This is a genomic window from Streptomyces chrestomyceticus JCM 4735 (assembly GCF_003865135.1).
GTDB lineage: Bacteria > Actinomycetota > Actinomycetes > Streptomycetales > Streptomycetaceae > Streptomyces > Streptomyces chrestomyceticus.
The window spans coordinates 9,264,764-9,322,109 of the sequence record NZ_BHZC01000001.1 but is presented as its reverse complement, the minus strand read 5'-3'; the positions used below and the strand labels follow the sequence as shown (position 1 = coordinate 9,322,109).

The following is a 57,346-nucleotide window of genomic DNA, read 5'->3' as shown; positions in this document are numbered from 1 at the left end:
CGGTGAACGCCAGCGCCGCCCGCTCGGCCTCGGTGAACACGGTGGACTCGCGCCAGGCGACGACCAAGTTGAGCCGGACCGCGGTCTCACCGGAAGCCGCGGCGTCCTTGGTGTGCATGTCGATGCACCAGCCGCAGCCGTTGATCTGGCTGGCGCGCAGTGCCATCAGCTCCTGCGTCGCCTTCGGCAGCGACGACTGCTGGACGAGCAGACCGGCGTTGGCGAACCGCTTGGCGAACTTGGCACCGAACTCGTTCTCGAACAGGTTGAACCGGGTTCCGTTCATGGCTTCGTCCTCACTCGTGGTGTGCGTTGAACGACCACAAGACGCCGCTGCCCCGCTCCCTGTGACGGCTCGGCCATGTGACGTACAACACCGCCCCTGGATGTCACAACGCGGCGGTGTCCGGCGTCTTGTGCGCATATCACGGTCGGAAGCGAAAAGGCAGGAGCAACCTGTGAACCCGGTGAACAATGAACGCAGTGAGCGCACGGAGGGCGCGGCTGACCGGCTCGCCGACGGCGGGGGCACGGACCTCGCCACCGAGGTGTTCGTCACCCATCGCAACCTGCTGTTCACCGTCGCCTACGAGTTGCTCGGCTCGGCCGCCGACGCGGAGGACGTCCTGCAGGAGACCTGGCTGCGGTGGGTGGGCGTCGATCTCACCACCGTACGGGAGCACCGCGCGTACCTGGTCCGGATCACCACACGCCAGGCGCTGGGCCGACTGCGTACGCTCGGCCGCCGCAAGGAGTCCTACGTCGGCTCCTGGCTGCCCGAACCGCTGCTCACCACGCCCGACGTGGCCGAGGACGTCGAACTGGCCGACAGCGTCTCGACGGCGATGCTGCTGGTGCTGGAGACGCTCACGCCGACCGAGCGGGCGGTGTTCGTGCTGCGTGAGGTGTTCGACCTCGGGTACGACGAGATCGCCGCGTCCGTCGACAAGAGCCCGGACGCGGTCCGCCAGATCGCGCACCGGGCGCGGGCCCACGTCGCGGCGCGCCGGCCGCGCGGGACCGTTTCCCCCGCCGAGACACGCGACGCGCTCGACGCCTTCCGGCGGGCGGTCGAAACGGGAGACCTGCAGACCCTGGTCGACATCCTCGCGCCGGACGTCGTCCTCCTGGGTGACGGCGGCGGGGTCAAACAGGCCGTCCTGCGGCCGATCGTCGGGGCCGACAAGGTGTCCCGCCTGCTGGTCGGCGGCCTGCGCAAGACGGGGGCGATCTCGCTGCGGCCGGCCCAGGTCAATGCCGGTCCGGCGCTGATCATCCACCTGGACGGCGAGCTGGACACCGTCGTGACGGCGCACGTCGAGAACGGGCTCATCACCGGGCTCTACGCCGTACGCAACCCCGAGAAGCTGTCGCACCTGGAGCGGGAGACCGCCCTGCGCCGCTGAGGCGGAACCTGTCCGCGAGCCCCGGCCCGTACGGTCGTTACCTCCGGAGTAATCGACGGTGTGATCGCACTGGACGAGAGTTGCCGCAGCACAGCGACCAGCGACAGCTCATCGTCCAGAGAGGGACACCTCGGCCACCACGCTCCTCGACTTCGTCGCCGACACTCCAGACACCGCCGGCACAACTATTCGCCCAGCTCAGGGGTCATAGGACCGTCAATGGGCGCGATGTCGCGCCCATACGGAAGTTGTACGGAAGAGGAACCCGATGAACCTTCGTCGTACCGTGGCTTCGGCCGCCATAGCGGCCTCGGTGCTCCCGGCCGCCGTGCTGACGGCCACCGCCGCGCACGCCACGGAGCCCGAGCGGCCCTGGCACGGCCTGTCGTCCTGTCATGACGTCGCCGACGCGGTCGGCGGTTACCAGCAGAAGACCCTCAAGCTCGTGCGGACCGACGTCGACAGCCCGGTCGTACGGGGCGGGGACTGGCGGTCGTTCCGGGCGACGGTGACCAACGTCAGCGACAAGGACGTGTCGCCGGTCCGGGTTTCGGTCGCTGTCTACCGGGAGTCGGAACGCGAGGCACCGTTCGTGAGCGAGTTCATCGACTTCGAGTACAAGTCCGGCCGGGACGGCAAGTGGACGCCGGTGGACAGAAACGCGTCCAGCTTCGTCACCGGCGGTGCCCTGAAGGCCGGGGCGTCGGTGACCTACGACCTACGACTGCGCGCCGCGGCGGAACTGCCCTGGTACCTGTCCTCAAGCACGGTCGACGTCAGCGCCACGTTCCTGGACCACTTCCGCATGCCCGACGGCAGGGTGGAGCCCTGCACGGCAGGCGCCGACGAACGCAAGACGCTCAATGTCGTGGAACCGGCCGCCGAGCCCACTCCCGGCACGCCGAAGCCCGGTACCTCTCCGGACGGGGGCGCGAAGCCCGAGCCCGCGAAGCCGCGGCCCACCCCGACCGCCTCCCGGCCCACCGGCTCCGCCACGCCGACGGCCGCACCGGCCACGCCCGGCGCCGAAACCTCGGCGACCGCCGCGGCCGTGCCGGCCCGTAACCCCTCCGGCACGAGCGGCAACCTCGCGGAGACCGGCTCGTCCGACGCCCTGCCCACCGTGGCGCTGATCGGCGGAGCGGCCGTCGTCGCGGGCGGCGCGGCCGTCCTGATCACGCGCCGGCGCCGCACCGACTGACGGGTGACGGGCGGGCGGCAGCCTCCCGTACGGTGGCGGGCGCGGGTTGTCGAACACACCGCGTCCGCCGCCATCCTGACTGCGGAGGGTCAGCCGACCCCAGGCTGGGCCCACGCCGCATCCGGACGGGACGCAGGCGTGACGCAGAATGGAACCCGCACGGAAGAGCGGAGTGGTTCGTGGAACGCATACTGGTCATCGGTGGCGGGATCGCCGGCACGGCAACCGCGCTGGCGCTGCACAAGGCGGGATTCGACGTCGTCGTGCACGAGGCGCATCCCGACACGGCCGAGGACATCGGGGCCTTCCTGACCCTGGCCAGCAACGGTATGCGCGCGTTGGCGCAGCTCGGTGCTTCGGACGCGGTCACCTCGATCGGCTTTCCGCTGCGTTCCCTGCGGCTTCTCGACGACCGGGGCAGCGAGGTGGCGCACGCGCCGATGGGAGAGGCCGACGACGCCCTCCTGCGCTACCGGTGCCTGCGTCGTGGCGAGTTGAACGCCGCCCTGCAGGCCGAGGCCGTCCGCCGGCGTATCCGGATCGTGCACGGAGCACGGCTGGTGTCCTTCGAGAACGGGCCGCACCAGGTGTCCGCGCGGTTCGCGGACGGCAGCGTCGCCACCGGTGACCTGCTCATCGGCGCGGACGGGGTGAATTCGACCCTTCGACGGTCGATCGCCCCTGGCGTGGAACCCGTCTCCGCGGGGCAGCGCGTCTTCTACGGGTACACCCGCAGCGCACCGGTGGCGGAAGAGACCGGCCACATCACCATGGTGCGGGGCAGCAACGTGTCCTTCGGCTACGCGGTCTCGCCGGACCGGGAGACGTACTGGTTCGCCCGGGTCGCCACCGAGGCCCTTCCCGCCGAGGAACTCTCAGACCCCGATCCGTCCCGCCGACGTGAACTACTGGTCGCCCTGCTGCGTGCGGACGCCACACCCGCCGCGGACATCGTCGCCGCCTCCACGGACGGCATCATGGCCACGAACGCCACCGAGATCCCGCCCGGCACTCCCTGGCACTCCGGCCGGACGCTGATCATCGGTGATGCCGCGCACGCGGCGTCGCCGGCGACGGGCCAAGGCGCGTCCATGGCCTTGGAGGACGCCGTCGTCCTGGCCAAGTCCCTGCGGGACGCACCCGACGCGGAGCGTGCGTTCGCCCTGTACGAGGCGTGCCGCCGCCCTCGTGTCGAGCACAACATCACCGTCAGCGGGCAGATTTCACGCGGCACCCGCACTCCTCCGCGTACCGGATCGGCACCGACACCGACACCGCAGCGTCCTGGCGACGATGCCTTGATCGCCCAACTGGACTGGGACACCGATCTGCGCACGGTCTCCGGCGAAGACGGCTCCGGGGCGACGGCGGACCGTTCGGCATCGTAGCCGTAGCGGACAGAATCTCGATCGGTCCGGGCGGTCCGAACAGTTCAGGCAGTTCAGGCAGTTCAGGCAGGCCAGGCAGTTCGCGGTCCGGCCGTCGGTCCTGCCCGGCCGTTCACCCGCGTTCGCGCAGGTACGCCTCCAACTCCGCAGCCCCGGTCAGCATCGCGCGGGCCCGGGCGGACAGGCGCCTCTGCCAGTCACTCAGGGCGCCTTCCAACGGCTCCAGCCCGCCTGCCGCCCGTACCTGGTCCATCAGCGGGGCGATCTGTTCCAGCAGGTATCCGCCGCGCCTGAGCTGGTGGACCAGGCGGGCGTCCCGTACGTCGGAGGCGTCGTAGACGCGGTAGCCGGTGAGCTGGTCGCGGCGCGGGCGTACCAGTCCGGCGTTCTCCCACTTGCGGAGCGTCGCGGGCCGGATCCCCAGCTTCTCTGCCAACGGCCCGATGAAGATACTGCCGGTCTCCGACGCCGCGTCGGGTGTGGACATCGGGCCCACCTCGGCTGCCGTGTCCGCCTCGGGTGTCGAGTTGCGCGTCAGGTCGCGGATGGCGCTCTCGACGGCCTGGAGGGTGCGCCGGTCTTCGAGGAGCTGGGCGTGGCTCTCGTCGATGAGGCGGAACGCCTCGTCGGCTTCGCCCTGGTTCACCGCCCGCAGGATCGACGCCGCCACTTGGTGGCCGTGGCCGGGCATCAGGGTGAGGAAGGCGCGGAGGGCCTGCGCGTGCAGGGGTGTGTAGGTGCGGTAGCCGTGCGGTGTGCGGTCCGCGGCCGGGAGGATGCCGTCCTCCTCGTAATTCCTGACGGCCTGCGTGGAGAGGCCGTGCCCGCGGGCCAGGTCGATCGGCCTGAGCCGCTCCTTGTTTTGAAGGTTCTTACCCATTTTCCCGCCGTGAGAGAGCAAAAGTTTCCACCGAAGGTTCAACGATACCGTTGAAGGCATGGCAACCGACATCAAGGACACCGTCCACGCCGTCGAAGCCGCCGCCGTCCTGCGGCTGCTCCCGGCCCGGCCGCGGCTGCTCGCCCTGGGCGAGCCCACCCACGGGAGGACACCCTGCTCGACCTGCGCAATGACCTCTTCCAGCAGCTCGTGGAAGAGGAGGGGTACCGCACCGTCGCGATCGAGAGCGACTGCCTGGCGGGCCTGATCGTGGACGATTACGTCACCACGGGCACCGGCACGCTCGACGACGTCATGGAACGCGGCTTCAGCCACGGGTTCGGCGCGTCCGCGGCCAACCGTGAACTCGTACGGTGGGCACGGGCGTACAACGACGGCCGGCCGGTGTCCGGGCAGGTGCGCTTCGCCGGTTTCGACGGTCCGCTGGAGATCACCCACGCCGCGAGCCCCCGGCAGGTCCTCACCGCCCTCCACGGCTACCTCGCCACCTGGGTGGACCCGGGCCTGCTCCCCTGCACCGCGGACACCCTCGACCGCCTGATCGGCACCGACGAACGGTGGACCGATCCCGCTGTGATGACGGACCCCTCGCAGTCCGTGGGCCGGTCGGCCGAGGCCAGGGAACTGCGGCTGCTCGCCGACGACCTGGAGACGCTGCTGCACGCCCACACACCACACCTGATCGCGGCCACCTCACGGGACGCCTGGGACCGGGCGTGCCTGTACGCGCGGACCGCCACCGGCCTGCTCCGCTACCACTTCTGGATGGCCGACACGTCACCGAGTCGTATGACACACCTGTTGGGCATACGGGACCAGATGATGGCCGACAACCTCCTCGCCCTCGCCGACCGGGGCCCGACCCTGGTCCACGCCCAGAACGCCCATCTCCAGCGGCGCAAGAGCTCGATGCGCATGTGGGACCACCCCCTGCTGGAGTGGTGGGGCGCCGGTGCGATCGTGAACGCCCGCCTGGGCGAGGAGTACGCCGTCCTGGCCACGGCTCTCGGCACGATCTGGCACCGTGGGGTGGACGCACCGCCAGTGGACACCGTCGAAGGGCTTCTGTACGCGCTCCCGGAGGACCGCTTCGTCGTAGACGCTCCCCGGCTGGCCACCGCCCTCGGTGACACACCGCCCGCGGCCCGCGTCTCTCCCTGGTTCGGCTACGCCCCGCTCGATCCGGCCCACCTGACAGACATCGACGGGCTCGTGTTCATCAAGGACGTTCCGCAGACATAAGGGATCCGCCGCCCATCCCACCAACGTCACAACGGCCCGGCCGGGGCGCCTGCCTTGCACAGGCACACCCCGGCCGGGCCGGTCCGCTGTTCTCAGTGCCTGGCGGGGGCCTGCGGATCGCGTCGGACGCCGACTGCGGCAAGCACCGCGCCGATCACGCACAGCACTCCGGTGACGAGGGCCGCGGCATGCACACCGTTGATGAATGCCTGGCCACTCCCCTCGACGACCGCGGACTTCAACTGCTGCGGCATACCGTCACCGACCGGCGACACACCCATCGCGACCGCGTCCTTGGCCTCGTGCATCCGCGCGGCGACGGAAGCGGGAACACCGGCCGAGGTCAGCTCGTCCGTCAGGGTGGCACCGACCCTGCCGCTGATCAGGGACATCAGCACGGACGTGCCCAGCGCGCCGCCGACCTGCAGCGCGGTGGCCTGCAGCCCCCCGGCCACCCCCGCGTCACTGACCGGCGCGTTGCCGACGATCGCGTCGGAGGAGGCGGCCATCACTATGCCCACACCGAGACCGAGCGCGATGAACGGCGGCCACATGGCGGTGTACGAGGAGTGCACCCCCCAGCCGAGGATGCCGAAGGAGGCGCCCGCTTGCAGCACCATGCCCAACGGCAAGGACAGCCGGGCGGTGAACCGCTCGGTGAGCTTCGCCCCCAGCGGCGAGGCGACCACGGAGGCCAGGCTCAGCGGGAGAGTACGGACACCGGCTTCGACGGGCGTGAAGCCGCGTACGTTCTGCAGGTAGAGCATGACGAAGAAGATCACGCCGAGCAGGACGAAGAAGTTGACGGCGGTGATGATCGTACCGATGGTCAGCGCCGGGCTGCGGAACAGCCGCATCGGCAGGATGGGGTGCCCGCGCTGCTCCGCGGCCGGGCCGTTCCCGGAGTCCGGGGCGGTCGAGGAGGCCGGGGCCGGGCGCCCGAGGCGCGTCTCGTACCAGCCGAACCCCAGCAGGACGACCACGCCCGCCGCGAGCACGCCGAGGGTGGAGCCGGCGCCCCACCCCCACGTCTCCCCCTTGACGACGCCGAAGACGACGAGGAGCAGACCGAGCGCGAGGAGGATAACTCCCGGGATGTCGAAGCGCTGCCGGCCGGTTGTGCTCTTGCTCTGCGGCAGGACGAACACGCTGAACACCAGGGCCACGACGCCGATGGGGGCGTTGATGTAGAAGACGGACTCCCAGTTGACGTGCTCGACGAGCAGACCGCCGACGATCGGACCGAGCGCCGTGGAAACGGACGACACCATCGCCCAAATACCCACCGCCATACCGAACTTCTTCGGCGGGAAGACCGCGCGCAGCAGGCCCAGCGTGTTGGGCATCAGCAGCGCGCCGAAGAAGCCCTGCACCGCGCGGAAGGCGATGACGCCCTCGATCGAGCCGGCCAGGCCGATGGCGACGGACGCCAGGGCGAAACCGGCCACACCGATCAGGTAGTAGGTCCGCCGGCCGAACCGGTCACCGAGCTTGCCGCCGAGGATCAGCGCCGCGGCCAGGGCCAACAGGTAGGAGTTGGTGACCCATTGCAGGTCGGCGGTGGAGGCGTGCAGGTCCCGGCCGATCTCCGGATTCGCGATCGAGACGACCGAACCGTCCAGACCGACCATGAACAGGCCGAAGGCGACCGCGACGAGCGTCAGCCAGGGGTGACCGCGGCGGCCCCGGGCCGGTTCCGGCGAAGCGTGGGTGGGCAGGGGTGAGTGGCCCATGACGGAAGAGGACATGGAGGTGCCTTGCTTCTTCGAAGGGGGAATTTCGGAAAGGTAGTTGTACGGGAGTGCAGGCGCGTACGGGTGACGGGTGCGGACTGTCGACGGCGCGTGGGACACGGCACGGCCGGAGCCACGGCAGGACCGGCAGCACGGCATCGCCGCCGGCCGCCGACGGGCCGTCAGCCCGGACAGCCGACCCGGACCAACCCGGGTTGCCGGCCCGGATCAGCCCGCGGCTTGCCAGTCCGGTCAGCCCGGGTTGTCAGTCCGGACAGTCAGTCCGCGGCAGGGTGAATCCCCTGCGCCAGCCCCTGGAGGGCGCCGAGAGCGGACCCGATGGCGTCGAGATCCCCGTCGGTGAGGGCGTGCAGCGCCTCGACGAGATAGCCGTCCACCAGTTGGTCGACCTCGGCGACCTGGCGCCGGGCCTTTGCCGTCAGATGCAGGTGCGCGACCCGCTTGTCGGCCGCGTCCTGCCTGCGCTCCAGGAGCCCCTGGGCAGCCAACTGGGTGACCAGGGCGCTCACGTTGTTGGGCTTGACGAGCAGCGCGTCGGCTGCCGCGCGCACGGTGACACCGTCGTGTTCGGCGACGTGCCGCAGCAGCGCGATCTGGCTCTCGGGAAGCCTGGGGAACGGGAGGTCCTGGACGATCCGCCGGTCGAGAGCCCGGTGCAGTGCGGGCAGGACGGCCGCGAGCCCGGAGGCGATGCGGTGGGTGTCCTGGCCGGACGCACGGGAGGCGGTCATACGGATCACTTTAGGTATGACTTCATACCTAAGTCAAACCGCACTCCCGCGACGGACCGAGGACCCCGGACGCAACGACGGACACCCCGAGGCCCGCGACCCACGGCTCACGGCTCACGGCCCGCAGGCTCAGACGTACGGACTCCACCGGCCGAAGCGGGCCAGCAGGCTCGCGGCCTGGCGGGTGCTCAGCCCGAGAGCCGTGCCCACCTCCTCCGGGGACATCGCGCCACGGGCCTTGCGGGCCGCCCAGTAGCCCAGGTTGGCCGCCGAGATCTCCATCCGGCGGGCGATCTTGACGGCCCCCACCGGGGACTCCTCGGTGTACCGCTCGACCTCCGCCTCCAGCGTCTCCAGCAGCTCGGCGATCCGTTCGGGCACCGGGACGGTCGACTCGCCCACCTCCATGATGTGCCGGTCCCAGTCCGTCATGCACCGGTCCGCGTCCGCCGCGGCGGCCGTGTGGAACGGCTGGTCGCCGACCTTGCCCCAGTCCAGGACATGACTGGCCCCCACCCAGCCACAGGCACACGCGGCACGGAACGCGGACGCGCGCGGCGTCCTCGCGCTCCGGCCGTCGTAGATGCTCCAGTGACTGGAGCTCGGTACGTAGCCTCCGGAACCCACGTCGAAGTACACGGGTTCGGCGGTACTGCCGTCGTCCAGGAGTACCTTGACCGTCCCCTCGTGCGATGCCCCGTACTCGTCGGCCGTCCAGCTCTCTTCCACCGCGCGCTCCTCACCCTCGTCCACCCCGGCCCGCCCTGCCGCAGGGCCGGGGCGGTGGTACGACCTTGCCGTACCGGGCACTCCGGGGGCAGCGAAACGGGCGGACTGCACTCTCCGGCGCGGACTCCAAGAGAGCACCAGCATCGCACCACCCCTTCGTCCGCCTCCCCCTCCCCGCCACGCCCCGGCCTACGCGCTACCCCATCACCTACGCCGTTTCCGCGTGGACGCCGAGCCGCCGGGCCGCCCGCTCCGCGACCTGCGCGTAGACGGCGCCCATGCCGTCACTCCTGGCGAGGACCTGTTCGGTGAGTTCGGGTCCGGCCAGCTCCGGGGTGCCCACGCCGAACAGCGGCCGGGGCGCGTACTCCATCATGAGTTCCGACTTCCGTGCGACGTCGTCGCCGAAGAATGCCTGGAGGAGCCGCAGCCCGATCTCGAAGCTTCCGGTCGCAGGGCCGGCCGTGATCCGGTTGCGGTCCTCCACGACGTTGCCGCGCGCCGGTACGGCGCCGTAGTGCGCGAGGTTGTCGTGCAACTGGAAGTTGGTCGTCGCTCGGTACCCGAGCAGCAGGCCCGCCGCGCCCAGCAGCAGCGACCCGGCACACACTCCGGCCACCCAGGTGGCTCGGCTGCCCCGGTCGGCGAGGAAGGCGAGCACGTCCTCGTCCTCGAAGATCTCCGGCGGCACGGCACCGGCGTACAGGACGTCGAGGTCCGCGGGGCAGTCCTCGAAGGTGGTTGTCGCGCGGGTGGGGAAGTACGGCATGCCGGCGATCTCGTCCAGGTTCTTCCAGACGAGGTGCAGGTTCACGTCCGGCAGCAGGCCGAAGGCGGTGTGGAACCCGATGATGTCGACCGGCATGTAACCGGGGCACACCAGGATGGCGATCTCAAGAGCACGACGTTCGGATGTCATGGCCGACCCTCCTCGAAGAACTTGCAGCCAGGCTAACAGCTTGGCTGCAAGTTGGGAACGGTCGGGCGTGACACCCCCTCAACGCGTCAGCGGCACCGTGATCTCCTTCAGCCAGGTCCGGCGGGCGAAGTCGCGGGCCTTGATGACGACCGCGTCGCGGCGCACCTCGACCTGGAGTCCCTGGTTGAAGGTCCCTCCGACGGAGACTTCGCCGCCCTTGCCGTCGTCCCGGTAACCGGTCTGAATGGCGCCGGTGTTGACCACCGTGAACCCGCTCAGGTTCGCCGTACCGGGGACGACCCGGCGCACCACCCAGTCGGACAGCTCCAGGTCCCAGTGGGTGTGGCCGCTGAAGAGGAAGACGTCCGGGTGGCGGCCGAGCAGGCCCAGGAGGCGGTCGGCCTGGAGGTAGTCGCTCGCGTAGAGCTTGTTGCGGGTGCCGGAGACCGTGTTGGGCAGGGGGTGGTGGGTGATCACCATGACCGGCTTGCGGCGGCGCGACCAGTGCCACAGGCGCTCCTCCAGCCAGGTGAACTGCGCGTCGCTGATCCAGACCTCGTCCCAGAGCTTCGGGTCGTGGTAGTGCGCGTACCGCTCGGTGCCGAGGGTCAGCACGGGAATGCCGCCGAAGGAGGTTTCCGCGTGGACCGTGCCGCGCCGGGCGAAGCGGTGAAAGCTGCGGAAGAGGGAGTCCTCGGTGGTGTTGTTGGGCCAGGTGTCCTGGGACAAGGTGCCGGGGTCGCGCCACTTCGGCACGTAGAATTCGTGGTTGCCGATCGCCCAGGCCACCTCGCGCGGGTGCGAGTGGCGCGCCAGTTCGGCGCTGACCTGCGCGTACTCGGCGTCGTAACCGCGCGGCGTGATGTCGCCCGCGACGGCGAGACCGGCGCTGTGCGGGTTGACGGCCGCCATGTCGTCCAGGGCCCGGCCGAAGTCGCGCAGGTCCCCCTGGATGTCACTGATGACGTTGAACCGTACGGCGGTGCCCCGGCCGGGACCTCCGAGCGGAGTGGCGTATGCCTGCGGAACACTGGCGGCGGCCGCCAGGGCGGCACCACCGCCCACGGCGAGAAGGGCTCTGCGGTCCATGTGCGGCTCCGAATGCGCGAGTTGTACGGGGTGTCCCCTGTCGTTGGTGAAGATCACGGCAAGGGGTGCACTCCGGCCTACGGGCATCGGACCTTCAGGTGTGCGGGGCATGAACTTGTGCCGCCTGCCCTGACTGGCGCCTGTCCCAACGTGCGCCGGCCCTTCACAAGCACTGCCGCATCTCCTGCCTCTGCCTCCGGTCAGATCGGCGTACGACCGGCGTCACGGGCCGCCCACCAGGCCAGGCAGGCCAGCCCCAGGACCACGAGCGCGGCCACCGCGGTCCCCGCAGACACCGCCACCCGAGCCCAGCGTCCACCCCGGCCACCCATCGCCGCCCGGACCAACGCCCAGCTCACAAGCGTGAGCGCCGGGACACCGAGCACCATCACCGGCAGCTCGACATACAACAGGCTCCAGTCCCGCTCCCCCTCGAACCCTCCACCGAGACCGGCGCGGGCCCCGGGCAGCCACACGCCGAATCCCACACAGGCCCCCAGAAAGGCCAACAGGCAGCCGGCCCCGGCCCCATCCCCGGTTCCGGCCGCAGTTGCACCCACACTTCTTCGCATGCTGACATCGACGTCACACACCTGACCGCAGTTCCCCTTGCACCGCAGCTCCTCACACCCACCACAGCTCAGCCGCCGGTCAAGGCAACCCCGCTCAGGTGGAGCGGACCAGCTCCCAGGTGTCGACGGCGAAGTCGAGAACCATGCCGTGCCGTTCGTAGAGGGCGAGCGCACCGCTGCTGTTGTCGGTGTCGACGCCGAGACCTATGAGGTGCCGGCCCAGCTCCGCGTAGTGACCGAAGGCGTGGCGGAGAAGATGGCTGCCGAGTCCCTGGCCACGGGCCCGCTCCAGGACACCGAGGTGTGCGATCCAGGCCATCGAAGCGCGGGCGTCATGGGTGCGTAGCACCGCGGCGTCGCCGAGGCCGTCCACCCGCGCGATCCATATCAGTGACCAGTCCGCGCGATCGGCGTCGATGTCGTCCAGCCACTGCGCGTACGTCCGGGGCTGGAAGTCGAAGTGGCCGGCGAACGTCTCCTGGAGCAGCGCGTGGGCGCACCGGCGGTCGGTCTCGGTGCGGCAGGGGCGCAAGGTCACGCCGGGCGGCGGGTCCGGAGGCCGGTCGGTGGCGGTGGACAGGGCCCGGGTCAGTACGTTGTAGCGGCGCACCGTACGCCAGCCCCGTCGACGGAGCGCGTCGAGGTCCATGGTGGGCGCGGTGTTGAGGTGCAGGTGGATGACCGCGCGCGCCGCTCCGTTGGCGGCCGCCCGCTGTACGGCCCGCGCCTCCATCAGGTCGTACAGGTGCAGGGCGCCCGGCAGCCTGCCGGGCAGGACGTAGTGGTCCATGTCGATGCGCTCGCCGCCGGACTCGTCCCACAGCAGGCCGTACGCGATCAGCCGCCCGGCGTCGTACATCAGCCAGGAGTCGTGCTCCAGGTCCGCTTCGGGGTGCTTGAGATCTGCCTGCACCTCACTCAGGTCGGTGTCGGCGCGGCCGATCTCCAGCAGGTCGATCTCGTTGAGCAGCGCGCACACCGCCGCCGCGTCGTCGAGCGTCGCCGGGCGTACGGTCAGGCCGGGCGGCGGGGTGAGGGACGAGGCCATGCGCCGATTCTCCGACGCCGGGCGAACGGCCGCCATGGATTTACGCGTTGCCGCCCGGCGTCCACGCCAGGACGGCAATGCCGACCAGGAGGCGCGAGAACGAGCCAAGGTGTCCCGGCGCCTGGCGTACCCCCTCCGCACCCGCAATGGTTGAACCAACAACCAAAACGCGCCTTACCCTCGGCGAGCCGACCGTCCCCCGAGGACCGCCGCTCGCCGGCAGGAGGACATGATGAGCATTGCCCTCGTACGCAATCCAGGCGACGGCGAGAATTTCCGCTACTACAAGAGCGTGATCGAGCAGGTCGTGTCCAACGCCGAGACGGGCGGCGCGGTCACCGTCATGAGGCTGACCGTGCACCCCGAAGACGCACCACCCCTGCACTCCCACAGCCGGGAGGACGAGAGCTTCGTCGTCCTGTCCGGCCGCGTGCGGTACTGGGTCGGCTCCCCTTCACTCGCCGAGTGCGACGTGCACGAGGCCGAGCCGGGCGCCTACATCTTCGTCCCCCGATTCACCCCGCACACGTTCCAGACCATCACACCGGCCGCCGACGTCCTCGTCATCAACAATCCCGGTGCCATCGAGGGATACTTCCACGCGATCGGTCCCGCCGCCGCGCGCAGCGACACCGAGCACACCGACCTCCTCGGGCACTACGGAACGGCGCTTCTCGACAACCCGCCACCCTCCTGAACGCATCAGTAGGCGTTCTTCCATTCATTGCAATCCTTGGTGTCCTTCGTGCCACGGCATATCGCGACATAGGCAACGGTCGTAGGCATGTACGCCGCGCTGATTTTCACCTTGGCAGCACCGCTGCCGCACTGGGAGACATGCTTACGGGGCGGACCGACGACCAGGTCGGTGTTCCACCGCACCCACAGCGAGTAGCAGTCGGAGCCGGTGTTCTTCAGGTCACCTTCGACGTGCACCGTACCGAAGGGAGCGCTGGTGGATCCGGTGCTGTCCACCCAGTGCTGCCCGGCAGCGGTTGCCGTGCCGTACGCGGTGGACCACGGAACCTTGTGGGGCTCCGTCGCGGCGCTCGCGGCGGCGGGAGTGGCGAGAAGGAGCGCTGCGGCACCAACGAAAGGGGTACTGGCTGCGATCTTACGGAGACGTGCCACGACGACTGCCCTCACTTCTACGAAGAAACCTGATCGACGCCGGGTTCCCTACCCGGGCCGGATCGCAGCATAGACAGACTCCCGCAGCTAAATTAACGCGTTACTTTCCCTCCCCCACCGAGGAGTTGAGGAAGCTACCCCCGCCGGCCGAGCAGACCGCATTCGCCCCTCCCGGGACCAGCCACCACCCGGAAACAAGCGAGGAGTTCCCCCGGCCCCGCGCGCCATCGACGCCACGCACCGCTAAAGAAACAAGCTTCATTCTTTATGGTTGCGCGCACCACTACCCGCGCCCCGAAGCGCCGCACGGATCCCCAGCAAAAGCGTCGCCGATGGGTACCTTAGAGTCCCAGACATGACGACTCTCATGATCGAAGCCGGCTCTTCCGCACCGGATGCACTGCTGTCCCGTACGGGCGGAGTGCCCCTGGCCCCGGTCGGCACCGCATGGCCACTTTGCGCATCATGTGGCGGCCCGATGCAGTTCCTGGCCCAGATCCTGTACGACCGCGAGGCAGGGGACGAGGAAGGCGGGAGAAAAGTCCTTGCCTTGTTCGCGTGCCAGAACGACCCGGGCATGTGCGACGACTGGGACCCGGAGTCCGGAGGGAACCGGGCCCTGCTCTTCCCGCCGGACGGCCTTGAGCCCCTGGCCCGGCCCGAGGGCGTCGAGGAAGCACTGCTCACGCTTGGCGAGGTCCGGGCCATCGCGCTGGAGCGCCGGCCCGAGGATGACTACGAAATGGCCCTCGACGCATGGGCAGCGGAGGCTGAACGTTCCGAGTCGTCCGTACTGGGGCAACTGGGAGGGCAGCCCTCCTGGATTCAGTCGGACGAGACTCCGTCCTGCCCCTCCTGCGCCCGCACGATGCCGTTCCTGGTCCAGTTGGAGGAAGGCCCGGATCACAACACGGCCATGAACTTCGGTGGCGTCGGCCGTGCCTATGCGTTCGTCTGCGAGCCGTGCAACCAGGCGTCGTTCCTGTGGCAGTGCTGAGTCGCGACGTTGCCGGCGGCGGTCAGCCGATGGGGTTGACGAAGGTGGCCGGGTGAGTGGCGCCGTCCTGGTGGACGAGCGGGCCCCAGGGCCACTTCAGGGTCAACGCGGTGGTCTCGTTGGGCGGGGTGACGGCCACGGTGGCGGGCTTCCAGGAGCCTTCCGCGTTCTCCTTGGCCATTCCGAGGTTGATCGTGAAGTCGGTGCTGTCGCCAGGTCCCAGGACGATCGAACCGTGCTTGGCGGACGAGCGGGCCAGGGACCAGCCCCGACCGCCCGCGTCCGGCTTGAGGTCCACCCCGGCGAAGCCGCCGATCTTGCAGGTGCGGCCGCTGGTGTTGGTCAGCACGATGCTGGTGGTCGTGCCCCCGTCCGCGTTCGGGTCCGGGGCCGCGTCCTCGCCGGTGGCGAAGGCCGCCTTGAGGCCGGAGGTGCGGCAGCGCTGGACACCCGAGCCGCCCGCCTTGCCGCCCCGGTCGGTGTTCTCACTGCCCGGCTGCTTGCCCGCGCCTTCCGTCTTGCCGCCGACGCCCTGCTCACCGGTGGCAGAACCGGAACGGCCGGACCCTGCGGCGGCCGTACCCCTATCCGTACCCGCCTGCCCCGATGCCTTGGTCCCGGTGGCGTCCGCCCCCGAGCAGGCCGTCAAGGTCAGACCCGCTGCCGCGGTCAGGGCGGCGGCAGCAACGCGCAGCGTGCGACGACGGGCGGTGCGGACCGCGCTCGCGCTTGTCTCCGTGCTCGGCTTCGTGCTCATTTCGGGTCCCCCAGGTCAGTCGATGCCGTTGACTCCTCGGTACGTCACCCACTCTGTCCAGGCCCCCTGGCGTGAAGCTGCCACTCCGCTAACACGTGACTAACGCCCTCTGTACCGCGTCGAGTTGGCGTGCCCGGAGTCACAACAACGTCCGCGAGCAGGGCTCACGACAGGCGGCCGCGTGGAAACCCGCAACGGAAAGCCCTCCCGACGGGAGGAATTCCCGATCTGCGTCCGTCGCCGTACAGCAGCTCGGAGCCACGCTCGGGGTGGCGGTCCTGGGAAGCGTGTCCCTCGGCAACGCCGCGTACGGCGGCCCTTCCGCCGCCCCGCATGCGGTCCCGGTCGCCTTCCGGGTCACTGTCCCGCTGGTGGCGGTGAGCTTCGGCGCCACCAGGCTGATGGTGGCGCCGTGGGACCTTTCGGGCGGTCGGGCAGGGACACGAGTGGGGTCGGAACCGGACATGTCGGCTGAGCGTCTCGACAGGGGTGAAGATGTCCCGAAGATTGACTCTCGTCCCTGCCGCCACACTGGCGGCGCTCCTCAGCCTCACCGCATGCAGCAGCGGGGTGGAGGGTGACGGCGCCCCGGGGGACCTCACGGCGCCCGCGTTCCCCGCGTCGCAGCGACCGGCCGGCGCGGACGGGCTCCTGGCGGAAGGCGTCTGGCGGTTTCGGGGGGTCAGGTTCGGCGGCCAGGAAGTGTACCTGCCGTCCGAGGCGCGTGCGTGGATCGCGCTGCACGGCGACGGTACCGCCTCGGGTGACTACGGATGTACGCCGTTCCGCCTGAAGGCCGAGGTGTCGGCCACCCGGCTCACGCTGGGTCAGAAGCTGGCCCTCCGGCCCGCTCCCTCCGTGACGCCGGCCCCTCCGTCGGCCGGTTCCGGACCGTGCGCTCCGCACAGCGGATCCGACCGGCTGAATCTGACGCACTTCGAGAAGGAGGTGCAAAGGGTGCTCCGCGGAAATCTCTCGCTGTCTTCGGAGCGGCACACCGGGCAAGGCGAGGTGCAACTGCACCTCAAGAACGAGCAGGGTGACGACATCACGCTCGTGCAGGCCAGGAGCGACGCCTTCTTCACGACCCGGTGGCAACTCGGCGTCGCCACGGTTTACGACAGTCAAGGCCCGGAGTTCGCCGCCGGCGACCGGCTGTACTTCGATTTCCACAAGAACGGCGAGGTGAGCGGCAAACTCGGCTGCAACGACTTCACCGCCCGGGCGACGTTCTCCGGTGTGCATGTCTTCTTCCACGACGTGGCCCTCACCTCGCACCGCGGCTGCGACAAGAAAATCATGGAGGAGGAAGGGAGCGTACTGGCAACGTTGCGGAAGTCACTGAATTACACATACTGGGCGGAACCGGGAATGCCCAGTTTTTCCTTGACCGACGACCTGGCGTTCCCCGCGATGGAAACCGGCTTCCGCTTCCATGCCCTCCCCCGCAAATAGCGGCGGCCGACGACCGACGGACCGGAAGCGCAACCGGAACCGGAATCACCGCGAGCGTGCGCCGCCACGCCGCGTTAGCCGTCCGTTAGCGGAACGCCAGCGTGCTCTTCAAAGCTGACGTTCGTCCGGTGCTCAGCACTCCGCTGCCTCGTCCGGGCGGACGGGTGAGGAAGAACAGCCGGGCGGAACCGGCCGGAACGAGATTCGGGGAACACCGCATGAAACGCATCATCATCGCCTTGGCCGTGATCGTCGTACTGGCGGCAGGTGGCGGCATCGCCCTGAGTCTGAACACGAGCAACGGCGGGGCGGTCCTCACCGCAAGCGGGGACGGGCACGAGGTGTCGCGCGCGGACGTGGAGGAGAACGCCAAGGGCCACCCCTTCCGCGACGAGAAGCCGGATTCGGTGAGCTGCCCGGGCGGACTGCGGGCGAAGGAGGCGGCGAGCGTGCAGTGCACCGCCGTTTACAAGGGCCGGCCGAAGTCGATGACGATTTCCGTCACCGAGGTGAAGGATGACCAGGTGACGGTCGACTTCGCCATCCTCGACAAGAGCCCGAAGGGCGAGGCGGGCGAGAAGAAGTAACGGCCCGTCGGTCACAGAGCTGGGGCAGCGGGCGACAGGCGGCAGGACGCGGCGGCCGGCTCATCCGCCGCGGACCGCACCGCGGCGCGCTGCCTCGAAAGCCGGATGGCCCGGAGGTATGACACCTCCGGGCCATCCGGGCTTTCCAGGTGCTCCTGCGGCGCCCAGGGATCTACGGCGTCCCGAGGGCTCGGACGAGGTGGGGCAGGGCCCGGCGGGCCAAGGGGGTGGGGTCGGCGTCGGCGATCGTGTGGGTGACGCGCATGGCGGTGAGGCCCTCGTAGAGCGCCACGACCAGGCGGGCGAGGGCGGTGGCGGACACGTCGGGGGCGTGCCCGGAGGATGCGAGGCAGCGGCCCAGGATCTCGGCCAGGCCGGTGTTGAGGCGCTCTTCATGGTCGGCGAGGGTCCGCGCGATGTCCGGGTGGCGCGCCGCGTGCAGCGTGAATTCCATGGAGACCAGGAACCAGGAGCGCTCCTGCGCGTCGTGCGTGGCCAGGAGGTCGAAGACGCGCGCCACCGGGTCGGCGTCGTCCGCGAAGGTCTCGACCTGGTCACGTAGTTGGGACAGGAGCCGGTCGGTGTGCGTGTCGTACAGGGCCAGGAAGAGTTCTTCCTTGTCCCGGAAGTTCGAGTAGAAGGCGCCTCGGGTCAGTCCGGCCTGCTGGACGATGTCACTGATCGACGTGGCGTGGAAGCCGCGCTCGGCGAAGAGCGCGAGCGCGCTGTCGGTGAGTGCGGCGACCGTGGCCGGCCGGCGTTTGGTGGGTGACTTGGGCACGTACCGCTCCCTGCAGGTGATGGTTCCTCCCGAAGGGTACGTGCCCGCCCGTTCCGGGCCTGCCGTCAGCCCTGCCGCTGGTAGTCGTCGTAGAAGCCGGCACCGGTCTTGACGCCGAGGCGGTTGGCGTCCACGTACTTCCGCAGCAGCTCACGGGGGCCTTCGGGCAGCCCGGGGCGTTCGGCGGCGTAGTGGTTCTCGATGTCCAGGACGACGTCCAGGCCGATGGCGTCCATCAGGCGGAACGGTCCGGCCGCGGCGCCCGTGTTGACCTGCCACATGCGGTCGATGTCCGCCGGGGTGGAGACGCCTTCGGCGACCACCGCGAGGCTTTCCCGCTTCATGGCGGCCCAGACACGGTTGAAGATGAAGCCGGTGCTCTCCCGGCGGGCCTCGAACGGGTGAATGCCGTAGTCGGGCAGCACCTTCAGCAGCAGCGCGATGGCGGCGGGATCGGTGCGGCCGCAAGACATCACGTCGGCGGCGTTCTGCCGGGGCGGCATGTAGAAGTGCAGGTTCAGCAGGCGCTCGGGGGTGCGCACGCTGTCGACGAGGTGGCTCGTCGCGTAGGACGAGGAATTGCTGGCCAGGACGGCGTCCGGCTCGGCGAGCGCGTCCAGGTCGGCGAAGATGCGCCGCTTCAGGTCCAGGCGCTCCGGTACGGCCTCGATGACCAGCCAGGCGTCCGCGAGGGCGGGTGCCAGGTCGGTCACGGCCTCGACGGTGCCGGGACGGCCGCCGTCGATCGTCTTCACCACCTCGGGCAGTTCGCGGGCCACATAGGCGCGGGCCGCTTCGCCCGCTTCGGCGGCGGGGTCGTAGATCCGGACCAGGCCGCCCCGGGTGGCGAACATCAAGGCGATACGGCGGCCGAGCGTGCCCGCGCCGATGACGGCGACCGGCCGGTCCTGGTGGCGGGCGGGAGGGGTGAAGCTCATGACTGCTCCTGTCTCGTGGCCCCGGCGCGCGAGAGCGGCGGGGCCGGACGCGGGTGGATGCACCACCCAACTTCTCGATACAGTGTGTATCCGATACACCGTGTATGCAACTGAGAGGGCGCCCGCCGCGCCCTCACGAAGGAGCACCCGATGCGCGCCGACCAGGTGACCGCCGCCGTGACCACCCCCCTGACCGTCCCGCTCTACCCCCCGCGCCCCACCCGCTTCACCGACCGCGAGTACTTCAACGTCGTCTACCGCACCGACCCGGACGCCCTGCGCGCAGTGGTCCCGGAACCGCTGGAGATCATCGAGCCCCTCGTGCGCTTCGAGGTCATGCGCATGGGCGAGGTGGACGGCTACGGGCCGTACACGGAGTGCGGTCAGGTCATCCCGGTACGTCACGGAGCCGAGCAGGGCGAGTACCTGCACGCCATGTACCTGGACTCCTTCGGCGCCACAGCCGCCGGCCGCGAACTGAGCGCCTACCCGAAGGTCGCGGGCGAGCCCGCACTGCGGCACGAGCGCGGCGCCCTCGTCGGAACCCTCGACTACGGCAGCGAGCGCGTCGCCACCGCCACCATGGCCTACAAGTGGCAGCCGCTCGACCCGGAGGAGGCCCGCAGCCAGATCACCGTGCCCACCTTCGCCGTCAAGACGGTCCCGGGCTACGACTTCCGGCCCCGCGTCTGCGACCTGGTCCGTATGCAGATCACCGACGTCACCGTGAAGGAAGCCTGGCACGGCCCGGCCCGTCTCCAGCTCTTCGAGCACGTCATGGCGCCCCTGGCCGATCTGCCCGTACGCGAGGTCGTCGACGCCAGCCACATCCTGACCGACCTCACCCTCGCCCCCGCCGAGCCGGTCCACGACTACCTCGCCGCCTGACCGCCGGTCGGTCCCCTCGGGCCGTTGGCGCGATTCCACCCGCGCCCCACCCGTGTCGTTGACCAGCCGGGCCTTCCGCCGGTTGGCTCACTCTGGCCGACCGGGCGGGGCCCAGGGGGACGCCTGCCCGGCCAGGCCCGACCCCAGGGGAGGACTGATGCAGGTGAGACGGACGCATGCGGGACGGCCGGACGTAAGACGGATGCTCGTGAAGCGAACGTCTGGCGGCGCGAGAAGACGGCGGCAAGCGCGCCGGAGCTGCGCGTTCGTGGCTGCCGCCCTGCTGTCCGGGCTCGTCCCACCGGCTCAGGCCGCCCCGCAGGGGGACGACATCGTCCACGTGGACCTCGGCCTCGGCGGCGCCCAGCCCGACAACTGGTCGCAAGCCCGCGGGGTGAGCGCGGACGGCCGGTACGCCCTCTTCACCTCCATGGCGTCCAACCTGGTGCCGGGCGACACCAACCGCCTGTACGACATCTTCGTGCGGGACCTGCTCACCGGGCTCACCGAGCGGGTCAGCGTCGCCGACGACGGATCGCAGGTGGACGGGTCCACGAGTCAGGCGGCCATCAGTGCCGACGGCCGGTACGTGGCGTTCAGCACCGATGCACCCGGCGTCGTGCCGGGGCAGCCTGCGGACGGCGGCTGGAAGATCTTCGTACGGGACCGCCGGACCGGACACACCGAGCTGGTCACCACCGCCGGGAGCGCCGAGAGCCCGGCCATCAGCGGGGACGGCCGGTATGTGGCGTACACTGCGAACCGGCGCGACATCCACGTCACCGACCGCCGGCAGGGCACCACCCGGCTGGTCACGGCCGGCGCGGACGGCCGCCCGGCCGACCAGGCGTCCGCCGACCCGGTGATCAGCGCGGACGGCACCACCATCGGCTTCCGCTCCAAGGCCACCAACCTCCTCCCCCGCGGCCAGGCCCCTGCCGTACGACCGCGCAAGGCAGACACCGCACCGCCGACGGAGCCAGGCACTTCACCGGTCCCCGCCGCCTCCGTCTCCAAGCCCCCTCCCGCGCGCCACACCTTCCCGTTCTTCACGTACGACGCGCGCACCGGCCGCATCCAGGGTGCCTCCCTCGACCTCAACGGGGCACTGCGCGACGCGCACCCGTACGCGACCCTGAGCCCCGGCGGACGGTACGCCCTGTTCAGGGCCTTCGAGTCCAACGGCCCCGACGTGGACGGCTCGCACGTCGAGCTCTACGTCCGCGACCTCCAACAGGGGACGACCACGAAAGCCGGCCCTCCCCTGCCAGGCACCCAGACGGTCCACGACGCGTACCGCGGCACCGTGACGGCCGACAGCCGCTGGCTGTACTTCGCCTCGGGCGCCGACAACCTGGTCCCCGGCGACACCAACCAGGCCGTCGACATCTTCCGACGGGAACTGCGGACCGGCCACATCGAACGCATCAGCATGACCGGAGGCGGCACAGACATCTCCTGGACGCCGAATAGCCTCTCCGTGGACGGGCTGGGCACCACCGCGGTCTTCGACGGAGGCGGCAAGGTCTATGCCCGACGGCTTCCGGCGGTCTGACGGTGCGTACTCCCGCTCATGCACGAAGCCGGCAACCGGAACCCCCGCACGACAGCGGGGAGGACGCGCGCACGCTCCAATCGCTGGGCTACACCCAGCAGTTGCAGCGTCGTCTGGGCGCGTTCGGGAATTTCTCCGCGTCCCTGTCGGTCATTTCCATCATGTCGGGGACCTTGCTGCTGTTCGGCTACGGCCTGAACTCCGGCGGTCCCGCCGTGATCATGTGGGGATGGCTCGCTGTCGGGCCGCTGGTGCTGTGCCTGGCGGCGGCCCTGGCGGAGATCACCTCTCGCTACCCCACCAGCGGTGGTCTGTACTACATGGCGCGCCAGCTCGGCGGCGAGCGGTGGAGCTGGTACACCGGCTGGCTCAACCTCCTGGGCCTGCTGGGCGGGATCGCCGCCCAGGACTACGGCATCGCGACATTCACCGCCGCCTGGGCCAACCTGCAGTTCGGTTACGCGCCGGCCCCGGGTTCCCTGCTGATCCTGTACGCGGTCGTCCTCGCGCTGCACGCGATCCTGAACCTTTTCGGCACTCGGCTGATGAATGTCCTGACGTCCCTGAGTGCCTGGTGGCACCTGGTGGGGGCCGTGGTCATCATCGGCGCTCTGACCTTTCTCCCTTCTCACCACCAGTCCGCCGGGTTCGTGTTCTCCGAATTCACCAACAACACCGGCTGGAGTTCCCCCGTCTACGTGATCCTGCTGGGCATGCTGCTCCCGGTGTTCGCCTTGGCCGGCTACGACACCTCGGCGCACCTGAGCGAGGAGACCAGCCGGGCCGCTGTCGCCGCGGCCCGTGGGATCGTCCGCTCGGTGGCGGTGTCCTGGCTGGCCGGCGGCGTCCTGCTGGCCGCGTTGCTGTTCGCCGTGCAGGACTACGCCACGACTCTGGCCGGGCCGACCGGCGTACCGGTCGCCCAGATCTTGCTGGACGCCCTCGGGGTGGCCGTGGCCAAGGTGCTGCTGTTGGTGATCATCGTGGCGCAGTTCCTGTGCGGCTACGCCGTGACCGCCTCCGCCAGCCGCATGATCTACGCCTTCGCCCGGGACGGTGCCCTGCCGGGTTCGGCGCGGTGGCAGCAGGTCAGTCGGCGTACGGCCGTCCCGTCCCATGCCGTCTGGCTCGCGGTCGGTGCCGCCTTCGTACTCGCGCTGCCGTCCTTGTACTCCGCCACGGCGTTCTCGGCGGTGACCGCGATCTCCGTCGTGGGCTTCACGCCGGCGTACGCCATCCCGGTACTGCTACGGCTGCGCCACCGCGACCGGTTCACCCCGGGGCCCTGGCACTTGGGCCGCTGGAGCCGGCCGGTCGGCTGGGTGGCGGTGGTGTGGGCCGGCGCGGCCACGGTGCTGTTCCTGTTGCCGCAGACCAGCCCGGTCACCGGCACGAGCTTCAACTACACCCCCGTCGCCGTGGCGGTGGCCCTCGTCATGGCTGCCCTGTGGTGGCGCGTCGGGCGCCGGTCGTACCACGTACCCCATTCCGACTCCCCCGCCGAAACCGACCAGTTCGGCGGCAGTGGCCGATGATCCCACGCCGTCCAGCCTCCGTGTCGTCGTGCCGTCGCGTCGCCAGTAGAGTCCCCTCTGACCGACCGGCACCGGAGTCGTCCACCACCTGCTCAGGTGCCTGCATGAACTCGACGCATCAGGGGGTACGGTGACCGACCATCTCACGGAGTCCGTCGAATCGGCGCGCCAGCTCACCGTGGTCTGGCGCTCCATGGTGCTCGACCGCGACGCGCATGCGGACGTACGTGATCTCCCGGGGATCGCCGTCCGTTGGGCGGATTGCCCCTTCGCATTCTGGAACTGCGTCACCCTGACCGATGTGGGCGTGGACGCGGAGGCTCTCGGACACCGTCTGGGCCAGGCAGCGGACATCATGCGTACGAAGAAGTACCCGGGCTTCCTGTGGCTCTTCGAGGACCTTCTCGACGGCGAGGCCCGTTCCGCGATGGACACGGCGGCTGAGCAGGCGGGGCTGCAGTACGCCTTCCCCGGTACGGGCATGGCCGGGGACCTGCTTCCCATACCGGAACCGGCCCACCCCGAGCTGACGTTCACGCGCGTGCGCACCGAGGAGCAGGTGCGGGCTTACGCGGACATCAACTCCCGCGCTTACGGCTTCCCCTTGGAGGCGGGCCGCGACGGCCTCGCCGGATCCGCGCTCTGGAAGAACGACGTGTACGCCTACCTGGGCATGCGAGGTGACGTGCCGGTCGCGTGCGCCGCCACGGTCGAAGCGGAGGGCCGCCTGTTCGTCGTTCTCGTCGCCACCGACCCGCAGTGGCAGCGCAGGGGTTACGGCGAGGCGGTCACCCGCAAGGCGCTGTACGAAGGCGCCCGGGCCACCGGCCTGACCCGCGCTGTTCTGCACGCGACCGCCGCCGGGGCCCCGGTGTATCCGCGTATCGGTTTCCAGCCGAACTCGCCGATTCGCTTCTACGGCCTGAAGGACTGAGCCGACAGGGCGGAACACGGGGCGAGGTGGTCACGCAGCGGGTCCGTCGTCGCTCGTGAGCGAAGCCAGCAGTGCCTGTGCCTCCCTGGTGCGCTCGCCGGTGGCGAGCGCCCGCTCGAACCAGTAGTGGGCCTCGTCCGGCAGCCCCTCCCCCTCGGCGATCCGGCCGAAGACGAGGAGGAGGCCGGTCGGCAGGCTTGCTGCGTGGAACGACGGCTCGGGTGGGTCGTCACCGGCAGGTGAGCGTGCCTGGCCTGGGGACAGGGTGGGCTCTACGGGGGCTGCGGCCGGAGGTACTACGCCGGCGGGCTCCGGCCCTGTGATCCCTGGCGGCGGACCGGTACCCAGGGACGGGACGGGCGTGGCCCCGACCTCGTCGAGTGCCTGGCGGGCGCGGCTGCGAGCCTCGGGGTCGTCCGACGCCGCTGCTTGGGTGAGCCAGTCATGTGCCTGGTCGGTGTGTCCGTCGAGCATGGCCAGTTGCCCGAGGATGACCAGACCCTGGGGCCGGTGGACGGAGTCGTCCGAGCGGGCCAGCGGGAGGAGGGTGTCCCGGGCCTCCGCGAGGTGCCCCAGCCTGGCCAGGGCACTGCCGAGGTAGCGGCGGGTGAGCGGTTCGATCGCTGGGGTGCCGGTGGCCAGCGCCTCCGTCAGGGCCGTCCTGGCCCCGTCGAGGTCGCCTTCCGCTAGCTGGGCCACGCCGAGCAGCGCGAGGGCCTTCGGGACGGTGTCCGGCACTTCCAGGCCGAGTGCCGTGTTCAGGTACTCCTGGGCGGCCGTGGTGTCGCCCACCTCGATCAGGTACTCGCCGTAGCTCAGCAGTGCCACCGCCGCGGCGCCCGGGTGGTCGAAGTCCGTCTCGTCGAGCCGTTCCAGTGCCTCGTCCACGTGGCCTTGCTGGAGCAGGATCGCGCCCAGGTGGGCGCGGGCGAGTGGGATCACCGAGACGGCGACCTCGCTGGTGGAGTCCAGCAGCGCTTCGAAGAGCGCGGTCGCCTCCTCCGTGCGGCCTTCGTCCACCGCCAGCTTGCCCAACTGCACCCGGCAGAGGTCCGCGGCCGTGTCGGAGTCGGACGTCACGAGCCGCTCCAGCAGCGGACGTCCCTCCGCCGCACGCCCTGGCTGCTGCACCAGCAGGATGCCCAGGAATGCCTCGGCGACCTCCGCCAGTGCCGAGCCGGACGTGGATTCCGCCCTGAACAGGGCCTCCGAGCGGGCCAGTTCGCTCCGGTCCGCCAGCATCATCGCCAGGTCCAGCCGGGCGACGGCCGACCAGTGCGGGTGCGCGGCATCGATGGCACGCCGATACGCGGCCTCGGCTTCCGCCCAGTCACCCCGTGCGGCCAGTACGTCCCCGAGCAGGTCCGCGGCGCGCGGTGCCAGATCGGGCTCCCGGGACGCCGCGACCTCGGCGAGCAGGTCCTGGTCCCGCCGGTCACCGAGCCGGTTGAACATCACGGCGAGGTCGAATCCGGCCATGGGTGACCAGAGCGGGTGTTGGCTGTCGATCGCCGTACGGTATGCGGCCTCTGCCTGTGCCCAGTTCTCCTGCGCCGCTTCCAGGTCCCCGAGGAGATCGGCGGCGCGCGGCGACTGTTCCGGGTGACCGGCCCCCGCCATCTCGCTCAGCGCGGTACGGGCCCGCTCGTACTGCCCTGCCTGGCACCAGTACAGACCTTGGTCCGTACGGGCGAGCAGCGGCCAGTCGGAGTCGGCGGAGTCGACCACCGGCTGCAGTTCCTCGGCAGCGGCCGCGTAGTCCCCGCGTGCCGCGTGCACCGTGCTGAGCAGGCACCGTGCCCGCAGCACCTGTTCCGGGTTGGTGAAGCCGACGGCGCGCCGCAGGATCTCGGTCGCCTCGTCGTACCGCTCCGTCAGACAGAACAGCCAGGCAAGGGTCACCTGCGCGTGTTCGGCGGCGAAGACGTGCCGCGAGGCCGCCGCGGCGTCCAGGAGTTCACGGGCTTCTTCCAGCTCGCCCCGCTGAATGTGCAGGCCCCCCAGGTTCGCCTGGGCCAGCGGCACCACCATCGGGTTTCCGGACCGCAGGGCCGAGTGGAGCAGTTCGTCGGCCTGTTCCAGTTCGCCTTCGCCCACCAGGGCCGCGCTCAGGTTGAGCTGGGCCAGTGGCACCGCCGAGGAGATGGCGGACTGCCGTACGGCCCGTGGCAGGTTCAGCGGGCCCGCAGTGCCGAAGCGGGAGGGCGGTTCCGGAGAGGCGGGCCCGGACGGCTCCCGTTTGACCGTGGTGGCCGCTCCGGTCATCTCGCCGCGCTGCACGATCAGGCCGCCGAAGCCGATCTGGACCAGCGGCACGACCTGTGAGTCCCCGGACCGCAGGGCCGTTTCGAGGAGTTCCCTGGCCCGGTCGGTCGCGCCCTGCCCGAGCAGCAGTCCGCCGAGACTTGCCTGCGCCAGGGGCACTGCGAGCGGGTCACCGGAGGCGATCACCGTCTCCAGCACCGCGCACGCGGCGTCCAGGTCGCCGGAGAGCTGCAGTACGGCGGCCAGGTCGACCTGGGCGAAGGACACGACGTCCGGTGAATCGCAGTCGGTCGCTCGTTCCAACAGGCTTTTGGCTCTGGCCAAGTCACTGCGGTACATCGCCAGTTCGCCGAGCATCAGGGCCGCCCAGGCGACGACGTCGCGGTCCGTGGCCTCGGCGAGGGCGCGCTCCAGTGCGCTCTGGGCCGCCTCACCCTCTTCCCGGGTGAACGCGGCGAAGGCGACACCGAGCAGTTGGTCGGCGGGGGTGCCGCGGACCGCCCAGTCCCAGGCGAAGCGAGGGACGCGGGCGGTGTCCGGGTCGTCGCGACTGTCCAGGTACCCGGGCAGGTAGGCGAACGCCTCATAACGGCGGCCGTCGGCCTCGCCGCCCGGCCCCGGTGCACCCGTCCGGCTGTACTCGGTCAGCAGCGCGATGCTGCCCGCCACCGGCTCGGTCGCCCAGGCGATCCCGGAGTGCAGGGCGGCGTCGGTGGCGGCGCGGTGGCTCGGCCCGGCCTCCAGGTAGTGCGTGAAGAGCCCCGCCAGCGCCGCACCGGTGAGTTCCCCCTCGCAGCCCATACGGTGCCAGTCCGCCGCGGCCAGGACCACCGCCCACCCCTCGGGACAGCCGGCGCGGCCGCCGTTGAAGCGCGCTTCCACCAGAGGCGCGGCGACCATCAGCTCGCCGATCCCGCGGTCGGTGAAGTCCTCGTCCGGGTACAGGCGACGGGCGTCCGCGAGATCCTCCTGACGGAGCAGCCGCGGCAGCACGACCGGCTGCGGCGCTCTGTCCAGCACCCTCCGGGCCGCGCGGTTCACCTCACCCTTGGGGGTGAGGATGCGGCCCAGCCACTCGGAGGTGATGGTGGCGACCACCAGGACCGAGGGCCGCATGGACCGGTAGGCGTCGAGCACCTTGGTATCCATGCCGCCGGGCCGGAGATATTCGTCGATGTCGTCCAGCCACAGCACCGCGCCGTCGCCTCCGGTAGGCAGCGGCAGAGCGGCGATACCGCCAGGGGCCGAGGGGGCAGGTCCGGGCACGATGAGGCGTGTGCCGTGCGGCAGTACGCGGCGCAGGCTCTCGACAAGAGTGCGGGACTTCCCGGCCTTGGCGTCCCCCGCCAGCAGGACGAACGGCCTGGTGCGCAGCGCCTCGTCCAGTGCTCGGTCCTCCTGGAGCCGGGGAACGTAGGGCGGGTCCGGGTGGTCCTGGAGGTCCTTGGACGAGGTGACGCCCATGTCGTAGATGCGGACGTCGTGCAGCCTGGGCAGTTCGCCCGCGGCGTCCAGTGGCAGGGCGAGCAGCTCTTCGAGTGCGGCCCGCTGTGCCTCGCTGACCGGGTCGCGGACGAGGTCGCGCAGTGGCGGCCAGTACCTGGCCAGGGTCTCGACCGGGATCGCGTACGACGTCCGCGTGTCCTGGCCCTGCGACGGCCTGTCCCGGGTGGTGACGATGCCGATCACGCCCCCCAGGGTGCGGTCCCACACCGGGGAGCCGGAGAAGCCGGGGGCGAGGGCGTGGCCGAGGGCGGACTCCGACTCCAGCCCGATCCACTCGTGTTCCGCGGCGCCGCGGACGGTTCCGTAGGCCGGGACGCCGCCGGTTTCGTGGTTCTGGGGATAGCCGTACACGTGGAAGCCGTGGCCGGCCGTGCCGTTCTGGGTGCTGATCAGGGGTGCGGGGGCGGCCGACGGTGGCAACGGGCCCCGCAGTTCGAGCACGGCCAGGTCGCCCCGGCGCCCCTTGGCGTCCTGCGGGTGCCAGCCCCCGGCCACCACAGCCGCAGGTATCGGATCGTGCGGCCCGGCCCACTGGAACCGCACGGACACGGGGGTGTCGGGCGGCTCGGCCCGGTCTGCGGCCGCGGCGGCAACATGGGCGCAGGTGAGTACGTGCCGGTCGGTGACCAGTACGCCGGCGCCACTGGGCGGCCGGCCTTCGGCACGGGCGACGGTCACCAGCCACGCTGCCCGTTCCCAGTGGGAGGACACCGCGGGCTGCCTAGCCGGTCGGAGCGGCGGGCTCGTCCCCGCGCCAGCCCAGCCGTACGGTGAAGTGCCCCTCGGCGGAGGTCTTGGCGACGACCACCCCGGCCTCGGCGTTCAGTTTGATGCCGAACCCGACCTCGTACTCGTCGGGCGCCAGGCGACGGAGCCAGTCCAGTACCGCGTCGATCGTGGGCCGGGCTCCGGTGAGCATCTCGTCGAGGCTCCGGGCCGCTTCCAGGATGCCGTTGTCGCCGCGCGCCACGTTCTCCAGGCCGGGCGAGGCGCTGTCGACCTCGACGAGCATGTCCTCGCCACCCGCCGTCCTGAACCGCACCAGATCACTCATGTGCCGCCCCCCCCATTGACCAGCCCGGCCCGACCGAAGTGCGCTTCGAGTCTAGTCCCGCTCTCCGGGGCCGAGTCCGCGACGACGTCATTTTTCCGGTGGACGGACGGGCGTCCGCCGGGAGGGCTACTCTGGGGCGTGCGGAGTGCGCACGGGTGTGGTGGGCGCGGGCGGGTGGTGGCCGTGTTCGTGGGTATCGATGTCGCGGCGGGTGTCGCCGTGACCGGCGCGGCGGACGGTGTCCGGCCGCCGGAGCCCTTCGTCTCCGGGCCCGGGGCATATCTGCGGGGTCTCACGGAGCCGGTGGACGGTCTGGTACTCGCCGTGCCGGAGCAGTGGTTCGACACGCCCGGAGCGGCCCGCCGGGAGGCACTGTACGGCGAACTCGCCGGGGACCTGGGGATGCCACTGCGCCAGTTCGTACCCAGAGCGGTGGCGGCCGCTGCCTCACTGGATCAGTCCTCCGGGAGGCACCTGGTGTGCCGGCTGGAGGCGGACGGAGTCGTAGCTGCCGTGTGTGGTGTGCGCTGGCAGTCCGTGACGCTGTCGTCCGGTGTCGAGTGGCGGACGGTGGGCGCCGGGTCGCCCGTCACGTCGCCGCGAGAGCCGGAGAATCCGCAGGAGGCCAGGCGTGCCGCGCTGTTGCTGTCCCGGGCGCGGGTACAGGCCCGGTACCGGGCGGCGCCGCTGTGGCTGCCGCAGGAGATGACGGCCGGAGCCGTACTGGACGCCTTCGCACCCGTCGAACAGGCCCTGCGGTCGGCGCTCTCCCCGATCCTGGCCGGGCCGACAGCCTCGGAGGGCGTATCGCAGATCCTTCTCGGCGGCGGCCTTCGCCGGCATCCGCTCGCCGGGTCCGCCGTCCAGGAGGCCGCGACCGGCGCGCCGGTCCGTGTGCTGGAGGAGCACGCGGCCGCGCTGGGAGCGCTGCGCGTCGCGCGCGGTTCCGTCCAGGCTCCCGAGACGGCCCGCCACCGGCTGAGTCTGCGCGTCCACCGCGTCCATCAGGGCCTGCTCACCGAGGCAGACCTTCCGCTGGCTCTTCCTGGCGGGCCTGTTGCCCTGGCCGTACGGGAGTCCGGCGAGGAGGCTTCAAGCACGTCCGTACGAGACGACGCTCACGACGTGACCGTAGACGTGCCCGACGGGCACCGCCCCGACGTCCGGATCCGGCTGGGCGACACGGAGATCCGCGTGCCCTGTCCTGCTCTGCGCCCGGGACGGTACCGCCTGGGCCTGCACTCGGCGGGGAGCGGGCCCGGTGTGCTGGCCTTGCGTCCGAAGGACGGCGGGGAGACGGTACTACTGCCGCTGAACGGCCCGGCCGGAGCGAGGACGGGGGACACGGGATGAACGACGGGACGAGAGGGCGCGTCACCGAGGCGGCGGCGCGCGGCACGGACCAGGACGCATTGCACGCTCTGCGCTGGTCGCTGGAGTGGGCGGCGCAGGCCGTCGCCCGGCTGGCCGCTGAGGCGCCGGAGGACGTGACCACCGAAGCGGTCTTCCTGCTGGACGATGCCATCGGCTCGGTGTCCGGGCTCGCCGGGGCGGTGCCGTCGTTGCTGCGGGCGGCTCGCCCCGGCCCGGACGTGGAGTCCTACCTTCGGGAACGACAACAGGAACTCACCGAACTGGGCGCACAAATACGTGAGTTGCGCCACCAGCGTGACGAGTTGGCCGGGGCCCGGAGCGACCTCGACGCACGCCTGGCGGAGTTGGCGGACCTCCGGGCCCAGGTCGCCGAGGTCCGCCGCCTGGAACGGCTGGTGGAGGCCCTGGAAGACGTACGGGAGCAGCGCGATGTGCTCGACGCCCGCCTGACGCTGCTGCGCGAACACGCCGACGGCACCGAGGAAGCCGTCCGGCTGGGCAGCGGTGAGCTGCTGCGACTGTCCGAGGAGCGGCTGACGCGGCTGGCCACGCCGGTGCGCCAGGCACTGGAGCGAGCCGCCGAAGCGCAACACGATCTCGCCGAGGCCGAGAGCGAGCTGGCCGGTGCGGAGGAAGCCGCGACCGAGGCCGAGCAGCGGAGGGACCAGGTGCGCGCCGAGCGCGAACGGCTGGCGCAGCTCGCCACCTGGGCCCAGGTCAACCACCGCATCGTCGAGTCGCTGGCCGAGTCCGCGCAGCCGGGAAGCGGTGACGACGCACTGGACCGGATCGCGGGTGCCCTCGGCACCGTCGAGAGCAGGCTCGGCGAACTGGACGCAGCCCTGGCACGCGCCGTGGACACCCGCGACCAGGAGATCTCCGCAAGCCGGTCCCTCGTCGCCTGGAGCGACGAAGGGCCGGCCACCCCTTCCTCACGCTGATCCGCGGGCCCTCGCCGTCGGATCAGGAGATGAACAACTCCGCGTCACGTGCGAGAACTTCGAGATCCGCAGCGATACTCTTACTGATCTCGCTGACCAGCCGCTGGCCACCGTCCTCGATGAACTGTGCGCTGAACGCGGCAGCGAGCTGCGCCTCCTGTGCCTCGGCTCCCTGCCGCAGCTTCGACACCAGCCGGTTCTCTCCGCCGAACTTGCGCAGCATCACCGGGATGTTCGCCTGCCGGGCCTTCGCCATGGCGGCCTCTCGCCCCTCGTTGATCCCGATGTAGAGCACGACGGCGGCGATGATGACGGCGAACGGCCCGGTCGTCGCGATGATCGCGGTACCGGCGCCGAACAGGGTCATGGCGACGACGCCGGCCACCACCACGTTCACCACCTTGGCGATGTTGTCGAGCACCTCGGTCGCCGCCTCCGAGTCGAACGGTACCGTCAGCTCCCCGCCGCTGACCTGCACCGAGGGAAGCTCCATCGCGGACGGCGGAATGTGCCACCGGTGACAGATGGGGCGGGTCAGCTCCTCGATCTCCGGCCGCAGTTCGTTCTGCCATGCGATGTTCGCCTCGGTCAGCCGCGTATTGTCCGACGCGGCCAGCTCGGCCTGCAGCGCCCGGGATATCCCTTCCGCCATGGCGTCGAGGGTGGCGATCTCGCCGTTGCGCCAGCGGCGGAACGCGGGAATGACATGGCGTTCGGTGATGCCTTCGGCGACCGCTGCACCCAGCCGTTCGCCCAGTGCCGGCAGCCTGTCCTGCACCAGCGAACCGACCCGGTCCCCCTTGATGAGTTTGCGGACGTCGGCCCGGAACCCGGCGGCATGCAGGCCCATCCGGCCCGCCAGGGTCAGGCCGCGGGCGATGGCGAGTTCGGGCTCCAGGCCGAGCAGCACCCGGTCCGCGCCGAATGCCTCCCGCGCCTCCTCCTGCACGAAGTGCATACGGGAGGCTCCGCCGGTGAGCACCACCAGCTCCGGATCCCGCCCGAGGCGGCCGGCCGCCTCGTGGAGCGCGTCCCGGAATGCCTGGCGCCACGGGCGGTTACCGAGGGAGGGCTGGGGTGTGTCCAGGACCGCTTCCATCTCGGCGGCCGTCAGCTCGACCTCGAAGTAGGCGTTCCCGGCCCGGGTGACCACTTTACGAGTGCCGCCGACCGTGGCCTCGGGATCGTCCACGAACCGGCTCGGATCGGTACGGAAGAAGGTCTCCTTTGCCTCGCGGCACAGCAGCTCCAGCCGCAGCCGTTCGAAGCGCGAGTCCTGGAGCGTCTCGCGGAGCGCGTCGGCCATCGGGTGCCTGCTGAGCTGGCGTTCCAGGATGGTGCGGTCGATCAGTCCGGCACCCAGTTGCACCCCGGCGTCGATGGGCGGGCCGGGCTGGTAACCGAGGACGCCGGTGAAGTCGGTGGTCAACGAGCCGATGTCGGCGATGAGCACACAGCCGCCCAACTGGTCGCGGTCGATCTGCACCTCGCCCGAGTCCCGGGCGTACAGCATGGCGGCCCGCGATTCCCGCACCACCTCCACATCCGTCAGCCCGGCCTGCGTGAGCAACTCACCGTACACGCCGATCAGTTCGTCGCCCCAGCCCGAAGGCGCTCCGAACACCCAGCGGACCGGGCGGGCCCCGCTCAGGTCGTGGTCCCGCTCCCGGGCGTCCCGGCCCACCTTCTCCACGAAGAGACGGATGGGGATACGGACCTCGTCGCGTTCGATCTCGGGCGACTTGAACGCCAGGTACAGCGAGGTCACACCGCGCGCTTCGGTGGCCTCGCGCCCCACCAGCACCCCGCGACCGGGGTGCTCGGCGACCGCGGTCACATGCTGGCGGCCCGCGCCGGTGGACCCGATGTCCAGGACCACCGGCGGTGCGGTCTTGTCGGTGTACGTCTTGGCGAGTGCGGACTCGCCGTGCCCGAGGTCGAATCCGACGATCACTGTGCTGCCGGACGTCTTAGCCATTGTGGTGCTCCTTGCCCCCGTTGTTCTTGCTGTCGTGGTCGGCCGCGGGCGCCTTCTCGTCGGTGGTCTCCGCATGCGGAGCCGACGGGGCCGGTGCGGGCTGCGGTTCTCCGGAGCCGGTGGTGTGCGGTACGTCGGGGCCGACCTGCGCGGAAGGCGCCGGAGGTGCCGCGACAGACATGGTCGCCTCGCCCCGGCACAGTGTCCGGCCGCCCTTCAGCACCAGCGCCGGCTGCACCGTGCGGCAGTCACCGGCTGCCGGGCCGCCGCCCGGTTGCCTGTCCAGGGTGAACAGTCGTTCGTTGGTGCCGTCGAAGTCCACCACGTCGATGTCGTGACGCAGCGACAGTTCCTGACGCAGCCCGGCGATCCGGCGCAACGCCAACTCACCGTCGTTCTCGCTGTGCGCGGCCATCAGGTCGCGGAGCAGGTTGACGAGTTCGCCGTCCTCGTGCCAGGCGATCGGCACCTTCTCCGGCGGGGGCGGCTCCGCTTCGGCGAGCAGGCGGTCGGCCGACTCCAGCGCGGCGTGCAACTGTTCGAGCAGCGAGGCGGTGTGGGCCACCGGTCGCCGCACGCGCAGCAGTTCCTCCTCGCGTTCCCGCTCCCGGCGCCGGTCTTCCTCCTCGCTGCCGAATCCGGTCAGTAACGCGTGGAACGGTGACCGGCGCGGCGGCGAGGGCCGGGGCTGCGGGAGCGCCGGTGCCCGTACGGCGGCCAAGGTACCGACGACTGCCGCCCGGACCAGTTCCACCGCGGCGGCGGCCTGCCGCCGTTCGCTCGCGCCCAGCTCGGGATGCGTTTCCGCGTCGCGCGCCAGCCGGGTCAGCGCGGCGCGGATCGCGTGCGTCGCCTGTTCGGTGGCGGGCTGGTCGTCGAGGGTCAGCTCCAGTTGGGTGCGTGCCGACTGGAACGCCGCACCGAGATATCCCTCGCTCATGGTCCCCCCTTGTCGCTGTCGGTTCGGTGGATGCCCGCGAGGGGCCAGGTGCGGACCAGGCCGCCGGCGCCCGCGCCGATCAGCCGGCCGTCCGGGGTGAAGGCCAGACCGCGTACGCGGTCCGGGTGGGTCCCCACCGTCCGGGCCGTCCCGTCCCGCTCCCGGACCCGGACGGTGCCCGTGTCGTCCGCCGTGGCCAGTACTCCCCCGGGGCCGAAGGCGACCTGGCGCACGGGGCCGGTGTGTCCGCCCAACTCGGCCTCCGCGGTCCGCGCGGCCCCCAGGGTGAAGATTCGTGCCACGCCGTCGGCGCAGCCGAGTGCCACCAGCCGGTCCGCGCGGTCCAGTGCCAGGCAGGCGACCTCGTGTTCCGCTGTGAGGCGTCCGGTGCGCGCACCGTTCCTGCCGTCCCACAGGCTCGCCCCGTCGGAGCCCGCGACGATCACGACGCGACCGTCCCCGGTGACCTCCAGCGCGGTGGCGGAGGCCCAGCCCACCCGGGCGAGCACGTCACCGGCGGATCCGGCCGCGCCCAGCACGGTCCGCTGCACGCAGGCGTCGTCGCCGAGGCTGAACACCACGCCGCCCCGCTGCCGCAGCGCGTTGACCCAACCGTCGTGCCAGGCGAGCACCCGGACCCTGCCGGAGGCGGCGAACGACCAGAGCCGCACCGCTCCGTCCTGGCCGCCCGTCACGACGGACAGGCCGTCCTCGGTGAGGTCGGCGCAGGTGACCCTTCGGTCGTGGAGCTTCCGGGAGGCGAGTGGCGCACGCTGCCACAGCTTCCAGACGGTGACGGAACCGTCCTGGCCACCACCCACGAGGAGTACGTCGTCCGAGTCGGGTGCGCCGCGGCAGACAGCGGTGGTGAACCCGCCCGCATGCCGGAGCGGGCCGGGCTCCGGGCGTTCCGGCGGCAGGTACAGCGTCCGGGCCTGCGGGAACCGCCGGGTGAGCCTGGCCAGCAGGCGCTCCGGCACCGCCCAGCCGCGCAGTCGGCTGGCCAGCACGTCCACCGTCGCGGGGAGGGCTGCGGGCTCCCGTGCCTCGGATGCGCTGGTGGTACGGTCGCCGACTCCGCCTGCCAGGCAGAACAGCGTCTCGTCCGCACTGCCAGGCAACCCCGGCAGCAGCTCGGCCCAGGGCCATTCGATGGCCTCCGCCTGCTCGGCGCCGTTCCGGACCGTGACGGCCCGCAGTCCCCGGGGGCCGAGCTCGATGACGACGCCGTCGGGCAGCAGCTCGGGGAGGTCCGTCACCGTAAGCTCGTCGGCCAGCTCGGCCAGCACCTGGTCGCGCTCGGCGGACCGTGGCGGGCCACCGCACAGCAGCGCTCCCAACCGTTTCAGCCGCTCGGGATCGCCGCGACCGGGATAGCCCGCCGCCCGCGCCGCGGCCGTCAGGTCCAGCCGGCGGCGCGCGCTGGCGAGCCGTTCGTCGAAAGCACGCCGGATCTCCGACGTGAGGGCACCGAGTACTACGGGACCTTCAAGGGTCCAGCGGCAGTTCGTGCACTCCGATCGACCTTCGGAAGTCGCAAGACACACCGGGCAGCAGAACTCCGACTCCTCGGTCGCATGCCTGGCGGCGGCCTTTTCACCAGTCACCATCGGGCACGTCCTCCGGCACGAACTCCAGTGGCCGCCCGGCCGGTGTGTCCGCGCTGATGCGACGCGCCATGCGGGCCTCCATCCGTTCCAGCAGCACCCGTACGGTCCTGGCGTTGGCGAAGTGCTCGGGGTGGGCGCGGCGCTGCCTGTCCAGCCATCTCCGTACCCTCGGCACGGTGGCGTCCGGCAGCACATAGGGCGGCTCGTGGTCGTGGGCCATCCGGCGTAGGATCTCCACGAGTTCGGTGCCCGAGTAGTCCGGAAAGGCCACGCGTTCGGCGAAGCGGAAGCGCAGGCCCGGGTTGGCCGCCAGGAACGTCTCCATCGGAGCGGGATAGCCGGCGGCCACGACGACCAGTCGGCCGCGCAGGTCCTCCATCTCGCGGGTCAGGGTGTCCAGCGCCTCCTTGCCGTAGTCCGTTCCGGCCTCGCTGCCACGCGACAGGCTGTACGCCTCGTCGATGAACAGCACGCCGTCCACCGCCGACCGCACCGCTTCCTTGGTCTTCAGCGCCGTCTGGCCGACGTAGCCCGCGACGAGTTCGGGCCGGGTCACCTCGACCACGTGCCCGCGCAGCAGCAGGCCGAGGGAGCGGAGCAGCTTGCCGAGCAGTCGGGCCACGGTGGTCTTGCCGGTGCCGGGCGGGCCCACGAACAGCAGATGGGGCGGCGGGAACGGCTCGCCGCCGTGCGACTGGCGTAGCCGCAGCCGGTACACGAGGTCGCGGATCATCTCCTTGACCGGTTCGAGCCCCACCAACGCGTCCAGTTCGGCAAGGAGTTCGTCGACCGGCGGTACCGGACCCCTGATGTGTGCCCGGTAGCGTTCCGGAAGGTCTTCGGCTTCCAGTGGTTCACTCACCACCGCGCGGACGCGCTGCGCCCAGGCGTCCTTGAGTTCGTCGGCGAGGTCGCGCATGGCGCGGGCGTTGCCGAACTGCCGGTCCCGCGTGGCGTGCAGGCCCCGCGTCACCTCGCCCAGCAGCTCTTCGAGTGCCGGTGTCCAGCTCAGCCCGAGGGCGCGCAGCCGGCCGAGGAGGATGGCGTGCAGTTCCGTCGGTTCGTAGTCGGGGAAATGAATGACGTTGGCGACGGGTATGCGGCTGCGCAAGCCGACGTTGGCGGAGAGGAATTCCTCGACCTTGTCCGGGTAGCCGGCCGCGATCAGCACGAATCTGCCGCGGTCGTTCTCCATGCGCGTGAGCAGGGTGTCGATGGCCTCGGAGCCGAAACCGCCGCGCCCCGGCTCGGTCAGCCGGTAGATCTCGTCGATCAGCAGCACCCCGTCGAGGGCCCGGTCCACGGTCCGGTCGGTACGGATCGCCGTGCCGCCGACCACGCCCGCCACCAGGTCGGGGACCTCCGCCTCCACCAGGTGGCCGCGGCGCAGCAGACCGAGGTCCCGGTAGATCTCGCCCACCAGCCGGGCGACCGTGGTCTTGCCGGTGCCGGGGTTGCCGGTGAACACCAGGTGGGGAGAGCCCGTCTCGACCTCGCGGCCGAGGCCCTGGGCGCGCAGTGCGGCGTCCGCGGCCGCCCGCCAGCGCAGCCGCTGCAGATGCTCCTTGACGGTCCCGAGGCCCACCATGGCCTCAATGCGTTCGGTGACGCTCCGGTCGTCCTGGGGACTGCCGCCCGCCCACTGGCGCCGCCGCAGTTCGGCGACGTCGAGCGACCGCTTCTCCCGGGCCAGCAGACGCAGCCGGGCCCGCCAGTTCCTGGCCCGCTCGGGAGCGGCAGCCATGGTCCGGACGACCAGCGGCAGGTCGTTCCACTCCTCGACCCGCAGCCCTTCCCGCAGGCGCACGTCGTGGACCAGGCGCTCCAGCTCTTCCGCCGACGGCAGGCCGATCGCGGCGGTGGCGCCGCCTCCGGACCGGACGCGCTGGTCGGCGAGGTAGGTCTCCAGGCGCGGGACGCGGCGCAGTTCGCGGACGAACTCCCCCACGTCGTCGAGCGTGTCGCGGCGGAACAGCAGGACACACAGGTTGCGGTCCCCGGCGTGCTCCACCCACTCCGCCAGTGCGCCCGCGAGCGTACGGCCGGCCTGCTCGTAGCGCAGCGACTCCTCGGCGTGCGTGAAGACCACCGCCGTACGGTGCTCGGCCTGTCTCATGAGGTGGTCGAGGAGCATGACCCGGTGCTGATCGGTGAGCGTCGGTACGGGGGGCTCGCCCGGCAGGGGGCCGGCCGCCGCGGAGTCGGCCGCCGCGCCGCCCCCCAGGATGCGCCGGCCCAGCGGACCGGAGAACTCGGCTCGCATCAGGTTGCCCCCTCCCCGGTTCGCGGCCGGGCGGCGGCGTCGCGTGAGGTCGCGGGAGCGCTGGTCGCGGAAGTACACGGGGCGCGACAGGGACGAGTACACGATGCGCGTGAATCCTGCGTCGTGCAGGGTGTCCCACAACAGTTCCTCGATGCCGCGCACACCGTGGTCCCGGCAGACGAAGATGTCGTCGACACCCTGGCCATGCACGACCAGCAAGGCATCGCCGGTCGGCAGCCGGAACCCGTCCAGCCGCTCGACGAGGGGGCGGCTCATCCGGGTTCGGCTTCCGTGGCAGCCTGGGGCAGGGCCCGCGGCTCAGTGTGCGACAGGGTTGGCGGCTCACTCTCCGGCAAGGCTCGCGGCTCACTGCCCGACAGGGCCTTCGGCTCGCTCAGAGCGGTGAAATCGGCGTACTTGGGGTCCGGCGTCCCCGCCTCCTCCTGGGGCACCGCGGCCGGAAAACCCTGCCCCCGTAGCGCGCGCATCAGCCCGGCTCCCCGTTCCTCCAGTTCGGTACGGGCAGCCGTGTCGTGGTCGTAGGACAGCACGCGCAGGACGGACGCACCCGAGTCGGGGCCGGCGGGGGCGACCTCCACGACGATCGCGTTGCGGTTGCCGTGCACGAGCCGGGCGAAGAAGGCGTCCCGCTGGTCCCCGCCCAGGTAGGTGGTCGCGTCGAGTTCGTACGCCGTCATGCTCTCCAGGGTCCGTACGACCGTCTCGGCGAGGTTGACCCGCTGCTGGGAGGCGAGCTGCCGTCCGCCCGCCCGCTCGACGAGACGGGTGAGACGCTCCTGGAGTGCGGGCGCCCGGTGTTCGAGGAGTTCCCGCAGTTCGTCGGCGGACAGCGGCCGCTCGTCGTCCTCGATGCGGAGCTGAAGCTCCTCGGTCTCCTGGCGCAGGGCGGTGAATTCGCCGTGCGTCCAGTAGTCGACGTCGAGGTCGTACCCGTCGAGCACCTCACCGTGTTCGTCGCGCACGTTCTGCATGGCACTGTCCTCGATCAGCAGGTGGACCAGGAGCAGCTCGCCGCGTGCCTGGGCGCGCAGCACCTCCCGCTCCCGCTCGCGATGCTCCAACTCCAGCCGCAGTTCGCTGAGTTCTTGGTACGCAGCCTGCGCGGTGGCCAGCGCAGCGTCGAACCGGCCCTGGGTGATGTTGTCCCCGGCCCGGTCGAGTGTCGCCTCCAGGCTCCGCAGCCGCCCGGGCGCATACCGTTCGTGCGGCAGCGTGCCGAGGATCAGGCCGTGCATGGCGCGCGCGTCGGAGAGGGCGGCGCGGGCGACAACCGCGGCGTGCTCCCGGTCCTGCACCAGTTCACCCAGCTCCGTATTGATGCGCCGGATGTCCGCACGCCGCTGTTCCCGCTCGGCCGCGATCTCGCTCCGTAACCTGCTTTGCTGCTCGTCGAGTTGCCGGCGCATGTCGCCACGCAGCTCTTCCGCGGTGGCCCGCAGGTCCTCCGCCATCCGCCGCGCCTGCGCCCGCAGCCGCTGCTGGGTCTCCGTCTCCAGCCGACGGGTCTGTTCGCTCAGCCCTTCGACCACCTGTTCCACCGAGCGCTGGCGGTCCTCCATGACGCCGAAGACCCGCTCCAGATCGTCGTGTGTCTGCCGGCGTATCTCCCGGATCATCGACGGGACCTTACGGAGAACGTCCTTCTGGCGTGAAGCCTCCCGCTGGATGCGGAACCACTCGGACTCGTCCACCTGGATGCGTTTCCTGCCACTCATGCTCTTCCCCCGATATGTGACGTCCGTACCTGGTCGACCGCCGAGTCGAACGCGGCGAGCAGGAGCGGCGGCGGCACGCCGATCAGCAGGGCCGCGGGCCCGTCGACGGCGATCTCCGCACTGCGGTCACGGCCCCTGAAGTCGTACCCGCAGTCCGCGAGACGGTCGGTGAGGTGATGCACACGCTGGTTGCTGCTGCCGCGCAGTCCCCGGCCGTCGTCCAGCTCGGCGACGTACCGGCCGTCGATGAGGACGTCGACCAGCCCCAGCAGATCCCGCACGCCGGGCCCCGGCGGCCGCTCCCGCAGGCCCTCCAAGCGGTGACCGGTGAAACAGACAACGCTGACCTCCCGCACCTCGCGGGCCGCACGCGCCAGTTCGGCGAGCCCCGCGGCCTGCTGCATCGGCTCACCGCCGGAGAAGGTCAGACCGTCGACGGCGGGGTCCGCGAGGAGTTCGGCAGCCAGCCCGGCCGGCTGGACCGCGCGGGCGGGCACGTCCGGTAACCAGTCCGGGGACATACAGCCCCGGCAGCGGAACGGACACCCCTGCACCCAGACCACCGAGCGCCACCCCGGCCCCAGCGCGCCGGTGCCCACCCATGTCGCCGCAACGTTGAGTCCCGCCATAGCGTCCCCCGACCCGTGCCCGGACCGACGTATTCCCCCGCGGCGGCCCGCGCCCCTCAGAATCCTCCGCTCCCGGGAGGCGGTCAAGGGACGCGCACACCGGTCCGAGGCGATCCGACGCCATCAGCCAATCCCCTGCTGACCTCGTCCTTCTCTCCACGCTGGAGGAGCATGCACGCTGCCTTACGAACGGTTCGACAAGGCGGACGAGAATGTCCGCACGGCGTCCGAGTGGGACCGCTTCCCTACCGAAAGAGCCCACTCGGACGACAAAACATGCCTCCGCCGCCGCTTCGGCAACCGTCGCGCGCTCAGCCGCAGACCGCGTCGTCCAGCACCTTGTCGATGGGGTCACCGATGCTCGGGTCGGCAGGCCAGTCGGCGAGGTTCGCGGACAGTACGACCCGGCACGACCGGTCAGGTGTCGTGAAGGCAAGCGTCGCGTAGCCCGGTATGCCGCCGGTCTGGCCGACGGCCAGGCGCCCGCAGCTCAACCGCTCCTGCTTGAGGCCGAGTCCGTAGCGGCTATCGGGACCGAGCATCCGCACCGTGATGCGCTCCGCCGCGGGAACCAATTCCGTGGAAACGTAGCGTTCCAGCGGAGTATCCAGCAACACCTTGCCCTCCCCGACCAATTGCATCAGAACGACGGCGGTGAACATCTTGGTGGCACTCCCGGCCCGGAACAGCCCCGCCTGCGGCACCGGGGCACTCCCGTCCGCCCGAGCTGTGCCAGCCCGGGCGGTCCAGGTGCCGTTCGCGTCCGTCACCTGGATCTGGGCGCCGACAGCACGGAAGATTCGAGAGGCAGTAGGTGCGCGCCTTTCCACAGCACACGGCTTCCCGCAGCACTGGGGCAGTCCCCCGACATCACATCTGGAAATCCGGCCCCGTCGGCGGGGGGTTGCCCCCCTCCTCTCCCCCACCGCAACGGCCCGGCTAGGTGGGGTTTACGTAAAGCGCTACGTAGATCACATCTGAACGGCCCGAAGCTCCCGTACCCGGACGTAGCGTCGACGGCATCAGGCAGAAGGGCTTGCAGCCCGAGCGCAAGAGATACGCATGAGCGAAGGAAGTCCATGACCAGGACGAAGAAGATCGGGATGACGGCGCGGAGCGGCCGGGCGGCTGTGATCGGTGCGCTGGGTCTGGCCTCGGTGGCGCTGGCCGCCGGGCCGGCGTTCGCCAAGGGGGATGTGACGATCGCGGCGCCGCCCACGGCGCAGGTCGGCAAGACCTTCACGGTCACGGCACACGGCGACGACGACGCCTCCAGTTACCTGCAGGTGTGCCTGGAGAACCGCAGCGGCGGGCAGGCGTGGCACCGGCTGAGCTGCGGCGCCGTGGTCGAGAGGGGCGGCGACGCGCAGGTCACCGCACACGTCAAGGCCACGCACGCCGGCGCCCAGCAGTACCGCGCTGTGGTGTACGGCCTGCTCAGCCCGACCGACGGCCACCCCGTACGCCAGCGGACCTCCGGCCCCACCACGGTGAACGTCCGCTAAGGCCGGCAGCCCGGCCGCGGACAACCTGCGGGGCCACGACCACAGTCGGGCTTGGGCCTCGGGGACGCTACGACTGGTCTCCGGGGCCCACGCCGTGTCCGGACGGGGTGGCACCGTGCAGCACCATCAGCACGCCCGGTCCGGCGGATGGGGATGAGCCCGGCTCCCCCGCTCGGGGGAGCGACGCGTTGCCGCGACCACCTCGGAAGATGAGGACTCGTCAACCCCGGGTTGGATGACCCGGGCCGCCCGTCATGGAACCGTTCCTCCTGATCACCTCTACCATCGCATTCCGTCACATCAGGAGACCGATCCATGTCCGCATTCATCACTTCCCACCCAGGGGACACAGCCGCCGAGATTCCACCTCCGCCCCGCTGGGCCGTCCGAGCCGCTTACGCTTCAGCGCTCTCCGCCACCGTCGGGTTCATCCCGATACACGCGATCTGGGCGCTCGGCATTCCCCTCTGGGCGGACGAGCGGACATTCCCGGATTGGTACGCGGCCGGCGGTGGTCCCTATCTCTTCGTACTCAGCGGTCTGGCCCTGCTGGCCGGTCTCCTGGCGTTGAGTCTGGTCCGGCCGTGGGGCCTGACGTTCCCGAATTGGTCCCTGTTCCTGGCCGGGCGCAGCGTTCCGCGCCGAACGCTGACCGGCACGGCCTTCGCCGTCTCGGCCTTCCTCCTCGGGTACACCGTCTGGGCCGCTGCCCGGACCATCAGCGACTTCGACAACGACGGCATTTTCAGCCCGTGGATAGTCGTCTACGGAATTCCGCAGTTCCTGGTGTGGGGCATCGGCCTGTCCATCGCCGCGCATTCCTACCATCACCGCACATCACTCGGGTACCGCATTCCGCCCGAAGGTACAGAAGCGTCGCCGCAGGCGAAGGGCTGCCACGGTCACCGGCCCACGGACGGTGCCTGACCGTGCAGGAAAAATGCGTTGCCCCTCTCCGTCCGTACGTCTTAGGTGGCCCCATCGGCCGACGGAAGGGCAGGGCGGGAACCATGGGGCAGCAGCCGCAGCAGATGGAACAGCGTTTTCTGGGCGGGACGGGGTTGCGCGTCAGCGAACTGTGTCTGGGCACGATGACGTTCGGCAGCAGTGCCGACGAGGTGGCGTCGCACCGCATGCTGGACGCGTTCGTGGCGGCGGGCGGCACCTTCATCGACACGGCGGACATCTACGGGCAGGGCGCTTCCGAGGAGGTCCTGGGCCGCTGGCTCAAGGCCCGCGGCAACCGCGACGACCTCGTCATCGCCACCAAGGTGTTCGGTTCGATGGGCGACGGCGGCGGGAACGCGTCGGGCCTGAGCCGCAAGCACATCCTGACGGCTGTCGAGGGCAGCCTGCGGCGTCTCGGTACGGACTACATCGACCTGTACCAGACACACATGTGGGACGTGGAGACGCCGGTCGAGGAGACCCTGTCGACGTTGGACAGGCTCGTACGGGATGGCAAGGTGCGCTACCTGGGCGCGAGCAGCGTGTCGCCGTCGCAGTTGCAGAAGGCGCTGGACGTGGCACGGTTCCATGGCTGGGAGCCCTTCGTCTGTCTGCAGCCGCTCTACAACCTCCTGGCGCGCGAACTGGAGTGGGAACTGCTGCCGTTGAGCGAGGCGGAGGGCGTCGGGGTCATCCCGTTCAGCCCGCTGCAGGGAGGCTGGCTCTCGGGCAAGTACCGGCGCGGCATGACGTCCGCCCCGACGGGCTCTCGGGAGGCGGCCGCGCAGGAGCAGCAGGGCCGGGAGAGCTGGCGGGACCGGGACACCGAGGAGACCTGGCGCGTCGTGGACGCGGTGCTCGCGGTCGCCGACGAGACGGGGCGCACCCCGGCCCAGGTGGCACTGCGCTGGCTGCTGCAGCGCCCGGGCGTGACGGCACCGATCATCGGGGCGCGTACCCTGGAGCAACTGACAGACAACCTCGGCGCTTACGGCTGGGAGCTGACGCCGGAGCAGGACGCACGCCTGACCGCGGCGAGCGAACGACCGCTGCCGTACCCGTACGACGTACTGGCCCGCCCCAGGGAGCGCTCGCGTCCTGTCCGCCGGTTGTAGGGCGTGTATCGAAAGTATTTCCGGAGCGCTCGTCGGGCCGCTCCGCTACGGTGCGGCCATGGCGAACTTCGTGCTGGTTGCAGGTGCGCGACTCGGATCGTGGGCGTGGGACGATGTGGTGCCGCACCTGCGTACGGCCGGCCATGGCGTTTATCCGCTGACGCTGTCCGGTCTCGCTGAGAAGCAAGGCGTGCCGGCCGGGCAGCAGACCCACGTCCAGGACATCGTTGATGAGGTCGAGCGCCGGGACCTGCGCGATGTCGTCCTGGTAGGTCACAGCTACTCGGGTGTCCCAAGCGGTCAGGCCGCCGGACGGATCGGCGACCGGCTGGCGCACCTGGTCTTCCTCGACTCCAGCATTCCGGCCGATGGTGAACCTTTCGTCTCCGCCTGGCCGGACGGCGGGGCGACGGTGCGAGCATCGATCGCCGAGAACGGCGGATTCTGGCCGGTCGCGCCCGCGGCCCACTTCGAGGGCCACGGTCTCACCGATGAGCAGATCGCGCGGATCGTGGGCCGTTCGACGCCGCACCCGGGTACCACGCTGACCGAACCCGCCATGTTGGAAAGGCCGCTCGGCGACCTCCCAGCGACTTACGTCAAGTGCACCCTCGGTGACCCCGAGCCGAGCGACGACGTGGCCAAGCTGCTGACCAGCGAGTGCTGGCGGTTGATGGAGATGGACACCGGCCACTGGCCGATGTTCTCCCAGCCACGCGAACTGGCGCGGATCCTCCTCGACGCAGCCGGGGCTGGCCCGCAGGACCGTGCTTGCTGATGTCTCGCCAGTGCTGTATCAACAGCGCCGATCACAGCCACTCGTTGATGGCCACCACGGGGGCTCCGGGGCACGCTGCCAGTCGGCGGTTCCGCGAGCTGTTGCCCGGTAGCTGCCGGGTGTCTGGCCGACCGTGCGGGTGAAGGTGTCGATGAATGCGCTGGTGGTCGCCCACCCGCAGCTCCGGCCGGACTCGGTGACCGAGCGTCCTTCAGCGAGCAGGATCATGGCGTGGAAGACGCGGGTGATGGTTCTCCACTGCGGGTACGTCATGCCGAACTCGTTGCGGAACAACCGCGACAAGGTGCGTTCACTCACGCCGGAACGCCGGGCCAGCCACTTCACGGTGCGCGGCCGTGCCAGGTTCTCCGCGACCAGCGAGCACGCGCGGACCAGTCTGGGGTCCTGCGCAGTGGGCAGGGTGAGCGGCTGTACGTGCGAGCGTCTGAGCCTGTCGTGCACGACGGCCAGCAGTCGTTGGGCTTCGGGCGGGGCCAGGCCGGGTTCGCTGCCCGCGATGAGGAGTTCGCGCAGCAGCGGGTCGACGGAGACGACCATGGGTGTCGAGGCGGGGAGCGGTGCGTCGTCCGGAGGGAAGCCGTAGGTGTGCACCCGGCTGATGCCGTACACCCGATGTTCGTGCCAGGTGTCTGCCGGGGTCCACATCGCCCGGGCGCTGGAGGTGACCCAGGACGCTGCCTCGGTCCGCACGGCCAGGACGCCGGTGCTGACGTAAATCAACTGGTGGAACGGGTGGCGGTGGCGGCCGATCGTCTGCCCGGCGACGTGGTCGTTCCGTGTGATGGCCTGCCGCGTTCCTGAAGGGGTGTTCTCCGACATCTTTCGAGAGCGTACAGACAGCACCGGGAGGAAGTCGGTTCGCCGGTCCCGGTGAGCAGTGCAGCGCCGCGCTGTCGTGCCTGACGGGGCCTGGGGGGAAGGCAGGGGCTTCCGTCACCGGCGTGGCCGTTCTACGAAAGTCAACGGCGGAATTACGGAAGCCCGCCAACGCCCGGACGCGTCAGGCTGTGGGGCATGCCCACGGAGACACCCAGTTCAGCGCATGTGCCCCGCCCTGCAACCGCGCCAAGCGCTGCAAAGACGCCCGGTCCGGCAAGCGCGCAGCGCGGTAAGCCCGCCGCGAGGCGGTTGTCCGCACGGCTGCGTGGCGCCGCTCTCGACACCCGCCCCCTGAGCGTTCCTGCTTTCCGGCGGCTGCTGGCGGGGCAGGGTCTCTCGTACATCGGCACCATGATCACCGAGGTGGCGGTCCCGCTTCAGGTGTACCGCCTGACGCACTCGTCGCTGTACGTCGGCCTGACCGGTCTCGTCGGTCTCGCTCCGCTCGTCGTCTTCGGGCTGTACGGCGGTGCCATCGCCGACCGGGTCGACCGTCGCCGGCTGTATCTGGTCTCCGCGACCGTGACCTGGGCCGTCACCCTGGCCCTGTTCGTACAGGCACTGGTGGGCGCCGGGTCGGTGGGGCTGCTGCTCGGCCTGGTGGCGCTGCAGGCCGCCGCCTTCGCCGTGTCCTCCGCCGCGCGCGGAGCGATCATCCCCCGTGTCGTACCCGCCGCGCTGGTGCCCGCCGCGAACACCCTGAATTACACCGCCGGGAATCTGGGCCAGGTCGCCGGTCCGCTGGTGGCCGGGGTGCTCGTCGGTCTGCCGCACGGATTCGCCTGGGCCTACGGAGCCGACGCCGTCCTGTTCACGGCCCTGTTGTATTCCACCGTGCGCCTGCCGCCCCTGCGCATGAAGAGGGAACTCCCGCAGCGCGGGGGCATGCGGATGGTGTGGGACGGCCTGCGCTTCATCGGCTCGCACCCGGTTCTGTGGATGTCGTTCGCGGCCGATATCGCCGCCATGGTGCTGGCCATGCCCACGGCGCTGTTCCCGGAGGCCGCCTCGACGCGGTTCCACGGAGGTGCGGGACTGCTCTACTCGGCCGTCGCCGTGGGCTCCCTCGTGGCCGCCGCCTTCAGCGGCTGGATCGGCAAGGTGAGCCGTCAGGGGCGTGCCCTGACCGTTGCCGTGGCTGCCTGGGCGGTGGCCATCGCGGCGGCCGGGGCGACGGACAGTCTGACGCTCACGGTGGGGCTGCTGATCTGCGCGGGCGCCGCCGACCTGGTCAGCGCCGTCTACCGGCAGACCATCCTGCAGACCTACGCACCGGACGAGATGCGGGGCCGCCTCCAGGGAGTCTTCACCGTCGTCGTCGCCGGCGGGCCGCGCCTGGGCGATCTGCGAGCCGGGGCCATGGCTTCCGCGACCGGCATCACGCTCGCGTGGTCGGGCGCGGCCGTCGCCTGTCTGATCCTGGTCGTGGGAGCGGCACTGGCCGTACGGCCGTTCTGGCGCTATGCGGCCCCGTCGGCCTCACAGACATCGGCGGTCCCTCCGGCGTCTGCGTCGTCGGCCCCGTCGCCCTCATCGGACGATGCGCTCCCCCAACCACAGGCCGTGCACGAAGCCGGCCGATGAGACGCGGGCGGCCACGCCTCAGAGGCCCGAAATCAGTCCGGGCCTGACACCGATCTCCGCCACCTCCTCGCGGACGGCAGCCGCAAAGCGTCCGACCTCCGCCGCGAGGACGTCCCAAGTGACCGGCGAGGTCCAGGCATCCGGCGCGAAGACGGAGCCGACCCGCCACCCCTCGGCCGACTCCACCATCCGCACAGCCCCCGGTTCCGCGCAGGACATCGAGTCGAACACGAAGTCACCGCGCTCACCGTCCGGCCGGTGAAGCCAGCCCACCAGCGCATGCGCCAACTCAGCAACGGGAAACAGCTTCTCCGCGAGCACCACGCGGTCGCCGTCCCGGATGACCAGGTCGGCCTCGATGTCCACGAGCAGATGCCCGTCGTGCGCCGTCGCAGGCCGAAGGCCACGCCGGTACAGGTCCGGCGCCCCCACCTTCCCGTACACGAATTCCACCGACATCTGGCCCTCCCGAGCGTTCACGGGCCACACATCCACCGGCCACCCAAGCCGCAAACCCTACCAAGCACCTCTATATCGCCCGCTGCACGGGTGCGGCCCTCCGGCCCCACGCCCTACTCCCAGGCCGCGGTCTCGGGATCGATGCCGTGGGTGCGGGCACTGGCGTCGACGATGCGACGGAACCATGCGGCGAGGCCGGTGCGGATGCCGTCGTAGTGGGCGGCGAATCCCGGATCACTCTCGAACGTACGGGCCAGGCAGACCTGCATCTGCCTGGTGAGCGGGAAGTACGAAGCGAAGACTTCGCGGTGCCGCTCGACAAGTTGGTTCGCCTCCGGACTGCCAGGTGTGACGCCGGCGTCCATCGCGTCCCCGAGGGCGCGGTCGAGGTCGGCCATGGCGTCGGTGACGGCCTGCCATTCCTCCGGGCCGCGCGAGGCCGAGCGTTCGGCGTACTGCTGCCATTGCGTGGTGTCTCCGTAGCGCCGGCGGGCCTGGGCCGGCCAGTCCGGGTTCCACTGCGGCCCGAAGATCGCGGCCTGCTGCTCGACGGTCAGCAGCAGACCGCGCTCGTGGGCCTCGATCATCCGGTCCAGTCCGGCGCTGAGCTGCTGGAGGCGCTCGATCCGTTCGGCGACCTGGGTGCGCTGCGCGCGCAACGCACCGGACACATCCGCGGTCGAGTCGTCCAGGACAGCCTGGATTCTGTCCAGGCCGAGACCGATCTCGCGGTAGACGACGATGCGGTGCAGACGTTCCAGATCACCGGCGGTGTAGAGCCGGTATCCGGCGGGCGTACGCAACGATGGGCGCGCCAGGCCGATCTCGTCCCAGTGGTGCAGCGCGCGGACAGTGACACCCAGCCGCGCCGAGACCTGACCGACGGTCAGGCCCTCGACGTCACCGGCGTCAGGCATGCTCCTCATGGTCGCCGCGGCCGGCGTCCGGTGGGGTGATTCCGATGGCTGCAAGGTTCTGCGCCTCCTGACTGGCTGGATCGAACGGCTTCGCCGCAGTAAAGACGATCCGCGCGTTTTCGGGCGTGGTCACCGTCACGTCGCGGGTGTTCCAGGGAGTGTCCCGCGGCCCCTCGACCGAGTCAGGACGCACCGCGCGACAGGCTTCGACGAGAGAGTCGAGCTGACTGAGCACACACGCGAAACTGCAGCTCATCGCCGGTGGCTGCGCCGGAACGCGCTCCGCCGAGACGAGGAGTACGTCCTGGAACGCCCACCGCCGCAGGTGCACCAGCGTGCCAGGAATGCCGAACAGCTCGAAGAATCCCAGCCCACGGGTCCAGAAGTCCACCGAAGCCGCCAAGTCGCTCGTGGGGATCGTCACGAACGCGGGCATCCCGTAGATGCCACGGAACAGCTCCGGCGGAGCGGCGTCCGGGCCGGGAGCGGGTACGGGACTCATCTCGAACGCGTTGTAGTAGTCGCTCATGCACGCCACACAACAGCCTCACGCAACGTGAGGGTCAAGCGCGATCGGGGGCGCGCGTAAAGATGCGATGTTCAAATGTCTGACGTTTGCCTGTATGCTGCCACCATGAAACGCATCAGTACACCGCGGCGGACGGCCAGCCTCTCCGCGCAGCTCGTCGACAGTCTCCGCTCGCACATCGAGGCAGGCGGCTGGCCGGTAGGCACGCGCATCCCATCGGAGCAGGCGCTCATCGAAGAGCTCGGGGTCGGGCGCAGCACGCTGCGGGAGGCGCTCGGTGCGCTCGTGCACCTGGGCCTGCTGGAAGCCCGGGTCGGGGACGGCACGTACGTCCGCGCGTCGAGTGAGCTCCAGTCGGTGATGGTGCGGCGAGCGAGTTCCGCACAACGGAACAACGTGCTCGAACTCCGTACCGTCCTCGAAGAGTACGCCTCAGGAGCCGCCGCCCTGCGCCGCAGCGAAGGCCAACTGCGCCAACTGAGAGAGCTGTTGGCCGACGCCGACGCGGCCTGTGCGGGTGCGGACAGGTCCGCGGCCGAGAGTGTCGACGCGCTGTTCCACCGGGCCGTCGTCCGGGCGAGCGGCAACGACCTCCTGGTCGAGATGTACGACCACCTCGGTACGGCTCTCACCTCCTCCCTGGGCGGTCTGCCCTGGGACGCCGCCGGTGCCGAGGAGCACGCCGCCCTGCACCGGCGCCTCGTCGACGCGATCGAGGACCGGGACGAGAGCGGCGCCCGCGCCGCGGCGGCCGCGATCGTCCAGCTCACCCGCGAGCACGAGGCCGGGGCAGCGCACGTGACGGAGGGTGAGTGAGTCCGCGGTTAGCGTCGCTGTCCCACCGGCGCTCCCCCTCTGAGTCGCCGGCCGCCGACCACACCCGGCCTGCTGTATCCGTCGGGCTGGTCTTCGCGATCTGCCTCGTAGCGGCGAACCTGCGTACCAGCCTCACCGGTGTCGGAACGCTGCTACCGGCGATCGAGCGCGGCAGCGGCCTGACATCGAGCTGGGGCGGACTGCTGAGTACGCTCCCTCTGCTGACGTTCGCCGCGACATCACCCCTGGTGGCCCGGGCCTCCCACCGGTTCGGCACCGCACGCCTGCTGGTGGCCGCCCTCGGCGCACTGACGGTCGGCACCGTGGTCCGCTCACTTCCCTCGGTGCTCTGCCTGTTCACCGGAACGGTGATCCTTTCCGCCGCCATCGCGTTCGGCAATGTGCTGCTGCCCGCGCTGATCCGGCGGAGCATGCCCGCACACCGCATCCAGGGCATCAGCGCTCTCTACGTCACGGTCATGGGTGTCACCGCCGCGGTCTCCTCCGGGATCTCCGCGCCGCTCTCCCACACCTTGCCTGCTTCCTGGCACACCGCTCTCGCCTGGGGTGTCGCCTTCACCGTCGCGGCGTTCCTCGCCTGGCTGCCCCGGATGCGGGACGACCGGCCCCATTCCGACCGGCCTCGATCCGATCGGCCCCACTCCAACCAACTCCAATCCAACCAACCCCACTCTTCCACCGGCGTGGCCCGCAGCCCGGCCCCCTGGCGGTCCCGGCTGGCCTGGCAGGTCAGCATGTTCATGGGCCTACAATCCCTGGCCTTCTACACCGCCGTCGCATGGCTGCCCAGCATTCTGATGCACCGCGGCTCGACCAGCACCACGGCCGGATGGATGCTGTTCTACTACCAGTTGGTCTCCCTGACAGCCAGCAGTCTCCTGCCCCTGCTCACCCGGGGCCGTCACGACCAACGGTGGACTGCGGTCGGCGCCTCGGTCGCCGTGGCCGGTGGCTTCGCCGTACTGGCGTCGGCCCCCGCGCTGTCCGTCCTGGCGTGCACCTTGCTCGGGCTGGGCGGCGGCGCGTGCCTCGTCCTCGCGCTGACCTTCCAGAGCGAACGCGCAGGTAGCTCCGGCGAGGCTGCCGCGCTGGCAGGCATGGCGCAGTCCGTCGGCTACCTCGTGGCGGCGGCCGGCCCCCTCCTCCTCGGCATCCTGCACGACAGCACGGGTAGCTGGACGCTTCCGCTCGTGGTGCTGGTCGTCCTCAGCGCGGCCATGGCAGGTGCCGGGTACGGCGCAGGGCGCAACCGCCTGGTGCGCTGTTCGGCACGCTGACGAGGCGGTCCGCTCCGCTCTTCCCCGCAACATGACGATTCCCCCACCTGAACGGGCCTGCCAGGCCCAGGCCAAAGAGGAGAGCACTCATGTCTGACTCGCAGCCCCCGGCTGACGATTTCACCGCGCATACCGCTCAGCCCCCGACCGACGAGTTCACCGCACGTATCGCGCAGCGCGCCGCTCACCTGTACGCGACAGACCCGCAGTTCCGCGACGCCGCACCCCTGGACGACGTGACCGAGGCGATCCGGCGGCCGGGCCTCCCGCTCGCCAACCTCGTGGCCACGGTGATGGAGGGCTACGCGGACCGCCCCGCCCTGGGCGAGCGTGCCACGGAGCCGGTCACCGATCCGGATACGGGCCGCACCACGCTGCGCCTCCTGGAGCGCTTCGACACGATCACCTACGGCGAACTGTGGGAACGTGTCGGCGCGGTGGCCTCCGAGTGGCGGCACCACCCCGGCCACGCCGTGGACCGCGGCGATTTCGTAGCGCTGCTCGGTCCCACGAGCGCCGAGTACACCATGGTGGACCTGGCATGCGTCCGTTCCGGTGCGGTGAGCGTTCCTCTCCAGGCCGGCGCCTCGGCGGAGCACCTGTCTCCCATCGTCGCGCAGACCGGGCCGCGTCTGCTCGCGGTGGACATGGCCCACCTCGACGTCGCGCTCCAGCTCGCGGCGGACGCACCGTCGCTGGACAGGATCGTCGTTCTCGGCCACCGTTCCGAGATCACCACTCACCAGGAATGGCTGGACTCCGCGCGCGACCGGCTCGCCGCGCAGGGCCGAGGCGTCACCGTTGACACGTTGGCGTCAGTCGTCGAGCGAGGGCGGGCCCTGCCACCACTCCCCCGGTACCCCGAGGGGACGACGCCCGATACGCTCAGCTCGCTGATCTACACCTCGGGAAGCACCGGCACCCCCAAGGGCGCCATGTACACCGAGCGTCTGGTCCGGCAGTTCTGGGTCGACTTCGTGCCTGGCCAAGAGGTACGGCCGTCCATCGTGCTCAACTACATGCCGCTGAGCCACATGATGGGAAGGGGCGTACTGTTCGGCACGCTCGCCAAGGGGGGCATCGCCTACTTCGTGGCGTCGAGCGACCTGTCGACGCTCTTCGAAGACCTCTCCCTGACCCGCCCCACCGAGTTCATGATGGTGCCCCGCATCAGCGACATGCTTTTCCAGCGCTACCAGGACGGGTTGGCCCGCCGTAGCGATACGGGGGCGGAGACGGCAGGGGCCACGGCCGATCGGACGGAGCATGAACAGGGGGACTTGCGAGCGGAGTTGCGGAAGGAGTTGCGGGAGAAGACCCTGGGCGGCCGCCTTCTGTGGGCCGTCAGCGCCTCGGCTCCGCTGAGCGCCGAGATGACGGCGTTCGTCGAGAATTGCTTGCACGTCAGGCTGCTCAATGGTTACGGGTCGACGGAAGCCGGAATCGTCTCGCTCGACGGCCGGGTGCTGCGCCCGCCGGTGACCGACCACAAATTGGCGGACGTGCCCGAGTTGGGATACTTCCAGACCGACTCGCCGCACCCCAGGGGCGAACTTCTGATCAAGTCAGACCGGCTCTTCTCCGGCTACTTCCGGCGGCCGGACGCCACCGCCCAGGTCTTCGACGAGGACGGCTTCTACCGTACGGGCGACATCATGGCCCGCACCGGTCCCGACACGCTGGTGTACGTCGACCGCCGTTCCAACGTCCTCAAGCTGTCGCAGGGTGAGTTCGTGGCCACGTCCCGACTGGAAGCCCTCTTCATCGGCAGTCCGTTCGTCCGGCAGGTCTTCGTGTACGGCAACAGCACCCGTGCCTACCTGCTCGCGGTCATCGTGCCCACTCAGGACGCGCTCGACCGCGCCGGAGAGGACACCCAGCGCCTCAGGTCGATGCTGCGCGAGTCCCTGCAACGCCTCGCCACCGAGGCGGGCCTCAACGCGTACGAGATTCCACGGGACTTCCTCATCGAGACCGAGCCGTTCAGTCAACAGAACGGGCTGCTCTCCGGAGTGCGCAAGCTGCTGCGGCCCGCGTTGACGAAACGCTACGGCGAGCGCCTCGAAGCGCTGTACACCGAGCTGGCCGAGCGCGGGACCGACGAACTTCAGGCACTGCGCCAGGCAGGCCCGTCCCAGCCGGTGCAGGAGACCTTGCTCCGGGCCCCCCGCGCCCTCCTCGGACACCGACAAGGTGACGTCAAGCCCGGCATGCACTTCCTGGAACTCGGCGGTGACAGCCTCTCCGCGCTGTCGTTCTCACAGTTGCTGAAGGAGATTTTCCACGTCGACGTGCCGGTCGACGTCCTCATCAACCCGGTCAACACACTTCGGCAGGTGGCTCATCACATCGAGAATGCCCTTGCGGGGCACCAGCGTCCGACTGCCGACAGTGTCCACGGGCCAGGCGCGTCGCGAATCCTGGCGAGCGACCTGAAGCTGGACGCGTTCCTCGACACAGGCACCATCGGCACCCTCGCCAAGACTGGCAGGCCGGCCGGTCCGCTGCCCGAAGCGAAGACCGTCCTGCTGACCGGCGCCAACGGTTACCTGGGCCGCTTCCTGTGCCTCGAATGGCTGGAGCGGGTCGCCGAGCGCGGCGGCACCCTGGTGTGTGTGGTCCGTGGCAGCACCGACGAGACGGCCAGGGCACGGCTCGACTCGGCCTTCGACAGCGGCGACCCGAACCTTCTCCAGCACTACCGCGATCTGGCCGCCGAACACCTGGAGGTGGTCGCCGGCGACATCGGGGAAGCCGATCTCGGGCTCGGCAAGGAGACCTGGCAGCGGCTGGCCGACACCGTGGACCTGATCGTCCACCCGGCGGCTCTCGTCAACCATGTCCTGCCGTACGACCAGCAGTTCGGCCCCAACGTCCTGGGTACGGCCGAACTGATCAGGCTCGCGCTCACCTCCCGTGTCAAGCAGCTCACCTACCTGTCGACGGTCGCCGTCGTCTTCGGGGCCGAAGCCGCGGCCGACGAGACGGCAGACATCCGCACAGCCTGCGGAGCGCGCGACCTCGACGGCGGTTACGCGGACGGTTACGCGGCCAGTAAATGGGCGGGCGAGGTGCTGCTCCGCGAGGCGCACGAGACGTACGGTCTGCCGGTCGCCGTGTTCCGCTCGAACATGATCCTCGCGCACCGGCGCTACCGGGGCCAACTGAACATCCCGGACGTGTTCACCCGCCTCCTGCTGAGCCTGCTGGCGACAGGCATCGCGCCAGGCAGCTTCTACGCCCGAGGCGCCGGCACCGACACGGGCAGCGGGCACTACGACGGGCTCCCCGTGGACTTCACAGCACGGGCCATCGCCGCGCTGGGCGACGGCACTCGGGAGGGTTACCGGACCTTCAACGTCGTGAACCCGCACGAGGACGGCATCTCACTCGACACGTTCGTCGACTGGCTGACGGCAGCCGGGCACCCCTTGACGCGCATCCACGACTACGGCGAATGGCTCGACCGCTTCGCAACCGCCCTGCGCGGCCTGCCCGACCGCCAGAGGCAGCATTCGCTGCTCCCCCTGCTGCACGCCTTCACGAAGCCGGAGCAGCCCCTGCCTGGATCGGCCCTGCCTGCACAACAATTCCGCGCGGCCGTGCGGGCCGCCATCCTCGGCGGGGAGGCGGACATCCCCCATCTGTCGCAGGACCTGATCACCAAGTATGTGGCGGACCTTCGGGCACAGCACCTGCTGTGACCGGTCGAGCCGGTGACCGGGCTGGATCCGGGGCTCGGGCTGCGGCTAGGAGTGGCCGGGAGTCGACCGGTCGGTGTCGGTGCGTACGTGCGCCCGCAGCCCTTGCAGCCCGAACAGGATGAGGAGTTCGACCGCGCCGCCGTCGGCGCTGCCCAGCCAGTGCGGCAGGGACGTGTCGAACTCGGCCGCCTCGCCGGGCGGCAGCGTCAGATCACGGTCACCGGTCACGAGCCGCAGGTGACCGGTGAGCACGTAGAGCCATTCATGACCCTCATGTGTCTGCGGGGCGGGTTCGAGCGGTTCCGGCCGGGCGGGGATAATCATTTTGAAGGCGTGCACCCCGCCCGGCCGCCGGGACAGGGGCACGAAGGTCATACCGTGCCGTCTGATCGGTTTCAGGTGGATCCGGGGATCGCCGGTGCGCGGAGCACCGACGAGGTCGTCCAGCGGGACGTCGTAGATACGGGCCAGCGGCAGCAGCAACTCCAGGGTCGGCCGACGCTGCCCGCTCTCCAGCCGGGACAGGGTGCTCTCCGATACGCCGGTCGTCACCGCGAGGCCGGCGAGCGTGATGCCGTGGTGACGGCGCAGCGCACGGAGCCGCGGGCCCACCGCGTCGAGCACGTCGTCGTCCGTATTGGGGTCCATGAGGCCCATCTTGCCGTTACCGCAAGTTTTCGTGCCAGGCCGTGCGGTGCCTGGCAACACTGGGCGCTCACCGGCAGAAGGAGTCTTGATGAGCGCCACCGATGCGGTCACGTTCTGGGACGGCGTCCACGCGGCCCGGTCGGCAGCCGGCGACCCGCGGCCCAACGCTCGCCTAACCGAAACGGTGACGGGCCTGCCGCCCGGCGACGCGCTGGACCTCGGATCCGGGGCTGGCGGCGACGCGCTGTGGCTCGCCAGTCAGGGGTGGCAGGTCACCGCCGTCGACATCTCGGCCGTGGCGGTCGAACGGCTCGCCGCCCTCGCCCGCTCGCACGGTCTGGGCGAACGCGTCACCGCCATGACGTACGACCTGCACCAGTCCTTCCCGCCCGGCACGTTCGACCTGATCAGCGCCCATTACCTGCAGACACCGTGCGACCTGGACCGGGCGGCCGCCCTGCGTTCGGCGGCGCACGCCCTGCGCCCGGGCGGGCGTCTGCTGGTCGTCGACCACGGCTCGGCCGCGCCGTGGTCGTGGCAGCAGGACCCCGACACGCGGTACCCGAGCCCGCAGGAGGTCGCCGCCGATATCGGCCTGGCCCCGGAGACATGGACGGTCGAACGGGCCGACGCGCCCCGCCGGATCGCGACCGGGCCGGACGGGCGCACCGCCGAAGTCACCGACCACGTCCTTCTCGTCCGCCGCACCGCGTGACACGGCGGCCAGCTCCGTCTTCGACAAACCGCGACGAAGACCTGACACAGACTCGACGAAGAAAGGCAGCCCCCTGTTGCCCAGCACCACGCGCCCCACTCACCGCGGCGACACCCCGCCGCCCCGGACCGGAAGCAGCGAGGCCGAGGTCCTGCGCGGGTTCCTCGACTACCTCCGTACGTCGATCGCCGCGAAGGTCGACGGTGCCCCCGAGCCGCAGGTCCGGACAGCCGCCGTGCCGTCGGGCACCAACCTGCTCGGCCTGCTCAACCACCTGCCGGCGGTCGAACGCTGGATGTTCCTCGGCGACGACGTCACCGACTGGCCGGCGACGTTCCAGGCCACACCGGCAGACAACGTGGCCGACATCGTGGCCCGCTACCGCGAGACGGTCGAGCGCGCCAACGTCGTGCTCGACGTGTGCACCGATCTCGACGCGCCGGTCCCCCGACCGCGGCCGGGCCGCGCCGGTCCCAGCGTCCGCTGGGCACTGACGCACATGATCGAGGAAACCGGCCGTCACGCGGGCCACGCCGACATCCTCCGCGAACTGATCGACGGCTCGACCGGTCGCTGATCCGGGCAGGCGCACCCGT

50 protein-coding genes and 1 pseudogene (1 of these 51 only partly in view) are annotated in these 57,346 nt (G+C 70.5%); 24 read left to right on the top strand and 27 right to left on the bottom strand.

Annotation, left to right across the window (positions count from 1 at the left end):
- Window positions 1–286: the 5' portion of a carboxymuconolactone decarboxylase family protein gene (locus EJG53_RS40245; RefSeq protein ID WP_125049031.1), read on the bottom strand. Its footprint begins 203 nt before the window's first position; the window shows 286 of its 489 coding nt (coding positions 1–286); the start codon lies at window positions 284–286; the stop codon falls past the left edge of the window.
- 181 nt (window positions 287–467) lie between these two features.
- Between EJG53_RS40245 and EJG53_RS40240 the strand changes: the two genes are divergently transcribed.
- The 3 genes from EJG53_RS40240 (at window position 468) to EJG53_RS40230 (ending at window position 3,995) form a co-directional block, all read left to right on the top strand.
- Window positions 468–1,406, top strand: a complete 939-nt coding sequence (locus EJG53_RS40240) for an RNA polymerase sigma-70 factor (protein ID WP_244955737.1) — start codon at window positions 468–470, stop codon at window positions 1,404–1,406.
- A 268-nt stretch (window positions 1,407–1,674) separates the two neighbouring features.
- Entirely contained in the window at window positions 1,675–2,607 is a 933-nt protein-coding gene (locus tag EJG53_RS40235; RefSeq protein ID WP_125049029.1) for an LAETG motif-containing sortase-dependent surface protein, read from the top strand.
- Between the two features lie 179 nt (window positions 2,608–2,786).
- Window positions 2,787–3,995, top strand: a complete 1,209-nt coding sequence (locus EJG53_RS40230; protein ID WP_125049028.1) for an FAD-dependent oxidoreductase — start codon at window positions 2,787–2,789, stop codon at window positions 3,993–3,995.
- A gap of 112 nt (window positions 3,996–4,107) precedes the next feature.
- Here EJG53_RS40230 and EJG53_RS40225 read toward each other — a convergent pair whose 3' ends face one another.
- Window positions 4,108–4,875: a TioE family transcriptional regulator gene (locus EJG53_RS40225; RefSeq protein ID WP_125049027.1), complete on the bottom strand. Its 768-nt coding sequence runs from the start codon at window positions 4,873–4,875 to the stop codon at window positions 4,108–4,110.
- A 58-nt stretch (window positions 4,876–4,933) separates the two neighbouring features.
- Between EJG53_RS40225 and EJG53_RS40220 the strand changes: the two are divergent.
- Window positions 4,934–6,138: pseudogene (locus tag EJG53_RS40220) on the top strand (erythromycin esterase family protein).
- 92 nt (window positions 6,139–6,230) lie between these two features.
- Here the strand turns inward: EJG53_RS40220 and EJG53_RS40215 are convergent.
- The 7 genes from EJG53_RS40215 to EJG53_RS40185 form a co-directional block, all read right to left on the bottom strand.
- Window positions 6,231–7,871 (bottom strand): MFS transporter, encoded by a 1,641-nt coding sequence (locus EJG53_RS40215; protein ID WP_244955736.1) that lies wholly within the window; start codon window positions 7,869–7,871, stop codon window positions 6,231–6,233.
- Between the two features lie 278 nt (window positions 7,872–8,149).
- Window positions 8,150–8,623 carry a MarR family winged helix-turn-helix transcriptional regulator gene (locus EJG53_RS40210; RefSeq protein ID WP_125049025.1) on the bottom strand — a complete coding sequence of 158 codons (474 nt, stop codon included), beginning with the start codon at window positions 8,621–8,623 and terminating at the stop codon, window positions 8,150–8,152.
- A gap of 129 nt (window positions 8,624–8,752) precedes the next feature.
- On the bottom strand, window positions 8,753–9,376 hold the full coding sequence (locus EJG53_RS40205) for a hypothetical protein (protein ID WP_244955563.1): 624 nt from the start codon (window positions 9,374–9,376) through the stop codon (window positions 8,753–8,755).
- A gap of 184 nt (window positions 9,377–9,560) precedes the next feature.
- On the bottom strand, window positions 9,561–10,271 hold the full coding sequence (locus tag EJG53_RS40200) for a DJ-1/PfpI family protein (RefSeq protein WP_125049024.1): 711 nt from the start codon (window positions 10,269–10,271) through the stop codon (window positions 9,561–9,563).
- 78 nt (window positions 10,272–10,349) lie between these two features.
- Complete coding sequence (locus EJG53_RS40195) at window positions 10,350–11,360, bottom strand: metallophosphoesterase family protein (RefSeq protein WP_125049023.1); 1,011 nt, start codon at window positions 11,358–11,360, stop codon at window positions 10,350–10,352.
- 200 nt (window positions 11,361–11,560) lie between these two features.
- Window positions 11,561–11,848 carry a hypothetical protein gene (locus EJG53_RS40190; protein WP_244955562.1) on the bottom strand — a complete coding sequence of 96 codons (288 nt, stop codon included), beginning with the start codon at window positions 11,846–11,848 and terminating at the stop codon, window positions 11,561–11,563.
- Window positions 11,849–12,026: 178 nt separating this feature from the next.
- Window positions 12,027–12,980: a GNAT family N-acetyltransferase gene (locus tag EJG53_RS40185; RefSeq protein WP_125049021.1), complete on the bottom strand. Its 954-nt coding sequence runs from the start codon at window positions 12,978–12,980 to the stop codon at window positions 12,027–12,029.
- Window positions 12,981–13,212: 232 nt separating this feature from the next.
- Here EJG53_RS40185 and EJG53_RS40180 point away from each other — a divergent pair, with 232 nt between their 5' ends.
- Entirely contained in the window at window positions 13,213–13,677 is a 465-nt protein-coding gene (locus EJG53_RS40180; RefSeq protein WP_125049020.1) for a cupin domain-containing protein, read from the top strand.
- Window positions 13,678–13,682: 5 nt separating this feature from the next.
- Here the strand turns inward: EJG53_RS40180 and EJG53_RS40175 are convergent, their stop codons facing one another.
- Window positions 13,683–13,955: a hypothetical protein gene (locus EJG53_RS40175; protein WP_125049019.1), complete on the bottom strand. Its 273-nt coding sequence runs from the start codon at window positions 13,953–13,955 to the stop codon at window positions 13,683–13,685.
- Window positions 13,956–14,466: 511 nt separating this feature from the next.
- Between EJG53_RS40175 and EJG53_RS40170 the strand changes: the two genes are divergently transcribed.
- Window positions 14,467–15,108: a DUF1963 domain-containing protein gene (locus EJG53_RS40170; protein WP_125049018.1), complete on the top strand. Its 642-nt coding sequence runs from the start codon at window positions 14,467–14,469 to the stop codon at window positions 15,106–15,108.
- 22 nt (window positions 15,109–15,130) lie between these two features.
- Here EJG53_RS40170 and EJG53_RS40165 read toward each other — a convergent pair whose 3' ends face one another.
- The gene (locus tag EJG53_RS40165; RefSeq protein ID WP_125049017.1) at window positions 15,131–15,865 is read right to left on the bottom strand and encodes a DUF4232 domain-containing protein; all 735 of its coding nucleotides are present in this window, start codon (window positions 15,863–15,865) and stop codon (window positions 15,131–15,133) included.
- A gap of 495 nt (window positions 15,866–16,360) precedes the next feature.
- On the opposite strand from EJG53_RS40165, the gene EJG53_RS40160 reads away from it, so the two are divergent.
- Complete coding sequence (locus EJG53_RS40160) at window positions 16,361–17,320, top strand: META domain-containing protein (RefSeq protein ID WP_244955735.1); 960 nt, start codon at window positions 16,361–16,363, stop codon at window positions 17,318–17,320.
- A gap of 218 nt (window positions 17,321–17,538) precedes the next feature.
- Window positions 17,539–17,907 carry a DUF4333 domain-containing protein gene (locus EJG53_RS40155; protein ID WP_125049015.1) on the top strand — a complete coding sequence of 123 codons (369 nt, stop codon included), beginning with the start codon at window positions 17,539–17,541 and terminating at the stop codon, window positions 17,905–17,907.
- A gap of 172 nt (window positions 17,908–18,079) precedes the next feature.
- Here the strand turns inward: EJG53_RS40155 and EJG53_RS40150 are convergent, their stop codons facing one another.
- Together EJG53_RS40150 and EJG53_RS40145 are read right to left on the bottom strand one after the other, a co-directional pair.
- The gene (locus EJG53_RS40150; RefSeq protein WP_125049014.1) at window positions 18,080–18,688 is read right to left on the bottom strand and encodes a TetR/AcrR family transcriptional regulator; all 609 of its coding nucleotides are present in this window, start codon (window positions 18,686–18,688) and stop codon (window positions 18,080–18,082) included.
- 65 nt (window positions 18,689–18,753) lie between these two features.
- Window positions 18,754–19,626: a 3-hydroxyacyl-CoA dehydrogenase family protein gene (locus EJG53_RS40145; protein WP_125049013.1), complete on the bottom strand. Its 873-nt coding sequence runs from the start codon at window positions 19,624–19,626 to the stop codon at window positions 18,754–18,756.
- Window positions 19,627–19,776: 150 nt separating this feature from the next.
- On the opposite strand from EJG53_RS40145, the gene EJG53_RS40140 reads away from it, so the two are divergent.
- The 4 genes from EJG53_RS40140 to EJG53_RS40125 all read left to right on the top strand — a co-directional run bounded on the left by EJG53_RS40140 (window position 19,777) and on the right by EJG53_RS40125 (window position 24,538).
- Window positions 19,777–20,514, top strand: coding sequence for an acetoacetate decarboxylase (locus EJG53_RS40140; protein WP_125049012.1), 738 nt, complete (start codon window positions 19,777–19,779; stop codon window positions 20,512–20,514).
- Between the two features lie 268 nt (window positions 20,515–20,782).
- Window positions 20,783–22,069: a TolB family protein gene (locus EJG53_RS40135; RefSeq protein ID WP_167515256.1), complete on the top strand. Its 1,287-nt coding sequence runs from the start codon at window positions 20,783–20,785 to the stop codon at window positions 22,067–22,069.
- 2 nt (window positions 22,070–22,071) lie between these two features.
- The gene (locus EJG53_RS40130; protein ID WP_125049010.1) at window positions 22,072–23,604 is read left to right on the top strand and encodes an amino acid permease; all 1,533 of its coding nucleotides are present in this window, start codon (window positions 22,072–22,074) and stop codon (window positions 23,602–23,604) included.
- A gap of 193 nt (window positions 23,605–23,797) precedes the next feature.
- Window positions 23,798–24,538, top strand: coding sequence for a GNAT family N-acetyltransferase (locus EJG53_RS40125; protein ID WP_125049912.1), 741 nt, complete (start codon window positions 23,798–23,800; stop codon window positions 24,536–24,538).
- 30 nt (window positions 24,539–24,568) lie between these two features.
- Here EJG53_RS40125 and EJG53_RS40120 read toward each other — a convergent pair whose 3' ends face one another.
- Window positions 24,569–29,020 (bottom strand): tetratricopeptide repeat protein, encoded by a 4,452-nt coding sequence (locus EJG53_RS40120; RefSeq protein ID WP_125049009.1) that lies wholly within the window; start codon window positions 29,018–29,020, stop codon window positions 24,569–24,571.
- 10 nt (window positions 29,021–29,030) lie between these two features.
- On the bottom strand, window positions 29,031–29,363 hold the full coding sequence (locus tag EJG53_RS40115) for a CU044_2847 family protein (protein ID WP_125049008.1): 333 nt from the start codon (window positions 29,361–29,363) through the stop codon (window positions 29,031–29,033).
- A 189-nt stretch (window positions 29,364–29,552) separates the two neighbouring features.
- Here EJG53_RS40115 and EJG53_RS40110 point away from each other — a divergent pair, with 189 nt between their 5' ends.
- Entirely contained in the window at window positions 29,553–30,716 is a 1,164-nt protein-coding gene (locus EJG53_RS40110; RefSeq protein WP_125049007.1) for a hypothetical protein, read from the top strand.
- Window positions 30,713–31,678 (top strand): coiled-coil domain-containing protein, encoded by a 966-nt coding sequence (locus EJG53_RS40855; RefSeq protein WP_154806433.1) that lies wholly within the window; start codon window positions 30,713–30,715, stop codon window positions 31,676–31,678. Before EJG53_RS40110 ends, EJG53_RS40855 begins: the two co-directional genes overlap by 4 nt.
- On the opposite strand, the gene EJG53_RS44080 is transcribed toward EJG53_RS40855, so the two are convergent.
- The 7 genes from EJG53_RS44080 to EJG53_RS43525 form a co-directional block, all read right to left on the bottom strand.
- Window positions 31,670–31,789 carry a DinB/UmuC family translesion DNA polymerase gene (locus EJG53_RS44080; RefSeq protein ID WP_359132122.1) on the bottom strand — a complete coding sequence of 40 codons (120 nt, stop codon included), beginning with the start codon at window positions 31,787–31,789 and terminating at the stop codon, window positions 31,670–31,672. The genes EJG53_RS40855 and EJG53_RS44080 overlap by 9 nt on opposite strands.
- 1,859 nt (window positions 31,790–33,648) lie before the next feature.
- Entirely contained in the window at window positions 33,649–34,596 is a 948-nt protein-coding gene (locus EJG53_RS40095) for a hypothetical protein (RefSeq protein WP_125049005.1), read from the bottom strand.
- The gene (locus EJG53_RS40090; RefSeq protein WP_125049004.1) at window positions 34,593–36,206 is read right to left on the bottom strand and encodes a WD40 repeat domain-containing protein; all 1,614 of its coding nucleotides are present in this window, start codon (window positions 36,204–36,206) and stop codon (window positions 34,593–34,595) included. The genes EJG53_RS40095 and EJG53_RS40090 overlap by 4 nt, the downstream gene beginning before the upstream one ends.
- Window positions 36,193–38,745 (bottom strand): AAA family ATPase, encoded by a 2,553-nt coding sequence (locus EJG53_RS40085; protein WP_125049003.1) that lies wholly within the window; start codon window positions 38,743–38,745, stop codon window positions 36,193–36,195. The genes EJG53_RS40090 and EJG53_RS40085 overlap by 14 nt, the downstream gene beginning before the upstream one ends.
- Complete coding sequence (locus EJG53_RS40080; protein ID WP_125049002.1) at window positions 38,742–40,205, bottom strand: coiled-coil domain-containing protein; 1,464 nt, start codon at window positions 40,203–40,205, stop codon at window positions 38,742–38,744. Before EJG53_RS40080 ends, EJG53_RS40085 begins: the two co-directional genes overlap by 4 nt.
- On the bottom strand, window positions 40,202–40,834 hold the full coding sequence (locus EJG53_RS40075) for a 4Fe-4S single cluster domain-containing protein (RefSeq protein ID WP_125049001.1): 633 nt from the start codon (window positions 40,832–40,834) through the stop codon (window positions 40,202–40,204). Before EJG53_RS40075 ends, EJG53_RS40080 begins: the two co-directional genes overlap by 4 nt.
- A gap of 311 nt (window positions 40,835–41,145) precedes the next feature.
- Window positions 41,146–41,664 carry a serine hydrolase gene (locus tag EJG53_RS43525; RefSeq protein WP_307721714.1) on the bottom strand — a complete coding sequence of 173 codons (519 nt, stop codon included), beginning with the start codon at window positions 41,662–41,664 and terminating at the stop codon, window positions 41,146–41,148.
- Between the two features lie 249 nt (window positions 41,665–41,913).
- Between EJG53_RS43525 and EJG53_RS40065 the strand changes: the two genes are divergently transcribed.
- The 4 genes from EJG53_RS40065 to EJG53_RS40050 all read left to right on the top strand — a co-directional run bounded on the left by EJG53_RS40065 (window position 41,914) and on the right by EJG53_RS40050 (window position 45,180).
- On the top strand, window positions 41,914–42,339 hold the full coding sequence (locus EJG53_RS40065) for a hypothetical protein (RefSeq protein ID WP_125048999.1): 426 nt from the start codon (window positions 41,914–41,916) through the stop codon (window positions 42,337–42,339).
- A gap of 315 nt (window positions 42,340–42,654) precedes the next feature.
- Window positions 42,655–43,266, top strand: coding sequence for a hypothetical protein (locus EJG53_RS40060; RefSeq protein ID WP_125048998.1), 612 nt, complete (start codon window positions 42,655–42,657; stop codon window positions 43,264–43,266).
- 104 nt (window positions 43,267–43,370) lie between these two features.
- On the top strand, window positions 43,371–44,402 hold the full coding sequence (locus tag EJG53_RS40055; RefSeq protein ID WP_125049911.1) for an aldo/keto reductase: 1,032 nt from the start codon (window positions 43,371–43,373) through the stop codon (window positions 44,400–44,402).
- 58 nt (window positions 44,403–44,460) lie between these two features.
- A complete protein-coding gene (locus EJG53_RS40050; protein WP_125048997.1) occupies window positions 44,461–45,180 on the top strand; it encodes an alpha/beta fold hydrolase in 720 nt (239 codons plus the stop codon).
- 18 nt (window positions 45,181–45,198) lie between these two features.
- Here the strand turns inward: EJG53_RS40050 and EJG53_RS40045 are convergent, their stop codons facing one another.
- Entirely contained in the window at window positions 45,199–46,020 is an 822-nt protein-coding gene (locus tag EJG53_RS40045) for a helix-turn-helix transcriptional regulator (RefSeq protein ID WP_125048996.1), read from the bottom strand.
- A 309-nt stretch (window positions 46,021–46,329) separates the two neighbouring features.
- Here EJG53_RS40045 and EJG53_RS40040 point away from each other — a divergent pair, with 309 nt between their 5' ends.
- Entirely contained in the window at window positions 46,330–47,664 is a 1,335-nt protein-coding gene (locus EJG53_RS40040; protein WP_125048995.1) for an MFS transporter, read from the top strand.
- 18 nt (window positions 47,665–47,682) lie between these two features.
- Here the strand turns inward: EJG53_RS40040 and EJG53_RS40035 are convergent, their stop codons facing one another.
- From EJG53_RS40035 to EJG53_RS40025, 3 genes are all read right to left on the bottom strand, one after another.
- On the bottom strand, window positions 47,683–48,144 hold the full coding sequence (locus EJG53_RS40035) for a DUF7878 domain-containing protein (protein ID WP_244955560.1): 462 nt from the start codon (window positions 48,142–48,144) through the stop codon (window positions 47,683–47,685).
- A 92-nt stretch (window positions 48,145–48,236) separates the two neighbouring features.
- Window positions 48,237–49,040, bottom strand: coding sequence for a MerR family transcriptional regulator (locus EJG53_RS40030; protein WP_125048994.1), 804 nt, complete (start codon window positions 49,038–49,040; stop codon window positions 48,237–48,239).
- The gene (locus EJG53_RS40025; RefSeq protein ID WP_125048993.1) at window positions 49,033–49,569 is read right to left on the bottom strand and encodes a VOC family protein; all 537 of its coding nucleotides are present in this window, start codon (window positions 49,567–49,569) and stop codon (window positions 49,033–49,035) included. The genes EJG53_RS40030 and EJG53_RS40025 overlap by 8 nt, the downstream gene beginning before the upstream one ends.
- A 105-nt stretch (window positions 49,570–49,674) precedes the next feature.
- Between EJG53_RS40025 and EJG53_RS40020 the strand changes: the two genes are divergently transcribed.
- The 3 genes from EJG53_RS40020 (at window position 49,675) to car (ending at window position 55,387) form a co-directional block, all read left to right on the top strand.
- Window positions 49,675–50,385, top strand: coding sequence for a FadR/GntR family transcriptional regulator (locus tag EJG53_RS40020; protein ID WP_125048992.1), 711 nt, complete (start codon window positions 49,675–49,677; stop codon window positions 50,383–50,385).
- Complete coding sequence (locus EJG53_RS40015; protein WP_125048991.1) at window positions 50,382–51,683, top strand: CynX/NimT family MFS transporter; 1,302 nt, start codon at window positions 50,382–50,384, stop codon at window positions 51,681–51,683. Before EJG53_RS40020 ends, EJG53_RS40015 begins: the two co-directional genes overlap by 4 nt.
- A gap of 89 nt (window positions 51,684–51,772) precedes the next feature.
- Entirely contained in the window at window positions 51,773–55,387 is a 3,615-nt protein-coding gene (gene car, locus EJG53_RS40010; RefSeq protein ID WP_125048990.1) for a carboxylic acid reductase, read from the top strand.
- A 45-nt stretch (window positions 55,388–55,432) separates the two neighbouring features.
- Here car and EJG53_RS40005 read toward each other — a convergent pair whose 3' ends face one another.
- On the bottom strand, window positions 55,433–56,035 hold the full coding sequence (locus tag EJG53_RS40005) for a helix-turn-helix domain-containing protein (protein ID WP_125048989.1): 603 nt from the start codon (window positions 56,033–56,035) through the stop codon (window positions 55,433–55,435).
- An 88-nt stretch (window positions 56,036–56,123) separates the two neighbouring features.
- Here EJG53_RS40005 and EJG53_RS40000 point away from each other — a divergent pair, with 88 nt between their 5' ends.
- Window positions 56,124–56,750, top strand: a complete 627-nt coding sequence (locus tag EJG53_RS40000) for an SAM-dependent methyltransferase (RefSeq protein WP_125048988.1) — start codon at window positions 56,124–56,126, stop codon at window positions 56,748–56,750.
- Between the two features lie 76 nt (window positions 56,751–56,826).
- A complete protein-coding gene (locus EJG53_RS39995) occupies window positions 56,827–57,327 on the top strand; it encodes a DinB family protein (RefSeq protein ID WP_125048987.1) in 501 nt (166 codons plus the stop codon).
- Window positions 57,328–57,346 lie beyond the last annotated feature (19 nt).

Coding starts and splice junctions, on each gene's coding strand:
- EJG53_RS40055 (WP_125049911.1), top strand. CDS start 43,371: ATGGAACAGCGTTTTCTGGGCGGGACGGGGTTGCGCGTCAGCGAACTG.
- EJG53_RS40145 (WP_125049013.1), bottom strand. CDS start 19,626: ATGAGCTTCACCCCTCCCGCCCGCCACCAGGACCGGCCGGTCGCCGTC.
- EJG53_RS40085 (WP_125049003.1), bottom strand. CDS start 38,745: ATGAGCCGCCCCCTCGTCGAGCGGCTGGACGGGTTCCGGCTGCCGACC.
- EJG53_RS40050 (WP_125048997.1), top strand. CDS start 44,461: ATGGCGAACTTCGTGCTGGTTGCAGGTGCGCGACTCGGATCGTGGGCG.
- EJG53_RS40200 (WP_125049024.1), bottom strand. CDS start 10,271: ATGACATCCGAACGTCGTGCTCTTGAGATCGCCATCCTGGTGTGCCCC.
- EJG53_RS40030 (WP_125048994.1), bottom strand. CDS start 49,040: ATGCCTGACGCCGGTGACGTCGAGGGCCTGACCGTCGGTCAGGTCTCG.
- EJG53_RS40060 (WP_125048998.1), top strand. CDS start 42,655: ATGTCCGCATTCATCACTTCCCACCCAGGGGACACAGCCGCCGAGATT.
- EJG53_RS40155 (WP_125049015.1), top strand. CDS start 17,539: ATGAAACGCATCATCATCGCCTTGGCCGTGATCGTCGTACTGGCGGCA.
- EJG53_RS40855 (WP_154806433.1), top strand. CDS start 30,713: ATGAACGACGGGACGAGAGGGCGCGTCACCGAGGCGGCGGCGCGCGGC.
- EJG53_RS40125 (WP_125049912.1), top strand. CDS start 23,798: ATGGTGCTCGACCGCGACGCGCATGCGGACGTACGTGATCTCCCGGGG.
- EJG53_RS40165 (WP_125049017.1), bottom strand. CDS start 15,865: ATGAGCACGAAGCCGAGCACGGAGACAAGCGCGAGCGCGGTCCGCACC.
- EJG53_RS40005 (WP_125048989.1), bottom strand. CDS start 56,035: ATGGACCCCAATACGGACGACGACGTGCTCGACGCGGTGGGCCCGCGG.
- EJG53_RS40235 (WP_125049029.1), top strand. CDS start 1,675: ATGAACCTTCGTCGTACCGTGGCTTCGGCCGCCATAGCGGCCTCGGTG.
- EJG53_RS40195 (WP_125049023.1), bottom strand. CDS start 11,360: ATGGACCGCAGAGCCCTTCTCGCCGTGGGCGGTGGTGCCGCCCTGGCG.
- EJG53_RS40115 (WP_125049008.1), bottom strand. CDS start 29,363: ATGAGTGATCTGGTGCGGTTCAGGACGGCGGGTGGCGAGGACATGCTC.
- EJG53_RS40000 (WP_125048988.1), top strand. CDS start 56,124: ATGAGCGCCACCGATGCGGTCACGTTCTGGGACGGCGTCCACGCGGCC.
- EJG53_RS40160 (WP_244955735.1), top strand. CDS start 16,361: ATGTCCCGAAGATTGACTCTCGTCCCTGCCGCCACACTGGCGGCGCTC.
- EJG53_RS40215 (WP_244955736.1), bottom strand. CDS start 7,871: ATGGGCCACTCACCCCTGCCCACCCACGCTTCGCCGGAACCGGCCCGG.
- EJG53_RS40075 (WP_125049001.1), bottom strand. CDS start 40,834: ATGGCGGGACTCAACGTTGCGGCGACATGGGTGGGCACCGGCGCGCTG.
- EJG53_RS40020 (WP_125048992.1), top strand. CDS start 49,675: ATGAAACGCATCAGTACACCGCGGCGGACGGCCAGCCTCTCCGCGCAG.
- EJG53_RS40080 (WP_125049002.1), bottom strand. CDS start 40,205: ATGAGTGGCAGGAAACGCATCCAGGTGGACGAGTCCGAGTGGTTCCGC.
- EJG53_RS40210 (WP_125049025.1), bottom strand. CDS start 8,623: ATGACCGCCTCCCGTGCGTCCGGCCAGGACACCCACCGCATCGCCTCC.
- EJG53_RS40090 (WP_125049004.1), bottom strand. CDS start 36,206: ATGGTGACTGGTGAAAAGGCCGCCGCCAGGCATGCGACCGAGGAGTCG.
- EJG53_RS40065 (WP_125048999.1), top strand. CDS start 41,914: ATGACCAGGACGAAGAAGATCGGGATGACGGCGCGGAGCGGCCGGGCG.
- EJG53_RS40185 (WP_125049021.1), bottom strand. CDS start 12,980: ATGGCCTCGTCCCTCACCCCGCCGCCCGGCCTGACCGTACGCCCGGCG.
- EJG53_RS40140 (WP_125049012.1), top strand. CDS start 19,777: ATGCGCGCCGACCAGGTGACCGCCGCCGTGACCACCCCCCTGACCGTC.
- EJG53_RS40225 (WP_125049027.1), bottom strand. CDS start 4,875: ATGGGTAAGAACCTTCAAAACAAGGAGCGGCTCAGGCCGATCGACCTG.
- EJG53_RS40045 (WP_125048996.1), bottom strand. CDS start 46,020: ATGTCGGAGAACACCCCTTCAGGAACGCGGCAGGCCATCACACGGAAC.
- EJG53_RS40180 (WP_125049020.1), top strand. CDS start 13,213: ATGAGCATTGCCCTCGTACGCAATCCAGGCGACGGCGAGAATTTCCGC.
- car (WP_125048990.1), top strand. CDS start 51,773: ATGTCTGACTCGCAGCCCCCGGCTGACGATTTCACCGCGCATACCGCT.
- EJG53_RS40025 (WP_125048993.1), bottom strand. CDS start 49,569: ATGAGCGACTACTACAACGCGTTCGAGATGAGTCCCGTACCCGCTCCC.
- EJG53_RS40170 (WP_125049018.1), top strand. CDS start 14,467: ATGACGACTCTCATGATCGAAGCCGGCTCTTCCGCACCGGATGCACTG.
- EJG53_RS40095 (WP_125049005.1), bottom strand. CDS start 34,596: ATGAGCGAGGGATATCTCGGTGCGGCGTTCCAGTCGGCACGCACCCAA.